The organism is Halomarina ordinaria (assembly GCF_030553305.1).
GTDB classification, from domain to species: Archaea; Halobacteriota; Halobacteria; order Halobacteriales; family Haloarculaceae; genus Halomarina; species Halomarina ordinaria.
The window spans coordinates 2,517,548-2,575,218 of sequence record NZ_JARRAH010000001.1 but is presented as its reverse complement, the minus strand read 5'-3'; the positions used below and the strand labels follow the sequence as shown (position 1 = coordinate 2,575,218).

Sequence of the window (57,671 nt, the reverse complement as noted above, 5' to 3'; positions counted from 1 at the left end):
AAGTCTACCCGCCGGAGCTGCGAGAGGAGTGTGCTGGTGGTCGAGACCCAAGTGTTGGCTTCCTCTCGAACGCCTTCATCAACAGCCTGGTCCGTGGATTTGACCTTGCGGTCGAACAGGCGGTCAAGGAGCTGTTTGGCGTCCGTTCGCGTGTCGATGTCTACGGTCTCGCGCTCGTCGAAGGAGGTGGACTTGAACTTCGTGACCTGGGTAAACACTTCCTGTGCGCCGTCTTCCGTGTACGTCCCGTAGGTCCGTTCCTTGTACGTCGGGATGATCGAGCCGTTACGGAAGAGCACGGCTGCGGCGAGCCTGACGACTTCTCGGCTCCAGCCGTACGGCGGTTCGGCGAAGTGGTCGATCAGGTCGCTTCCGGTGCGGGACTCGCCTGCTTTCTCACGGCGTTGGATCTCGTCTTCGACTTCCGAGGCGATTCGGGCTTCGGCGATGAGATCGCCGTCCTGGACGACACCCAGGTCGGAGAAGACCGACGGGTTCGACGAGCCGTCGAGGTCGCCGAAGATCTGCTCGATGTGTCGGTCTTTGACCGTCGCGGAGCCGTGTTTGAAGCTCGTGAAGACCTTCGGGATGGCATTGTCCGTCTTCCGGGCAACGAGCGAAGTAAGCGAGGTGCTCGTGGTGTCGAACTCCTCGGTGTCGCCGTTGTAAATGAGGACTCCGCGCTGGAAGCTGCGTTTGAACTCGCGTTCAACTTCGTTGCGGAGGCGCTGGAGGTCTTCTTGCTTCTGTCCGAGGGCTTCCTGTTCCTCCTGGCTGAGTTCGTTGCCGCGCTTTTCTTTGACAACGGTGTTGATCTGGTAGATCGATTTCAGCTTCTCGTAGATGGCGTGCTGTTTCTCGTTGTCGGCGATCCAGTACAGTGTGCCGTCCTCGCTGAAGCTCTGCGTTTTCAGGCCGTCCGGATCGAGATCCTCGTATCGCTGGTATATCGGCGAGTACGTTTTGAGGTCAATGTGGCCCTTCGACGTGATTTCCTCGCCGTCAATGCTCAGGTTCACCTGGAACGTCTTCCCTTGGTAGTTGACACGGGACGTTTCGTCGAGGATGTCGTTCAGGAAGCGTTTGGACGAGCGCCGGATGTCACCTGGGCCGACTTCGATGCCTTTGATCTCGTTTTCGAGTTCCCGCTCGGTCTCACGGAGGAACCGGTAGCCTTCTTCACTCCGACCGACGTAGCCGGCGTTGACAAGGGCATCGAGCGTCTTTTCGACGTCACCCTCCAGTTGCTGCGTGGGGCCGAGTTCCGTCTGGAGTGACGTTGCAATGTTGTCGGCCGTGTTCGGAATCCACGGGAGCTGCTGGAGGAGGTACAGGGACTTGAGGACGCGTCGTGCGATTTCCGGATCGGCGTCTTTCGGTCGCGCCTCGCGGATCGACTTGACGTCACTACTGGGGATGTCGTTGCTGATCTCGTCGAAGATCATGTCCAGCGTGACGAGCGCCCCGAGTTCGTCGTTGTAGAGATGGGCCTCGTCTTTGAGGACGCTCTGGGTGACGTCGATCAGTGTGCGTTCACTCCCTGCCAGCTGGTCGTCTGAGCCTTTCCCGAGAGCCTTGAACATCTCCGGAAGGATATCGAGTTGGTAGGGAAGGAACGGATAGCAGTCGATGAAGTTATCCTCGTTAATTGGCTTCAGGCTCTGACTGGAGTCCAGTTTGTATCTAGCCGAAAGGATACCTTCGTGCTGGTCATACAGGTTGCCGAGGATGCCTCTGAATTCGCCTTTCTTGCTGAGGACACGGTCGCGGACGACCTTGTCGAGGTTCTCGGAGGTGAGGTCGAACCGGTGTGGGAAGCGGTCGATGACTTTCGACTCCTCGGCTTCCTTCTCCAAGACGCCGGGAATAAGTTGCTGGAGTTGTTCCTGGGAGGTGACTCCGAGGAAGACCTTGCCTTTGCCTTTCTGCCCGAATTCCTCGACGATGCTCTGGAGTTCCAAGAGGAGTTGCCCATCGTCGCCGATGAACTGCGAGATCTCGTCGATGAACACGAAGTACCGACAGTTGTCGCCAGTCTCGGCTTCCCGCTGTTCGACGTAGTCCACGATGTCTTCGGCGAGCGTGGACGCGTTGATCAGAACGTTGTCCTGAACGTCGTCGATTGCGCGGGCTGCATCGTCTTCGTCGTCGAACTCATCGGTAGCCTCGACTAATGCGGTCTCCATGTCGGACCGGACGAACATGGCGTCCTTGCGGGCTTCCGTCCAGTCTTTCCCGGTGTTCGCTTCGATGGCGTCGACGAACTCGTCGTACACGCCTCGTGATTCGAGTTCCTGCTCCATTTGGGCGACCCAGGGCATCGAGGCGTAACCACGGGAGATGTTGAACTCACGGTGGATGATCTCCGTGATGGACTCGCTCCCGGATGCGTCGGCTTTCGCGCCGATCTGGAACATCAGCACCTCGGAATCGAACTTCTGGGTGACAGACGAGACCGCTCCGTCGAGCATCTCGTTGCCCTCGATTCGATCCCGGAACATCTCGGCCGCGTGTGTATCCTCGAACTCGCGGTTTTCGAGGATGTGCCCGAGGATTTTCATGTAGTGGCTCTTCCCCGAGCCGAAGAAGCCGGAAACCCACATCCCGACGTCTTCCGTCTGTGCGTGTTCCGTATCGATGACGGCCTCTAACGCGTCCGAGAAGTGACGTTCGAGCTGTGGCGTGAGGATGTACTCTTCGAGTTCTTTCTTGACGACGCTCGGGTCGTCGTTATCTACTTTGACGACCCGGTCGATCTTCCGATTGATTGGCCGGTAGAAGATCTCGTGAATCTGGTGGGAGGAGGTAGTATCACTCATGTCCGATCACCCTTGCACGGTAATATGTCCCCTCCGATTCATCGAGGAATCTTAAACTCTTGTCATCGACTTTCGCCGGGTAGCAGAATACGATGGGCGTGTCGTCCGGTGTATTCATTTCTAATTGCCCCATGAGTGTGGAGGCACTGGCGAACGGATACAGAATACCCATCCGGTAGACAATCACAGTGTCAGCGTCTTCAGCCGCCGTTGCGATGGCCGACGCTAACTGCCCCATCTCGCCGTCGTCCAGAAGCGACGATTTCAGTCCGTCGAGTAACTGGTCTCGATCCCGGCGTTCGAGATCGATCACGTTCTCTAGGATGCCGCGGTCTTCGAGGATGCTGAAGACCAGTTCGCGCATATCGACTCCTGCGACGGTTTGGTCGTGATACTCCAGTTTCTCGATGAGGTTTCGAACCTCTTCGTCGACTTCGAGTTCGTCACCAGGGTCGTAGGTGAAGACGATGAAGGGAACTCCAGCGCGCTTTCCGACTTCGTCTCTATCGTCTCTGACGAGTCGTTCTACTTCTTCGAGCCGTGCTTGAAAGTCAGAAAGCATCTATTAGGTCCTCTATGCTGTCATGCTTTGTAATTAGTCGTTCTGTCGATCCGCGCTTCTCGTAGCTCACATACTGAGGTGAGATATCTCGGATACGGCGCTGAACTTCGGATTCGTTCATCAGGAATAACTTCCAGTCGTCGTGTTCGATGACATCTGATGCGGACTTCGCCCCCTTCTGGAAGAGCCGGTAGACGACGTAAGCGACTGTCTCGTCGGGGACGTAGATGACAGCGAATTCCTTACGTTGGGTGCCTTCTAAGAGCCCGTAGTTTCGGAGTGCGGTGAGGTACTTCGTGGCGGCTTCGTTGATCGTCGATTCGGATCGGTCACGCAGGTCGGCGTAGTCCTCTTGAATCGATTCGATGAACGTGACGATGTCCGTAGCTTGCACGGAGAGAGTTCCCCGTTCGAATTCAGGGTACAGGAAATCGAGGGTGACGAGGCGAATGAACGGATCTTGCGCGAATTCGTAGTAGAGACACCAGTCGGTTACGTCGCTCCGGACGTCAGCCGACATAATCTTCATTAGTGGCGTCTCTGTGTACTCCTCTTTATCGGGGATGTGACGACGTGTGACTTCGCGGAGAATGTTCGTTCGATACTCGTCTGTGTCCTTGTTCAGGATGTTCTCTTCAACGACCCGCCGCTCCAGTTCTTCGTAGGACTCACAATCGACGTACGTACGAAGGATGCGTTTCGTCTCGTCGATATACGTACTGTGATGGGCGATTTTCGGGTCGAGACTCGCCGCTGCTTCTATTTCCTCGCCATCTCTCGGCTCAATATGCTCGTTACTCATATGGATATCTCACGCGCTTTCGGATTTAAGTTCTGACTTGAGGGGGTAGTACGGCACACAGAGACGGTCGGTGCTATGCCCGTACCCTTGCAGAAGGGTGACCAGCAGCCGCCATTTCTCTGGTTCGACCTCGGACTGTGTGTACCCCTCCTCCTCGATACGGAATGAATCACCAGTCCCTGGGTCGGTGAGCGTGGTAGATGCTGCTGTGATGTTTGATCCAGTTTGCTCGATGATTCGGTCCGTCCAGCCTTCACTCAGAGATTGAACAGAGATGTTCTCAAGCGCCTCCAGAGATTGAGTATCGGCAGGTTCGATGTCTTCAATGGCAGCAGAGAGGCGGGATTCCACTTGAGGGCCGAACGAGAACAGGGAGATGGCATCTGCTGGAAGTCGGTCTGATTCTGCTTTCCTCCCGACTTTCGATGCGAGGGAGATTCGAGATTGGAGTTGCGTTTTCGGCGTTACTTCTTCGAGTCGGGTCCGCCCAGTCTCAGAGAGAACCCGTGAGTCCCACCAGCCTTGGTTATTCGACTCGCCCACGCGCTCTACCAACAAGCGTGAGGCGAGCAGGTCAAGAAAGAACTCATCCTCAATACCTGCATCGCTGAGGGCCTCTTTAGTCGAGACGAACGCATCGGCGAGATCAGTTGAAGTCATATATACATCCAGAAGAGGTGGTGGCTTAGAACCAACGCCTCCCGTTTTCTGAAGACCAAACCGTACGTTCCGTACCTCGGGGGTTTAATATCGCCCGACAGGGGAGAGATAGTGAATACGATGGGTTCTGGGAACGAGCTGACTGAGCTGTACGATTGTCTCTCTGTTCTTTATGGGTCGCTGCCTACTGGGACGGATTCGGAATGGAAGGTGGCATTGCGGTCTGTACTGTACGATGATGAGTTGTTAGCTGATAGGGCATCGTGCTATGGAGCACAACAGAAGGAGCGGAATTTGGGGAAGCGGAAGGACTACGCGCGGCGACACGGAAACGGGGATCGGGTGACGGAGTTTTCGGCGATCGCGGTGGCGGACCCACGTGAATCAGATCGCCGGTATGTGCCGGCAGGTGCGAAATTACCGGTTGCACCTGAATCGAGAGAAGTGCTTCCTGTAAAAGTCTCGTCGGAAGAGGTTGATTGGGCAATCTCGCTGCTGGCTGAATTCCCAGCTGAACCCGCGGCTGATCGGCCAGGTGACGGAGTCGATCTCCTGCTTGACCCTGAGCGGGTCCACCGAGCACGAGAGAATGTTGGACGTGGAATGACGGGGTCTGAGACGACGGTGCTGTTTGTGAGTGATACGCACATAGGATACGAGAATCGAGAGAAAACTGGGCGGGGGAGTACCGTGTCGTGGGTTCAGGACATTTCGAGTGAGGAGACAATCGGGCGAGTGACGCGGCTTGCGATTGAGCGGAGTGTTGACGCGATTATTCACACAGGAGACATTTTGGATCACGAGGTGGACAAAGAAACTCTTGAGTTCGCCAGTGGGATTTTATCAGGATTGTCATCACGTGACATTCCAGTTTACTGTATTATCGGGTCGCACGATCATGACTCGGCGAACCCGCAGCATCCGGATTCAGTTGACGGGATCTCGTGGCTCAAAACTCAGGTGACGAAAGGACATCTTACGGAGTTATCGACCAGCCCAACATCGGTCGCTAGCGGACCACTCGATGCGTACGGTATCTCCGCGGGGAACGTGGGAATCGACGACGTCGGGAAGTTCCACTCGCGAGAATGGGACCCGTCTGATATCGCGTTCGGTGCAGCGTCTTCCGGTCCGAACGTACTGTGTCTTCACGACGGGTTGACGCCGTACCGTCGGTACGACGCTGATGTTGATTTGGATCGATTACTCGCGCAGTCACACGTATCGTTTGATTGCGTGCTGATCGGTGATGAGCACCGTCCAAAGAAACGAGATTTCGAGAATGGGTATACGTTCGAGGCGGATGACGGGACACCAGTGTTCTATACAGGGCCAGCGATGCGGATTAGCGAGCCGTACCGGAATCACGGCGCGTTTGTGACGGAACTGACGGTATCTGTAGACACCGTCGAGACCAGACGGCACGAGTTATGATCGTATAGGCTCAGGCTTGCTCTGGGATAATGGGAGGTCTAAGGGAAGGAAGAATCCAGTCCGAATGTTGCTGTTTTGCGGTGTCGAGTAGATCGGTTCCGTTGAGATGGATAACATCGTCGCTCGTACCTGGTGTGGTAAGACCATTCGTGATGAGAAGGCTAGTGAGAGAGACCTCTGGATCGTCGATGAGGTAGCCATTATTGTTGGCGAATCGCCGGTAAGTGAGGAGCTCCTCGAGGCCTTGTTTGAAGGTCTGTGTCGCGTCGGAATGTTTGACTTCGCCGAGGAGTACGGAGACGAGTTGTTCGTCGGATGTGGTGTCGTAGCTCTCGATGATGATGTCGGGACGACCACTATATAAGACAGAATCGTGTGGGTTGCCGGTGAGTGATTCTAGGGTGTTGCTGTAGTCGATGAGAACATCGTGGTAACGTGCGTACTGCGAGTGTGCTGGACGACGTGTCGCGTCAAGCGGTTCGTGAAAGCTGAGATTGCCGGTACTGTTGTGGTGGATTTCGATGCGGGTATCGTCTGATTCGAGGTGGGCGAGCGCACTGCTTTCACCGTCGATTGGTTTGAGAGAGAAGCCGGGAGAATAACGGTTGAGAATACGGATGAGGCGGAAGCAGCAGAAGAGTTCGAAGAGAGTTGGTGTGTCGCTCGGGACGACGAGTGTGTCTGCGAGGAGTTCCGTGATGTCCGGGTCGAGCGTATCGGCTTGGAGGCGTTGAAACGTGTCGTAGAGGTCGTAGGCTTCGGTATAGAGGGGGAGGCGTGACTGGCGAGCGGTGGTCATATCCTGTCCGGAAATGGAGATGGTTGGCCCGTCTTTGATGCGGTTCAGGTGGACGTTCTGCTTGTAGAGCCGGTCGAAGCTGGCGAGCTGGTTATCGGTCCAGAAGTCGTGCCGCCAATCGTACTCGACGCTCTGGAGTTCGTCTGCAACTGTGTGGTGGATTTGCCACAGGAGGCGCTTCAAAACGCGGTTCTCTGCAATATCGTATTCAGTATAGGGGGTGTTGCAGACAAAGCGGCTACGGTCTGCGTAGCCGGTTTCGGAGCGGGTACGAAGTGTGCCACTCCAGTTAATCGACCCGCGGACTTCGCCTTGCGTGTGGATGTTTTCACGTTGATGTTCGGTCTTGATCCGACGAACCCGGTCAGGAAGAGCGCTGATGAAATCGTGGACGTCGTCTGCGAGACAGAAATGGATGCGTTTGATACGCTCCCAGTCCTCAATATCGAGACCTTCGTAATCGAGTGAGCGCGTGAGTGCGTTCGTGTTCAGCGCGCCGCTCCGTAAGTACGTACCCAGCTCTTCGCTGGTGGCGTTAACGAGTTCCTCTACTGCTAGACTACGCGTCATCGTCGAATGTGATACCGAAGAAGTCAGCCGCTTTGTGCTGGAGTAACGACTTGTCGAGATCAAGTGTTACAGATCCGTTTTCCGTAGCGACGTTCTGATCGGTGAGTGACCGAATCAATTGTTTCTGCTGTTCTGGTCTCATTCCCTCCAATTGCGGGTAGACGAGGGAGACGACAGCAGATGTGAGCGCGTCTGTCCGTGATCCGCCGGCGTCATCGTACGAGGCGAGATACCGGACGATATCGTACACGATGGAGGGACCGATGACGCGGTGTTCATTGATGCGTTGCCACAGAACTGCAACGACAGGGTACACGTCTTCGAGAACCGATCGGAGTGACTCATCGTCGGCGAGCCACGCAGTCGCGTAATTGTCAGTTCCGTCTGGATCGAGGAGTGAGGTTCGGACTTCGTCATCGCTGGTGAGTGGCGGAACGCCGACGTGGACGAAGTTGAAACGGCGCATAAATGCGTACGACATTTCGTACAGCGAGGTTTTGTCGTACGTGTTCATTGTGGCAATTAGCCGCCACGAGGGGGTGACTGGGAAGGCGTCTGGGTTCCCAATAATGTCGGCGAGCTCTTCGTCAGTTGTTGAATTAGAAAGTGAGCGGAGTTCGACAGTTCGGTCGCGTTCGTATGGTAGTTCGGTTGAATCGCCGGACAGGACGGAGAAGAGTTGTCCAAAGGCTTTGTCGATGTCTGATCGGTTGATTTCGTCGATGATGAGCCACTCGTTGACGACACGGTCTTGCCGGAAGCACTTCAGGAAGAGCCGAGGTTCGAACAGGAGTTCCTGTCCACCGTCACCCGTAGATGGAACATATCCGCCAATCGTGTCAAACGCAGTCCATTCGGAGGTCGCGGTTGTGAACCTGTAATCGTCGACCTGCTCGTGGGTCGTCGCGGATTCACAGATCGCCTTAGCTAGTTTTGTCTTCCCGGTGCCCGGTGGTCCGGTGAAGATGAGGTGCTTTCCAGACTGGAGCGAGGCTTCGATCTCGCGTCGAAGTCGGTCAGCGTCATCGAAGTAGAGACTGTTAGGAATCGAGACGTTGACCTCCGGAGAGGTGAGTTTTGTTTTGAGTTGATTAATGGCGTCCTGTGAGACACCGTCTTCAATCGGATCCTCTAGTGCGAGGATAGTTTCGAACTCGTCTTCGGTAAGGGGGAAGAGGCTTCCTTGTGCGCGGTTTCTGATTGGAGAGGCATCTTCAAGATCCGGGACCGCGGTGAGCTGTTCCCACGAAATTTCTTCCATGGCTCGGCTGTACTCGATCGTGATTCCGTCGATCGGTTGATCGTACTCTTCGTGTTCATCTTCGTGGAGCCCTTCCCGAATTGTCCCTTCTGCGACGATGGCCTGGACGGGCTGAGATTCATAGAACAGCACCTTGTCGCCGGGAGAGGCCTCCTCGAATGCACCAAAGATTCGGCGTTTGTTCCCCTTTCGATTGTACGCAGTATAGAAAACCTCTCCACCGTCTTCGATGCTCTCGACTTTCCAGATCGAGGGGTTAGCGGAAATCCAGAAATAGTTCGTGTCTTCGTCTTTTGTTTCTCCCTCAGCATCAGTAGACGACTCATCAAAGACGAAAGCAAGGAGTTCATCGCGGTCTACGTCTGCTTTACCGGCGAGTTCGGACGTGAGCTCGCGGTAGTACTCTGGATCAAGAGTATCTAGTGTGTATGTCTTGATCGAATCGGCACCACTGTCAACAGCAATATCTACACCTCCTTCCCCGAAAGTCACCTTCCAGTCTACGCCAACGACATCCGTGTGATTAATTTCAGGATAGTTCTTCTCGTGGTGGGCAGCAGTAACGATACCGACCCCATAGATTATGTCGGGCTCTGAGGTACGCCCCTGTTTTGCGATTATCACATCGCCCTCGTCGATTTCATACTGGAACCGGTATGCCATACCGCGACCATGGTTGTTGCCGGCATCCGCAGCGATCTCGACGAGTTCTCCATCAGATAGCTCATCGACATCGTCGATGTCTGCTACATCGTCCGTCACCTTATGGTCGAGTCCGTATCCGATAGACGCAATTCCATGCTGCATCCACGCACCCCAGTATTCGCCGCCTCTCTCGGGCGTGATTTGCCAGATCCTTCTTGGAGTTCGTGAAGTTTCCTCAGTGGTTTCGGGCTCCTCAACTGAGTCTACCTGACTCAAGAGAAACTCCGTTGCAGATTGGGATAGATTCGCCAGATAGGCTTCATTGAGGTTGCCGTTCTTATCGATGGGGTAGTATTTTTCTGTCCGATATCTGTCCTGTCCGAGTCTCTCTTTCAAATCGTCGTCAACGGGCACTGGTTCTCCGAATGAGCGTAGTTCGACCTCAACTCGATAGTATTCTTCACCTCGAGATGTGTACGTCTCGGCATTCTCGATTACGGTCGAAATGCCAATCAACTCGTTATCGAAGTTGTGGAAGACTATGTCCCCGATGGATAACTTATCTAAATTGTGATGCCAGAGTCCGTCAGTCTTGGCTCTGAGATACTCTTCCTCGATTTCTGGTTGGTTATGTTGATTCACCCAATAGAGGTCAGCATCATCAGATATCTCTGCGACTGGCTCCGAAGATTGCTCAACTAAGACTGATTCCCGTTCCTCAACCCAATTGAAGAAGCTGTCCAGATGTCGAAAGTCGTTTTTGAACGGGTACTCGGCACGGACTTCGTTGAATTTCTCGACTTCAGTTAGGTAAGACGTGAGTCGGCCAGACATCTCATAACCAAAGAATTTCTGCATCCCTGTTCGTGAGCGGTGGTTACTGATCGGGTATTTTGTTGGGTGGAGAAAGTAGAGAATCGGGGAGATGATTCCGTTTTGTATCCCTTCAATTTCAAGGTTGGCGAATTCTTCTATAGCGGGGTCAATCTCATCACGATTATCGGACCTGATCGCGGTTGATAGGAGGTTGAACGCTTCTTCCTCGTGGCCTTCAATTGGCACCGAGTATGTTCCTTTCCCAACGATACCTGTCCCTTCGTCAATCCGTTCCTTAATCTCAGACTTCGCGGTGGAGTCGATATCCAGATTGTCAATTCGTTCCTTCTTATTCTCTGGTTGGAGAGCGTCATCGTTCTGGCACAGGTTGTACACTGTGCGCATCGCGTACTCGTCGACAGACCCTGTCTCGACGATGGCCTGTACCAACTGACGGATTACCGTGGATGTGTTCTGAACGTGAGATTTGTCTTGCTCCCAATCGTGTTCGTCACGGTATCGGTCAATTAAGTCTTCAATATCTTCAGACGAAGTAGCCACCATATTGTCGAAATCCAACACACGAGGGTCATAAAGGTATGCCGCTGATGATCGCCCAATCCGATCCCCGATAGACCCTGATCTGAATCATATGGACTAATTGTGGTCGATACCGTACTGAATCTCAATGCAGCGCTTCTCGAAAGATGACCGTGTTCGGGTTGATATTCCAGATGAGACAGATCCTGATCACGAGCAGTATCATGGAGTACACGGTCACGTTGTTACAGTACTGACTGACGATGCTGAAGCGGTAACTGGTGATGAACGGGACGACCGCCTCTATCGAGTCTCTCAGCTCTGGAGAAACCGCAGATTTTCGATGGCGCGATCTCCGCCCCCCTATCGACGAAGATAACGACCCTACGTCCTGATTATCCGATATACGTTCTTATGCGACAAGATTAACTTCCGTATCTCAGAAAATTCGGGAACGGTGAATTTCCACAAATAAATCGCAACGCAGCGAGTAGATAACCCAGTTCTATCCGCGTTGAAGTTGTTTTCCGGGAACACCGGCCACATTTTTAGTACTAGCCTGAAAATCAGTCTACCAGATATAGATGATCCGCGATGCTCGCGTCCTCCGCGCCGGGTTCGTCCCTCGGGACGTTGAGCATCGCGACGCCGAAGTTAACTCCTCTCCAGCGTTCTCGAACCTATTACGAACGGTGAACTCACCGACACGGCCATTGTCACCGGACCCAGCGGCGCCGGCAAGACCTGCATCTCGCAGTTCGTCACCGAACGGCTCCGTGAAGAGGTTCTCGACGTCGAGACCATCTACGACTGCTGGCGCAACTACATCGGTTCCGGACGCTCTACCATATCCTCGACGACCTCGGTGCGACCATCGACATCCACCGACAGTCGACACCCCACGATGAATTCGTCGACCGCCTCCAGCAGCACGACGGTCCGTGAACAGTCGTCATCCTCGACAAGGTCGACCAGCTCGAAGACCCCTGCGTCGTATACGATCTCCATAGCCTCCAGCAGCTCGCGCGCTGACGGGAGCACGAGACGCGGCGCTTCCAAAGTCAAGGATCGGCACTCTCCACGGCACGATCCGGTTCCTCAGCAAGCTCAAATTCAGGGTCGCGGTCCAAGACAACGGCCCGAGACCGATTGACGCGGTCGTGCCTACGGTTGAGGCGTTCATCGAGGCACACGTGACGGCGCTCTTCGATGATCACAGGATCGCCCAAATCAACGTGAAATCCTACTAACTTCCGACTTGTCAAAGAAGTCGTCACTGAAAACCTACTCCTCGCCTCTGAGCCAACCTTATCGACGGGCAACACACCACTATTTCTGATGCTCGACAGATATATGGTGCAAGCTTGTTTTAGAAGTGACTATGCGACTGGAGGCGACCGCCAAGCCAGACGAGTACAAAGTCTGGATGACTGACGACGAACTCGAGGAACTGCGTCGCTCGACGATGAATCCACGCGATGATCTCGTCATCCAACTCGGTGGATACGTCGGACTCCGTGCCTTCGAGATTCCACAGATCCACCCGGAACACGTCAAGCGAACAGCCGACGGTGATCACTACCGCCTCCGCGTTCCAGAGGGGAAGGACACGACCGGGAGTGGCGGAAAGCCTCGCGACGCCTACCTCCCACCAGACGTCGAGAGCGATATCCATCGCTACCAGACCCACGAGGATATCGCACCCTCCGACCCGCTCGTGGACCTCACAGAGCGCGGCGTTAGAGACGTCGTCAAGCGGACCGCCGACCGTGCTGCCGACGAGACCGGCGACGACGACTTCCGCTACGTGAGTTCCCACGATCTCCGTCGACGGTTTGCCCAACGCCTTCTCGTCGACCGCCAGATGAATCCCCGTATCGTGATGGCCGTTGGCGGCTGGGACTCCTTCCAAGCGATCGAACCGTATCTGAACGCGCCGACGCCCGACGTCGTCAACGAAGCCTTCGAAGAGGCAGGGCTGATATGAACCGCCTCACTCCACGCGAGAGCGATTCCCCATGACGGCTGACGATGACGAGACACTGCGCTTCCTCTGTATGGGCGATAATCACGGCGACGTGACCTCATTAGAGCGGGTCCTAGATGGGACGGACGGCGAGGAATTCGACTTCGTCATTCACGTCGGCGATATCACGAACGCATGGTTCGACGGCGTCGACGAAGGTCGTGAGCAGCTCGAGGCGATCACGCCGCAGTTCGAGGCCCTCAACGAGCGGGGAGAACTCCTCTACATCTGGGGGAACCGTGATGGGGCAATCGGCCCGGAACGGCCGTTCCAAGACTACGACCTTCCAGGGACGTTCATCCCCGAAGATGACGTGATCACCGTCGCTGGAGAAACGTTCACCCAGGATCTCGAGCTCGTCGAAGACGACACGATCCTCGTCAATCACTACTGGTATCCCGAGCTACTGGACCACTTCGCGGGGAAAGCGTACTTCTCGGGCCATATACACACAGGCCGATACAAGAACAAATCACTCAACACGGCGTTCCTCTACCGAACGGCAGACCATGGTGCCGACGCGCTTCTCGGCGCGTACTTCGTTGTCGAGATCGCACCTGACGGAGCGTGGCAGATTGACTTCCGAAACATCGGGAAGGTCCGGAAAGGTATCTGCCCCAGACATCAGGCATTGGGCGTGCAGTTCGTCCCCGACTACTGGCGGAAGGACTGCCAGTTCTGCTACGACGAGGACGATTTCTATAGTGAGGTCGCCCGCTCTGCACTCTACGGATTGGGGACGGTGCTAGAGGAAGCCGATGTCGAGGAAGTAGTCGAGTTCGCAGCGTCGTCGTACGGGGCGACGCCGCCGTCGTTCGAGTCGAAGCTGCGAAGCTTCCTCGAAGAGCGAGCACAGGAGAAGTAACCCGGTGGGGGACGAAACGACTGCCGCAAGACGGGAATGAGCAGGACAGGAAGGATATCAATCGAGCTGCGGGAGGTCACCACGTTGTTCTCGTCGTGCGAGATCACGGACGAACAACCGAAGCTGATGGACGAGATCATCGCGGTCGTCATATGAGTAGACGCGCGCATCCCACCGGTCCTGGACGGCAGCGATCATCGCACTCCGGACACCGGACTCGTGGATGAACAGAACTCGTTCTTGATGCGCGTTCGTCGGCGTTCGCTCGTCGCGCTCACGAAAGATCGCTTCGAGCACGGAGCCGGTCTCGATGCCGACACCGAGGTTATCACCGATCCGTGGGACGATGTAGATGACAGCATTGCTCGCGAGCGCGAATTCGATGCTCTGTGTTGCCGCGTCCATCTCCTCCAACGGGATGTCGATATCGATGGCCAGAAACGCGTTGACGCCCGGATCGGTTCGAAGCCGATCGCGGGCGTAGAGCAGCAGATCAAGCACCGCTTCCTGCTGGTCGAGATCCACGTCCGACCCGACAAGCGCACCGAAATCCACCGTCTCGGGGATTGAGCTCAGAGCCTCGCGGTTGTTGTTCTCTGCCGCGTCCAGCAGTGCATCCACGTCGAACGTCTTGTATGGTCCCATCAGATAGACGAGAAAGCGTGAATGGGCGAGCTCGCCAAGTTCGCCGACTAGCCGGTCGCGCATGACACCAGCATCCGCCCCCATATATAAATAAGCTGCTTTTCTGTGGGTGCTGAGTCAGCAAGCACTTATGGGTCTGCTTACGCAACTAGTGGATATGGCCGAATCCGAACGTGCGTCCCCCGATGCGGACGATTTGGAAGGACTCCTGCCCGAGCACAGTCTCCTCTCTCTCGACGAGTATCTGGACATGCAGCGAGCGATCGGGAACGAAACCCGCTTTCGGATTCTCCATTTCCTGACTGAAAAGGGAGCCCACAGCGCGAAAGAACTCGAACAGGGACTCGACCTCCCGTCGAACACGCTCCACTACCATCTTGACGCACTCATCGATGTTGGGCTCGTCGAGAATCGAAAACGGAAGCAGCCCGACACCGAAGGCCTCTATTCGTACTACCAGGCCACCTCGCTCGGTGAAGGGATTCTCGAACACGGCGTCCGCGAACTGATGCGCGAGGAGTGGGACCTCCTCGACGCCTATAGCGACTAACAGGAGCGTGTATTTCCGTCCCAGAAGGCGCTCACTCGGAATCTTTTCGTGGTATCATCACACGCCAGCTTTCCAGTGCCGTTCGTTGAGGATGCTTACGTGGTGGCGTGATCGAAGTAACGATGATGAGGGCGAATCCGCTGTCGGCGTTCGGGTGGCATTTTAGGTATCGGTAGTGAATATCGAGGTATGACCGCGTCAGACTCGTCGAATGGGGCGGAGTCCTCTGACGATGATTCGAAGGAAACTCGTTCGATTGATTTTTCGTCGTATAATCTCCCGACAGATCTCACCGCCTTTCAGGTCCACCTCCTCTGGCTGATCTACCGACTCGGGCCAGCAGAGGGGGTGGACCTCCAAGACGCACTCGAGGAACTCTACCCGGAAGACATCAATCACGGGCGGCTGTATCCAAGTCTCGATCGAATGGTTGACTCTATGTTGGTCAACAAGCAGACGAAGGAAAGCGACAATCGGCGGAAAGAGTACACGCTTACGGGCCGGGGTGAGTGGGTTGTCGAGGAGTATTGCGACTTCATTGATGAAATGGTCGGGCTGGACAATACCTGAAATCGGTCAACGACGAGGTAAATGCGGAATCATGTGGAGTCGTGAATTGGCTCCGGGATTCCAACCGGGGTAAACCGGACGTCGGCGGCGCCACAGGCTGCACAATCGTCGACGAATGCACAGACCTGCAGCGAGGTTTCCATCTCCTGAATGGCCCCGCACACATTGCATTCGTACGATGTGACGAACTGGAACGCGGCGGAGTCCTCATCGTTATCGGAGCGATTGCGACTTGATGTACCAGTCGGCGCTTGTGGGTAATCGCTCATCGGCGTCGACGACCCCTCCGGATTAGTATTATCTCCTCCAGTCGGGGAGTGCCATGCATCGTTGGGAAGTGCGTTATACACCTGAGCCGGGTCCGTGTGACCGTCATCGACTGGATCACGTTCAACTGGACCCACGGCGGCGTCGGTGTCGTGGCTGGCGAGGTCGTCGCTCTCATCCACTTCGCTCTGTGTATCGGGAGACGCAGACGAGTTCGTCGGTGGGAAGTTCGTCGGCGTCACGGCGATCTCGAGGTATTCGGACCGACCATGGAGCTGACCGTCGATGCCAGCCGCGAGTTCCGCGAGCGATTCAGCAACTGCAGTTTCAGTGGTCTCGCACCGACTCGTATCGAGGAGCCAGTCACGAAGGGCGGTTGCGGTGTTGAGGTCGACTCTGAACGAAGGGTCTGTTGCCATTGGCTACGCTGCCTCCACGCAACTGGGGGAACAGAAACCCACCAAGATCTAGGCCTCGTTTAGAGAGGGTCATAGAACGATTCACAAGGAATTCATTCCATACTGATATTCGATGAATGGGCTGGTGAGTAGGGGTGCGTACCGATGTGTGTCAGCTATGTCTGGATTGATGGATTATTTGCTCCGTGTGCAGGATACAGAGCGCAAATACAACGCCTTGGCTGATGACGAACCCTATGTTGTCATAGACGTAGTTATCGGAGGGGACATTGTACAGAAGAGATTCAATGCAGTAGGAGGGTGCCAAGTCCTCTACAATCGCATTAGAGCATATTGTAGAATCACCACAGTGGATTTAAATGTGAACGCAGAGGTGGTCATCACAGGGCTGTGATCGTCTCATGGATTTGAATCGGCTTCGTCGCTCCATTACCCGTATCTCACAGCGGATTTCTAACGCAACGGATGTATCTTCCTATCAATATGGTCGTCTCCTCTTTGGGACAGCAGTTGGAACAGTCCTCGCCTCACTGATCATTGCTGTTGCTATCGGAACCGGGAATTCGATCCCTGTCTTTTCGATGCTGTCCCGAACACCAACAAGCAACTTCTTCGGGTCCTCACTCAACCTCATTTTGAGTATTATCAGCCTCGTCTTCCTTGTCGTGATCTTCCTTGTCCAGAACGCGACCCAGGAGTACTCATCCCGATTGTCCAGCGTGATTCTGCGTGACCGATACTTTCTAGCGACAATCGGCTTCATTCTGGTCGGCTCCATCTACAGCATCTCGGGAAGCTACTTCGACGCCGGAGCACCCTTCACGCTTATCGGCTATGCCTTCTCAATTGCGACAATACTCCTTGTCGGTGCATTAATCGCTTTCACCGGGTACTTCCTCAACATCGCCAACATTATCGAGTACATCACGAAGCAGATTGAGAACGAAATCAGCGCTGACAAAATCTATCGACCGAATCCATTCGGCGTCCCGTTACAGGATGACGAGTACATCAGGCACCTCACCAGCCGCACCCAGCTCATCGTCAGTACCTGTATCAAGGCCATTGAACAGAACCAGCAACCAGTCGTGGATACCTGCCTCGATTCTCTCACCCGTATCACCGACCAGTTCCTGGACCAAACAACAGAACAAGACGTCAACGAAGACTTCCTCCAAGAGCTCAACGATCAATTCCAATTCATCGGCTCCGCAGCCTTCGAAGAATACACACGGCAGAAATACTCAGAAAGCGTGGTTGAAGCCATCGGCGAAATCGGCGTCAACATAACGAAAACTCGCGAGCTCGGCGCACAGGCAGGATCGTGGGCATCGCTGCTGGGCGATCTCTTCACGGATTCGCTCGAATTCGACCGGACGAATGCTGCCGGACTCAGCATTCAAAAGCTAGGAGACATGAGCTTGTCAGCCATCAAGCAGGGTGACTTTGATACTGTCCGTCTCTGTATGGGCGAGTTTGAAGATATCTCGACGCTCTGTGCCGCAGGCAACCATCCCTATCTTGCGAATCTCATGCAGTCGCTGCATGGCCAATATCAGAAGATGTATGCAGCCTATCTACACGCACTTCTGTCAGAGGGCCATACCTCTGAATACGACCGCTCCCAGTTACTGGAAGAATTTGCAGACAGTTTCAACGAAGGCAAATCGACCTACGGCTTCTACAATGACCAAGTCCTCTTTGCTGGCCCCTTTGGACTGAAACCGTTCGCAGGCAAGGTTGCAGCACCCCTTCTGGAACACCAAGACCCCGACCCCCGAACACAGCAATACCTCAAAGAGGACCTGGAAGCACTCGTCAACTTCCTCCACGAAATCAGCTTGACAAACACGGAAGCCAATCAACCAGATCTCTACAAAGGATACACACAGCTCCTCTTCACCTTTCAGCAAGCAGCACCACTGGAACCAGATGACAAAACCGATCTCGTCACACAGCTTAATGACACATGGCTGCAGCTCGTCACAGAGAACTACAGCACCGCGATTGAGAACGAGGAAAACGTCGATCACAATCTGAACGAACGGATGAGCGACGTCACCGCGCTACTTATCTACTTTCACAGAGACGACCCCGGGGACATTGCGGAACTCATAGAACCCTACGCAGAGGTGTACCGTGAACTCGCGGACACCTACGATGATACAGATACCTTCACAGAACGTAATTTAAAGAATCTCTATAAGCAATTCAAATTAGCGGGTGCATGGATCAACCGCTTCCATGACCCAGAATCAGTCACACCCCGGCTCTGGGATGTCCTCGTTGACGAGTTCTACGAGATTCCCGAAACCCAGAGCCGCATTCCCCGGCCCTTGATGCCACGATATGGGTACCCCACCGATGCAAACTCCACAAGCCGCGACGGCTGGTGGCTCTATCCAGATGCTCTTTGGAGCTACACCGGGTTCCAAGATGAGATCGCAGACACGCTGAATGGTGAGGATAGCAGCAACTACGCGGCGTTCCACGAGCGACTCCAAGAGGCGCAGGAAGCTCGGTAGTCAAGGCTCCGAATATTGAAGAATGATGGCGACGCCGTTGTTATTAATCAACAAAAATGCGAGTGCTGCTGGATACCAAGGTCTGGATTGATCTCAAAGAGCACGAGAGGTTTTTCGAGGACTTCCACCGTCTCTACGATGACCAGGATCTGGAAATCGTCTTCAGTCACGGCAACTTTTTAGATCTGGTACGGCGCGATCACCAAGATGAATTGGCCCCCATCATCGACGAGTTCACCGATGAATATCTTGGCCCCTTTAATCACGACCTCGTTGGTGAATACCGCCGTTCGGACCAACCGCTTGTGCTTGCCACTATCGATAAAACGTGGTACCAGTACTGCCTGCACGCCACACAGGGGATGAACAGCGTTGAAACGCTGCAAGCATTATTCAGGGATGCACACTTCGATGCTGAACCGGCATCTTCTGTCATGACGGAATTCATCAATGGAACGCGCCGGTTAGAAACCCTGGACCCAGAGGGCCGCATGGAAATCCCGGATGACGTGCCGCAGAGTGTCGCACTCAAGAAAATCGGAATCTTCGCTGAATACGCGAAACAGCAGTCAGATGGCATGGCGATACTTGATGACGCCGATATACCTCTCAAGCGATATATATTTGGAATGTCGATGATTTACATCTCCGAAACCCACCACGAACCCGAACCTGGCGATTACCGGGACGCGGTAATTTGGTCACAAGCTATTAGCTGCGAATGTGACGTCCTCTGGACCGAAACCCGATGGAAATACGAACACCCTGTCATCAACCAAGTCCTCAACAGATTAGAGCGAAAGCCGCTAGAAACCGTCAAGGATTCTGACGAGTTCAAGGAACTCTTCCAGTAATCTTCTAAGCCAGCGTGTGGAGCTACCTTCGATCATACCTTTCGGACGTCAGTTCAATTGCTAGGTCCATGGTTTTCCCGCCGTAGGTAGATTCGTTTGTATATGCGTCCTGTATTTTGCATACTTCTATTATCAGTTAATAAGTAATTAATAGAATCCTTCGTTACGTCGGTCCCCTGTACTTACCGCTCGTCGGACGGCCCGTCGGGGTGTGTGAACTGTTCTATCTGTACTTCCGAGGTTTAGCTTCGGCAGTTAATTTTCGGTCAGAGAACGCCTCTGTGGAGGTATGACGAACAAAGCGACACGTAGCCAAGCCGAAGGACTACAGTTTCTCAGTGACTACCGGACAGCATTCACAACTCGGGCAGATGGATCGACGTGGCCGAAGAACGAACGGACATGGCTGAACGCAGGCCGGTACTTCCGGGGCCTCCTGCGCCCCGGAAGTCCCAACACCATCACCGACATCGCCAAGAAAATGCACACCGATCAGGAACGGCTCGAACGGTTTGTCCGTGAGAGTCCATGGGAACACGAACACGTCGAGGCTGAGCTTCGGGAACGCGTTCCCGAAGCGATTCAAGGCCACGAAGCTGCGCTGATCGTCGATGGCATGGGCATCCCGAAGACCGGACAGGACAGTGTCGGCGTCGCTCGTCAGTGGTGTGGGGTGACTGGCAAACTTGATAACTGCCAAGTGACGGTCAACTGCACGCTCGCCAGACCTGGCGAGCGGCAGAATGCTGATCAACTTACCTGGCCACTAGGGATGCGGTTGTTCCTGTCCGAAAAGTGGACTGACGACGACGAAGCAGACTACGAGAACCAGCACGAACGGGAACGCTACGCCCAACTGCGGAAAGACACAGCTGTCCCTGCTGACATTGAACACCAGTCTAAACCCGAGCTAGCCCTGGAACTCATTGAACAGGTAGTTTCAACCGAGATCGAACACGGCTGTGTCGTTTCTGACAGATTCTTCGGTGAAGCCCGGAGTTTCAGACGGAAACTCCGGGCGATTTCTGAGCCATACGTCTTGGAAGTCTCGCCAACGGAGTTCCGGGTTGTGCCTGAGGACACCGACCTTATCCAGCCAGACGCACATCCCAATCGGAAGCACGCTGCTCATCCTGAAGACGTGATGTCGGAGACGCCAGCGGAAGTCGCCGAGGCACTCGGCGACGACGCCTGGACTGAGATCACGTGGAATGAAGGAACCAAAGAACTCCTCTCCGGTGAGTTCTATCGAACACGAGTTCGAGAGGTGAAACGACGGGATACTGGGTGGGTGAGCGATGAAACAGGCTGGTTGCTCCTGAAGAACGAGCAAAGCAATGACGAAGACGGAGAAAACAAGGAACTCAGAGCATGGATGTGCTGGGGCGTTGATGAAGCATCTCTGGAGGAATTAGTGTCCTGGGCACAACTCCGCTGGTGCGTAGAGCAGTTCCACAGAGACATCAAGCAGAACCTCGGCGCTGACGAGTATCAGGGGCGAACCTGGAAAGGCGTTCATCACCACCTCGCGGTGGTGATGTTAGCCCATGCATTCGTGGTACGGCGGCGGCTTGAGACCGGTGCAAATCACTCGGACTTCTCGTCATTTGAGGACGTGATCGGCCAGATCGTTCGAGAATCAGCGATTCAAGGGCTGATGGAAGACAAGGGGTGTGATCGAGACCGAGCAGAGGAGTTAGCGGAGTATATGCTTCAGAGCTACTCCCCGTGGTAGCTACCCCCTCGACGAGAGCGCCTGCCGCTGGAGCGGCAGCGCTCTCTTGGTTCCTCTCTCCCGCCAAAATTCCACGATAGCATGTCCACGTACACGCGTGGGCGCGACCACACTCTGATCCGTTCTCAGATACCACTCCCAGTCACCACTGATTTCGCAGTTCCTTCTCTCTCAATCAGCTCAACCTGTAGAATCTGGGCGCTCACCGTACACTGTGGCGTTAAACCTCGGAAGTACAGCTATGACACTCTCCTCGTTTTAGTCTAATCTAAGCTGAGATACAGCGTTCATTCAGGTGTTGTCAATGAGGTTGTGGCTGCCGGCTGACCGGAGGGAAGCCAGCAGCGGAGGGTGGGGAGGTGGGGTGTTACCGGGCGGTGGTCACGAGAAAAAGAGGGGTTCGAGAGCCCGTTACCGCAGTCGGATGCGGCCGCGTTCGAGGACTGCGCTCGGATCATCGCTTCCGTGCCTGTCCTCGTAGGCGTCGTGCAGCGTCTGCGAGTATCGGCTCACTCGACTTTTCGAGGTATCGACGACGGTGCTCGCCGCCTCAGCCACCTGCGCCTGAGTCACGACCTTTCCGTCAGTGAGCCGATCCGCCGCGTAGACGGCCGCCGCCCCCATCGTCAGGCGCGATGTCCCCGGCCCAACCGGCTCGTCGTCGGCGATCTCCAGGAGGTGATCACCGAGTTCCCGCAACTCCAGACACGTCTGAACGTCGAGGGCATCGTCGAGCGCAATGAGCACATCGTCGATGACCCCCTCTCGTGCTGGGGGAACGTCCAAGCCGAGCTCACACCGCAGCTTCCGCGCTGCCGCGCTCACTCGCTCGTACGGGGACTTCGTGTACTGCACGACCTCGTCACACGACCGGGGGAAGCCGGCTTGGTTCGCTGCGAGCAGCACCGCCCCGCCAGCGAGCGCCTCCCAGGACATCCGCCCACCGGGAAGGCGCGCGTCGGCCGCTTGCTTCAGGAACAACCCCGCGTCCTCGGCCACGAACCCAGGAAGTGCTAGATTCCCGGTGATCGACTCGATGTCACGGAAGCCCTCGTTGAGCCGAATCGCGCGCTTGTCCTCGACCTGGAAGCGCTTATGCCGTTGACGCAGCCGCTCGTATTTGTCCATCTGCTCGCTCGACAGTGAGTTTCCGTATCCGTCACTGCCGAGGAAGAACGTCGTATGAAGCCCCTTGTCGACCCGCAACGGGTTGATCGACTCACAGCTCCACTCCGAGGGACCGCTCCCGTCGGAGGGCCCGTGCACGCCTCGCGTCGGTCGGTGATCGACGTGCTCCGCTGAAACGATGAGGCCACAGTCCGCACAGAACGACTCATTATCGGCAGTGATCACCCGGCCATCGCACTCGACGCACGTCGACGCCTGGGCTGGCTCGTCCTCGATGACCGACTCCTCGGACGCCTCGCTGTTCTCGGATGCCTGTTCGACCGAAGATTCATACCGCACAAAGCTCGTATTTGACATTGGAGTTCCAACTCCTGAAGGCGCTCACGCGCCCGACACCGCGATGCTCCACCATCGCGGGTTTCTCGGCGACCACGACCGACAGACTCGTCTGCGCGCTCTCGCTCGCGCCTTCGCGAGCGCCCTGTGGGCGCGAGCGAGAGCGCGCCATAGGGAGGCCACCCAACCAGCACCGCGCGCCGACCCGCCCGGAGCGAGCGTCCAGCTTTAAGCCGTTTCTCGTGTCCGGCCCGGACTGCGGGTCCGTGTCCAGGGCGACGGTCGTGAGCACGGCGAGTCGTGGTGTGACTCGCCGCGCGGAACGGCCCAAAGCGCTGGAACGCGAAAGCCCGCGAGGGGCGCAACCGAAAACGCGCTTAATGCTGGCGTCGAGACCAGATTCACTTTAGCCCGGAACGTGGTCGAGTGACGGAGGAACGAGACCGCGACAGCCCGGAATGGTCGGTCGCGAGCGAAGCGGAGGGCAGCAGCGGCGAGCGGGGCGGGCCGTGTCGAACCACCTGTTCAACCGGGCTCGACGCTCAGTGACCCAGCAGATGCCCTGGTGGACTCAGAAAGGGCGAGACCGTCTCGGCCGTCCCCCGACCCCGCTAGCACCGAGTGAAACGAGGAGCGCAGCGTGGGTCGCGGGATGCCGAGCGGCCGAGGGCTTTCGCTGGTCGTACGCGTCGCGGTATCGGTTGAAGACTTGAATACCAGTACGGATGGCGAGACCGACTTAACCAACAATTGCCGGGAGAGAATGGCGACGTTGGTTAATATTTCAGTCGGCCGACCGTATCACGCTCGCCTCCATCGTTTCCCGTGCTTTCACAGAAGAGAACGGCACTGGGTGTCCGGGTATACTTGTACAGAGGGGTGGTATCGACTGCTATGGCGGGCGAGGACGAGCCGGTGCAACATTGCACGTTGACCGAGTCAGTGGATCTTCTCGAAGCGCTTGCGACCGCTGAGATCGAACATCTCGATGTCGATGAACATCGAACTATCGTGATCTATCGGCAATCGATTCTCATGGTCATCGCCACAGAGGGGCAGGCAACGGCTACACGAGAGTTCGACGTCGAATTCTGGAAGGAGTCACCCGAAGACCCGGCTCAGAATCCTGAACAGATCCTCGCCGCGTTTATCGATGAACTGGTCGCGGTCACGGACACACCTCGCCACTGAGGCCGCTGTCAAGCCGATTAGTACGATCGTCTGGCGGTCGACCCACTTTCAGCTGCTCCGCTCGAGGTTTACAAACACCGATAAAGCCGGATTGCAATACATCGCCTCTTGAGGCTGGATTCGCCCCTGTACCGCCGACAGCTGTTCACGCCCACCTGCGAAGACGTCCAAGACTGGAGAGCGTCTTCTGGTAGACCCAGTAGGCGAACGCGCCCATGAAGAGCGCGCTGTACAGGCTCATGAGATAGAACGAGGACTGGGCTTCAGTGAAGGAGTTAAGTAGAGCGACGGCGCTGCGGCTGCCAGCAGAAAACGCAGTGAAGAGTGGTTCAGTGCCACCGGTCACAAAGAAGACACCGTAGCCCAAGACGGCAAGCACGAGGCTACAGAGGAGGGCAGCCGAAAGGATGCCCAGAAAGAGAAGGAACCGTCCAGTATCGGTGGCTGCATCGCGGAGCATGGATACTGCGCGGGCTTGGATCCGGGTGAGTTGCATATTCCGCCGTTTCGTACGCAAGTAGAAATACTCTGGGTCGCTGGTTTAGCACACGGTCTACGCGGCTGCTGATAGGGGATTACTACGGGGATGCGTCCAGCACGGTGGTTACGACAGAGTACTGTGAAAACGGGATTGAGCCATCAAATCGTGACTGTGGGTATCATACCCTAGCTACAGTTAATACAGCTGCCACGCTGACCTGTAAGTGACGTCCGACACGAAATCCGAAGTTGGAGAATTCCGCACGATGATGAACACGCACCTCAAACCGCGGCTTGCTCGTTCTCGCTTAGCCGCGGCTCGCGTGTTCAGCGACTATCTACAAGATCAGCGTGCGGAGAGCCCGGACAAGAATCGCTGGACGTGCGTCGCCGTCGAACACAAGAGTGCGACGCGCTCCGGCGATCTCCGGACACTCTCACCCGCATAACTCGGCTCCCACGCGGACTACCCGTCCGGGGCTGGGGAACACGGGATTGTCGCCTGCCTTCATCCAGGAGCCCCTCTGCTTCCCAGCGCCAAGCGAGTGGACTGGATGAGGCTCGCGGCAGTTTGGTCTGCGTTCGTCCCTGACAATAGGACGGACGGGCGGCTCTGTGCGCGCTGACCGCACTACGAGTCGCTAGTACGCATTCCCGCAGCGTTAGCTGCGGCTACGTCGAGCCCCGGAGTCTCCGCTGGCGAGGGACGCCGGACTTTGAATCCGGAGGTCACCGGTTCGATTCCGGCCGGGGCGACTGCATGCCGACGTGTTGTAATTCGGCGATCATACGGTCCTGTCACGGCCGTGATCCGGGTTCGAATCCCGGCGTCGGCGTGGACGCGTGGCGTGGCCACGTGGGGATACTCATCGAGGTAGGCACACGCCGCCGGCGCGATCATCAGGTCGTTCCGGCGGTGACGGGTCCAGCAGGGTCTGCAACCTACATGGTCCGGTGTGGTATTCCCGGGATTCCCCGAAGTACGCCCCCGTGATGAGACGTGCAATCGCGACTGCTTGGTCGCGGTTGCGCAGTCGGAATCAGTTGTACAGATAGATAATCAACTGCCGAACGCTCGGCAGTCCATGTGAGCCGATAGTCCAGCGGACGACGATCTGTGCCTTGGGTGTACAGGACCGAGGTTCGAATCCTCGTCGGCTCAGTGTGCCGTGTCTGGGGAACGGTGACCCCACTGGCCTGCTACGCCAGCCCCGGCAACGGGTTCCCGGTTCGACTCCGGGACACGGCGTGGTGAGACACGCGGATAGGCGACCGCGCTCGGTTTGAAACCGAGAGCCGAGAGGCTTCGGAGTTCGACTCTCCGTCTCACCGCGTGGCGGGGTTTCCCTAGCTTGGCCAAGGGACCGCGTTGGAAGCGCGGCGTCCGCGAGGCACGAGTGTTCAAATCACTCTCCCGCCGTGACAGGGGATGTGGTCCAATGGTACGACGCCTGCCTCCAGAGCAGGAGATGGCTGTTCGAATCAGTCCGTCCCCACTCCGCGGTAGCCAACGGCGGCGGGCGTACGACCCCGCGCCGTAGGGATTCACGAGACTGAATCCCGCTCGCGGAATTGACTGTGCCGCCATGCCAGAGTGGTCAAACGGACACGGTCGAGGGCCGTGTGGTTAGTCCTTCCCAGGTTCGAATTCTGGTGGTGGCATGCCGGTTACTGTACCGGCAGACGATGCTCTGCATTCTGTGTCGCCGTACCCAAGTGGTCAACGGGAAGCGGCTCAGACCCGCTGGCGTAGGTCCTTCCGAGGTTCGAATCCTCGCGGCGACACTCCTCCCCGTGGTCTAGCGGCGACGACACCTCTCTGTAGAAGAGGAGACGCACGTTCGAGTCGTGCCGGGGAGACTGCGGGACGGTGGAAGAGCCAGGCATTCACACTCTTGCCGAGTTTTCACCGGAGACCCGGTGCGACGGTGAGAGTTCCTTCGTCTCACCTTTAAAGAGAACACGCAGGTTCGAATCCTGCCCGTCCCACTGGCCGATGACCCTTCGCGGGCGAGGCCACCCCTGCTCCAGTGGAGTAGCGGCCAAACTCACGGCCCTCTCACGGCCGAGCCCCCGGTTCGAATCCGGGCTGGAGCATGTGGGCCCGGAGCCTATGAGGACAGGCGAGCGGCTTTTAACCGCAGGATAGCGGGTTCGAATCCCGTCGGGCCCTCTCGGTGCCTGGGAGACCCCCTAGGTGGGGGTGCCGGGCTGTTACCCCGGTTGCGGGAGGTTCGAGTCCTTCCCCAGGCGCTCGGACCCACTGTTCCATGCAGTCATGCTCCTGGAGTCCCCGTTGGCGAGGGACGCCAGCCTTTCAAGCTGGAGGTCGGGGGTTCGATTCCCCTCGGGAGCACTCGGGACTGGCAGTGGACAGCGGCGATTCTGCGTTGTACTGTCAAGGTAGCGACGCAGATCGGTGACGCATCTACTGTCAGTTCCCAACAGTGGGTGGTCGGCGAGACGGTGCGTTTCTTCGCCCGCAAGGCCCACACCGGGAGTCATAGCCCGTCGCGCCGTCAGTTTCTCGACCACCCGTGGCGACCGTCGATTCGGAGCGTTGCTTCGCCAGGAACTCGCAGGTTCAAATCCTGTCGGTGGCCACCAGACCATCGAGAACATCCCGGACAAAGAGAGCACGTGGGTGCTCTCGACACCGGATCCCGCTCCGACAGTGTTCCGGTCGCCGTCACTCATTCCGTGGCCGTCGAGGTGGAGCCATACTTCGCCTCAGGAGCCGGAAGTCCGGGTTCGAATCCCGGCGGTGGAATCCGTTCGTCCACCGTAGTGTAATCTGGCTGCACGCTGTCCAGGCTCCAGCAGTTTTCCGGCCACGTCTGTGTCCCCGTAGCTCAGCCAGGACAGAGCACCGGCCTCCGAAGCCGGGTGTCGCACGTTCGAATCGTGCCGGGGACGTTCGCTGCTCGCACCACGGGTGAGCAGCACCGGTATCGGAGTCGCCTGTTGCGGCTCCGAGTGATAGTATGGAATTCAACAAGCCAAAGCAAACGGTCGCGGAGGCGACGCGAACCACCAACTACGAAGGTGGGGAGGCGTTCGAGCCTGCCGACCCTCGACTCGCACTGTACAAGCGCACGATCAACCAGCTGCTAGAGGGCTCGTTCTACGAGACCGATGACGAGCAACTCGCTGCTGTCGTTCGACAGTTCGACGCGGCGGCAGATGAGGACCCGGAGTTCGTCCTGAAGCTCGCCGCGTACGCGCGCCAGGAACTCTACCTGCGGGACATCCCACAGGTCCTGCTCGTGCTGGCAGCCAACGACGACCGGTTCAAGGACGATTCCCCCGAGTCACTCATCCGCGAGTGGGCACCGGCGATCATCCAGCGGATGGACGAGACGGCGACCGTGCTCGCGATCCACGACCAGCTGTTCGGCGGGACTGCCCCGTGGCCGCTTCGACGCGGCATCGAAGACGCGCTCGTCTCGATGGCGGACGCCTACACCCTGGGCAAGTACGAGCTGTCGCGGCGCGAGGTGACGCTGCACGACGTGTTCAATCGCGTCCACCCGAAGCCGGTCGACGCCGATCAGGAGGTGCTGTTCGAGCGGTTCATGCGCGGCGACCTTGACGACTATCCCGACGTCGAACCACTGCCGTCGCCGAACACGTGGGAGACGGTTATCTCCGAGCGCGGCAACACCCAAGACGCCTGGGAACTGCTCATCGAGGACGACGAGTACACGCTGCCCATCTTCGCGTCGATCCGGAACCTCCGGAACATGCTCGAAGCCGGCGTTCCGGAGGACACTGTCGTGAATCACCTCGACTTGGAGGCAGTCCGACACGCGCCGCTGTATCCATTCCGGTACTACCAGGCGTACACCGCGCTCCAGACTGCTGACGTCCAGGCACCAGCAGTTGAGCGGTGGCTGGAGAACGCAATCGACTTCGCTGTCGAGACGGTGCCTGACGGACTTGGAGACACGTTCGTCGCCGTGGACCTCTCAGGGTCGATGGACATGGCGCTGTCTCGGAGCAGCACGCTCCGCCTGAAGGAAATCGGTGCGTTGTTCGGTGCGATCCTGGCCGAGCAGGGTGCGCGGGTCGGTGGGTTCGGTGACGACTTCCAGACCGTTCCGATGCACGTGGACACGCCAGTACTGCAACGCCAAGAAGCGGTCCTGGGTATCGACGAGGACGTCGGGAATTCGACGAACGGCTGGAAGGCATTAGAGTACCTTCGCGACCGAGGCGACCCCGTCGAGCGAATCGTGGTCTTCACTGACATGCAGATCTGGGACAGCACGCTGTTCATGGCGCGCGATACCCAGACGGTCAAGGCGGCATTCGACGCCTATCGGGACGAGGTCACGCCGGACACCGCGCTGTACCTGGTCGACCTCGCGGCCTACGGCGATCTCGTAACCCCGGAGGGGTACGAGAACGTCTACAACATCTCCGGCTGGTCGGAGAACGTGCTCTCGTTCATCGAATACGCCGAGAACCCGATGCAGGTCATCGATGAGATTGGCGCATTCGAGCCTGCATAGCGTTGCCCTCTCATCTTTCTTCGTCGAGTGCGAGTAGTGTAGCTCGGTATCACGCGGTCGTGCCACGACCGAAACGGGCGTTCGAATCGTCCCTCGCACACTCGGAGCGCAGCTCGTGGATCAGACAGCCCGTGCGACGCTCCTTGAGAGAGGTGACATCATGGCAACCACCAGTGACAACGACCCCGAATCGATTACGACCGCTGTCGTCACAATCCGCATACCATGTGGAACGAACAGCGACCTGGTTACCGATGCCACGGAGCGCCTCTTGCGGGCCGAAGGTGTCGCTGACGTCACGGTTGACGAGTTGCAGGGTATCGAGCCGCAGCTTTCGGCAACGATCATCACGGTCGGTGTCACCCTTCACTGGACTACAAGGATAACCGATACCGAGGTGAGGGCACGGCTGGCCGATGTCCCTGGTCTCGAATCGATCGGACTGTGACATCTCTATAGAAATTAGCGGCTTTGTGCACACCATCGACCACAACAAGGGCGTTGGCGGTGGGCAGTGGAATGAGCACGAGTTTAGCGACGACGTTGACCCTGAGAAGGTGAAAGACGCATTCGAGGATCGCAACCTCGAATGGCGGAATATCGATGTTCGCGGAATCGAAGAGTAACTCAGGCAAACCGCTGTGGGGGGACCAATAGTGGATCATTCTGAACATCGCACTATAGAGGTCGATATTAGTACGATCTTCCTTAACCAACGGGACTGTTGAACAACAGCTTTTGTTGGTTAACTGGGTAGAGAGGGACCGAATCGATACGGAACAAATCGATAGGGGCGAGGGTGCTGCAGCGGTCTAGCTCTCTCGGCACCGATAACAAGTCGATAGGGGTGCGTCTCTAGGGTTTGGTGGTCTCTCACAACAAATCGATTGAGGTGTGTCTCTTCCGGATCCAGAATTCTGGATGACCAGCGCTAATGAAAACCTGGAATAAGCAAGCGTCTGGCGCTCATGCTACCAAATCATGCTGATACGGTGTGATATTTCTCTATATCAACGGTTCCACGCCAAGTCCTTCCGATTGCATCATGCAGACTCCCATCTCACGAAGTAACTCTCGAAGCAAATAGTGGGTGAAATTTGCACTTCAGAGACCGTGAAGCTTGATTTCGATTTCTTAGCGTCTCTTCTTGGCCATCCAAGCGTTTATACGCTGGAAGAGTCAAAACTAGGTTGACCAATGAGTCTTGATGAGGCGGTTGACGAAGCGCTCGCGACGTACAATATGTCGCGCAGCGAAGAGGCCGAGGAAACGGGCCGAACAGTCGCCACGCTCCAAGACTAACAGAGCCGCTTAGTCGAGGTTCCGAATCTTTTCAGCGAACTCTGCTTTCGATAGCCCCGGCGTTTCCTTCAGCTCCGGATAGCCTGCGCGTTCGACGGCCTCCTCGACGAACTCGATCCAGAGGTCTTCGTGCTGCTCCGCGTAGACGATCTTCGCCTCACTCGGGTACATATCCAGCTCGTATGCAGTCAGGTCGATTTCGACTGCGTGTTTCCGCTCAAGCGTTCTCGCGCCGAAGCGGTACAGATGCTTGAAGAGGACGTTCTTCCGTCGAACGGTCAGCAGCCGCTTCGACTCGTTGATGTACTCGTTCACCCACTCCCGCCAGTCGTACGATTCTGGATCGATTTCGACGGACGTTTCCGGCATCGAGAAGTCCGGGTTCAGACGTCGGAGGTAGAACTGGACCAGTGCGACAGCAGTCCGGTGGTTGGCGTTCGGAAGTGCGTGTTTCAGAATCAGGTTCGAGGCAAGCCGACCTGCAACGGCTGTTGCTGAGCCCTCCCAGGACGTCCGATCAAGCACGTCCGGTAGCGCGTCGACGTCAATCTTCTTGTATGCCTCGACAGGGACGCCTTCTTCTTCTTCGTTCTGAGCGATGAGGGCGCGGTAGATCTCGAGCAGCCGGACGACGATGGTGCTGTTGTCGTCGCTCATCTTTGCGAGTGACGCTTTGAGATCGAAGTCGATCTCACGAACGGGGCCACCACCGACGCGAGACATGTAGACGACGTAGAACGTTTCATCGATATCGTAGGACTGGACCTTCACCGCGACGTCGTTGTCGTAGCCGACGATCTGCGAGACGACTTCGGCAGGGTCCGGATGCACGAAGTCAAGAGAGAACTGCTTGTCACCGGGATGGTGGTAGTAGACGTGGCCCATCTGCGTACGTAGTACTACTTGTCGGTGCTTATTAACCCAGTTTGTTGGGCAGGAGATTAATGATAATCCGGCTTTGTTGAAACCCTCTTGCCGTCTTGCGGTTTGCTGAGAAGTTCGTTTCGCATCGGATACGCGAAAACCGGTCGGGAGAGTCGCTCTCCCCACTGTCAGTTCTGAAGGATTTCAACAGAGCCAAATTAGCGTAAATCCTCGTACTTTCTAGCGTGGCAGAGAATGGATGTGTTGAGGCGACCGTGACCAATAGCGAACAGCGAGAACCGCGGACAGTAGACTGTGGAGGTCGCCTACCAAGACTCATTTCTACTTTCACTCCTGATTGCTAATATTCTTGTTTCCGTGGAGAAATGTGGCCCCATGAACAAACGCCTAGGAGGGGAATAGATGGTCAGGACAGTCTTTTTCAGCTTTCATTTCAAACGAGACGCGTGGCGAGCAGGACAGGTACGAAATAGCTGGCTTACCCAGCCAGACCGCAAGTCTGCGGGATTCATTGAGGGGAGCGATTGGGAGGAGATTGAGCGGCAAGGTAACGCTGCAATCCGACGGTGGATAGACAACCAACTGAAAGGGACGTCAGTAACGGCAGTACTCATCGGGAAAGAGACATCGGAACGACGGTGGGTGAACTACGAAATTGTAGAGAGCGTCAAGAAAGGGAACGGAATCGTCGGTATCTACATCGACAACATCAAGGGCAAGAATGGACTCCGAGACACGCGAGGAATTAATCCACTAACTCAGCACCAGTTTTCCGACACAGGACGGCGGTACTCGGACGCCTACTACACCTACGACTGGGTGCTGGACAGAGGCTACGACAACTTCGGCGACTGGGTAGAGGAGGCTGCTAACATTGCCGGACGATGACGAACCGATCCCCCGCGAGCACATGTACCAGGAGTTCGAGATGATTCAGAACATCATCGACCGGCAGGCATCGAACTCCTTCAAAATCAAGGGATGGACCGTCACGTTGGTCGTCGTGGCGCTGCTCTTCCGAACCAGCAACTTCCAACTATTCGGAGCCGTGCTCCCACTTATCGGATTCTGGGGTCTCGACGCGTACTACCTCCGGCAGGAGTGCAAATACCGAGAACTCTACAACTGGGTCCGTCAGGCACGACCAGAGTCGGACGAACACCTGTTCGACCTCGATGCATCCCGGTTCGAAAACGACATAGACGGGTTTATCCCGATGATGTTTTCAACGACACTTGTTCTCTTCTACGGTGTGATTGCATTGCTCCTCATCGGATTCAGTGTCGTGACGATCTATACGAACGGAGGTGCTGCTCTTGGCTAGACGAGTTTTCTTCAGTTACCACTTCCAGCGCGACGTCTGGAGGGCAAACCAGGTCCGGAATAGTTGGGTCACTCACCCGGACCGTGAAGCCGCCGGGTTCTTCGACGCAGCCGAACAGGAAGAGGTGAAGCTGAAGACGAAGAAGGCGATTCGGAGATGGATTGACCGACAACTCCAGCATACATCCGTCACAGCCATCCTCATCGGTGAAAAGACCGCCGAACGGGAGTTCGTCCAGTACGAGATAGAGAAGAGCATCGAGCGTGGGAACGCGCTTCTCGGTATCCGTATCGATTCTCTAAAGAACAGACAAGGTAAGCGTGGGTCTTGGGGCGAAAATCCGTTGGACCACTACTACATCGATACCAGGTCTGGTGAGGTCGCTCTATCGAGAATCTTCCCGACGTATCAGTGGAAGGAGGACAATGGGAAGCAGAACATGTCCGAGTGGGTTGAGGAGGCTATCGAGAGTATCTCGGAGATTCCAGCCGGCAAACGGGATACGCTAGACCATAAGCCGGATAAAAAGGGGCTTGGAGAGCAGCTGGTGGAGAGTGGACTGGTTATTGGCGGGATTTTGTTACTGGGTAAAGCAGCGCAGGAAGTCGGTGATGCACTTCGCCGAAACCAGTTCCGGTGAGACAGCTTCAAATGACCACACGTGGTGAGCAATTTAGAAAATCGTTAGAGAATATCTCCGATGACGGGTGGATCTTCTCTGCCTCTATCATCCTCATTCTAATCGCCTTCGTAGTTTCAGGGTTCAGCTACTACTTCATTGACCAAGCGATGACGCTCTTCTTCTACGCAGTCCTCGTGCGAATATGGACCCAGATGGGATCGGGTATCCCCATGTCGAGCCAGCGGGACACGGCTCACGTCGAGTTCATGGTGAACGCCATCGGTGCAGTGGTGATTGGGTACTCGCTGGAGTGGTTCGTATCGAGTATAACTGGTGACATGGTTGCTGCCCAATCACTGGCCCTCGCTGCAGTCGTCAGCCGACTCTACATCAATATGAGGAACAGCAATGCTACCTCACTCAAGGACATTATCCGATACAACCAGACCGTCGACCGGTATCTCGTTCTCACTCCTTGTGCGGTTGCGTTCTTCGCTCCAGTGTTCGTCTACCAGCTCGATCTCTACTCGATAACCTTCGAGACGCGAGAGATGTTCTTCGGTCTGGTCGTTGCCAGTATTGGCATCGGACTGGCGTTATATATGTACGAGAAGGACTGACTGCTACAATCGCTTCTGGTTGGACTCATTCCTCAGATACGGGACTGTAGGCTAGCACCTCTGGGTCAATTAACCGTACAACATCCTCGTAGAACTTCACCGCGGTGTCGCTGTGTCGGCCTCGGCTGGGTGGTGATCAATATCGCGGTCTCGGTCGCGCTGTCACTCAGATTGCAGACTTTGGCTCGGAACAGTTCGATAACCCCGTCACCCCCTATCGGGGTGAATGACGCTCCATTGAGGTCACACCGTTACTTGGAATGACTTCCGAATAATCGCCTCCATACAGATGGTACCTCTGAATCAACCTCGTTCTCACTCGTAGTAGTGGATTGCTCCTCCTGGGTATGTTCCGCCTCTCGGTCACGGGCGGCCAGCTCAGCGTTGAGTCGTTTGATCTCTGCTTCGAGGGTACCAATCCGCTCGGTTTTCTGTTCGAGCGTCGCCTCGAGTTCGTCGACGCGTTCAGTCAATAACCGATTTTTCTCAGTCAGGTACGTACGACTCCGACCTGATTCGTCACGGGTGGCATCGACAGATGACTCGGCTGTATTGGTGGACGTATGTGTGGACTCGTTGCCGGCGTCCGGGTCGTAGAACTCCGACGTGTTCGCAATCGCTCGCTCGATTGTCTTTTCGCCGTACGTCGATCCATCGGCGTAATGGACATCATCCCACTTCTCGCGATGGAGTCCCGATTGGCGGAATAGCCGCTCTATCCGCATCCGATCGCCGCCAGTCCAGAACGCCAGGAGATAACACAGCGCCATGTCGGCCTCCGAATGGCTGTCGTATCCGGTGGTATCCCCCGACCAGAGACGTTCGAATTTCTTTCCGTTCGAGGCGTTCCGCGCTTTCTGTAAGAGTTCCTCGTCTTCGAGATCGACATCGACTGCCGGTTCAGACGCGTCCTCGGCCACAGGATCGAGACGGTCTGCCTCGGACGTTTTGTCTGACTCGGTTTCCTGGATGTACTCGCGATGAATTGCCTTGAGGGCATCCTGCCGACGAGCAACGCGTCTGGGAGTGACGTCGACGTGGTCGCCGGTGACGGTGAAGAACCGGGCCGTGTCGTACAGCTCGACGCTCCCCCGTCGATTCCGGCCGTCAGGAAGGTCACCGGTGACCAGCACATGGTAGCCGGTTCCGGACGGCGAAATCTCCGTGTAGGAATCAAGCCGTTCGATAATATCCCGTGCGGTGTCGTCGACGTCGCCGGTCTCTGGGTCGCGGCAGTCGTCGAGGTCGACGCCGACGATTGGGTCGTCGTCGGTAAAGACGAACCCGACGCCGTCGGCATTCCCAGCTGCGACGTCGCCGCGTGCTGCGTCGAACGCAGTCCACGTGTCCGGGTCGGTGGCCGATGCGAACGATTTCTTCTCGGGTGTCACCGGAACCTTCGTCTGTTTGCCATCCCGTTCTTCGGCTCGCCAGCACACCCACTGGTCGCGCTGCCGGAGCGCTGCTGGAATCGCATCGATGTCTATTGAGCATTTGGCAGTCATTCGTTCCACCCCTGCCAGCGGTCCGCAATCGGCGTTCCCAAAATGATATACTCATTCTGATATGATGGGTAGTACCCCGGTCGCTGCAGCCAGCCCCTAGGCCCCCCTGTCTTTCGAGACCTCAGTTCAGTCTTTACTAGTTGGTTGTGACGAGGCGTCTGGTTGGACAGGCACGCCGTACCGCGGTTCTGGATGGACACCCATCGTTGGTCAAATGCGCTGGTTGGACACTCTGGCTGGACACTGGCGGGGAGGCCAGCATTCGTGGCCCGAGCGGGGCACGAATCCGAGGTTGGACACGCTCGCTTCTGCTGCCCGTCGGCACTGGAAACTCGGGGGTCGAACTGTGTCATGAATCTGGTTGGTTGTCTGAGTCGAGGAGCATCTTGCTGTCTGGCGTCAGGGTGATTCCCGTGTAGAATTGGACTCGGTCCCCATCCTGGCGCGCACGTTCGGTCTCGAAGTCGACGACCTTCCCCAGCTTCCGGGTGAACCACCCTTTGTCAGTCGTCCCGTCGAGGTCATGCTGGGCGAGCCAGTGAGAGTACGACTCAAAGAGACGGTCTTCCGAGACCATCGCGTCCGGGGCTTCCCGAACGTACATGGCGGCGAACGCTTCGACGGCATTGCTATGCGCGTCGAGGTCCACCGACGGATCGGCAGCCACCGGGGGAGGTGTTTCAGCACCGAGACGACCGTCGCCCGCAGCCGAGTCCACAACGGGGACGTCTCCACCTGTCTTGGACGCCGGCCAGAGTGATCCATCATCGAGGCAGTCCGACAGGGCGTATGTGCGACCGCTCTGGTAGACCAACGGTTGTCCGTCTGCAGGGACAACTACGACGACGAAGGCGTCCCGGGCCACCGTTCCGTCCGGCAGTTCGTCATCGGGGATGAATGGACGCTTCACCGGGACCCACGCATCCTGGAACTCCGCTTTCGAGTCGTAGTAGTGGGTTTCACCTGGCTCGTACACTGTATACTTCCCAGTCTCTCGGTCGTAGCTGTACGTCGCCGGGAGGGCGTCTTTGGAGAGTTGGCTGCCTGCCGGGATGCGAGCGAATTCTGTCTCACCGTCCGAGAGGACGTACTCGTCATCATCGTGCATCCAGACCGTTCGGTTCGAGTCCCCTTCCCGTGGCCGAACAGCCGTTACACCCCCACGGGTCGTCGCGCCGCCACCGAACGTCAGGCGCTCATCGCAGGTGTAGAATCGCTCGGTACCGTCGGCCATCTCTCGAATGGGTGGCGAACAAATGTTCTCGACCCGGGCCGCCGTCTGGGCTGTCGTATCTCCTGGCCGGACGGCGAAGATCGGCGTTCGACCTGCCTCGCGAGCCCGTGTGAGGTTCCGGAGAACCTTCACGGGCCGGTCGGGTGTCGTCGTTTCGGCTTCGATGGTGAACGTGGTCTCGAACGCGGGGTGAGTCGCCGTTGCGTCCGGCTGTGCACTCCCATCCTGCTCAAGAATGCTGACGCTGAACCCGCGTTCGGTGAGGGCACGTTCGGTGTCGGTGAGTAAGGCGTCGTGTTCCGCCCCACCAGCTGCCCGGACAGTCCCCGTCTCGGGCCGGATTGCATCCTCGCCGTCCTCAGACAGCCGCGCCACGACGATGTCGGCCTCCACGTCCAGGTCGACCTCGATCAACCGGGAGGTGTCACGGACGTCCAGCAGGTCGACGGGGTCGACCTCGATGTCGAGATGGGCCCTGTCGTCACGATCGAGACGCTGCAGTAGTTCGTCGTCGACAGCGGTGGTTTCCACCCAGCCGTTTTCCTCGCGGACACCCTCCCGGAGCTGGACTGCACGGATGGCTTCCGCCATCGTCTCGGCCAGCACCTTCTCTGGATTAGCGGCGTCGTTCGAGTCGCTGTAGAGGAGGTTCTGTAGAATCTCTGCATCGGTCAAGGGATCAGTCCCGTACCGAGCGAGACTCTGTTCGATAATGTCGTCGACGGCATCGGCCGATCGGAGCGGTGGATAGGGTGGGAACGAACGAATCAGGACGGGATCGGAGTATTGGCCTCCACCCAGTGGGAGCTTCGTCCAGGCCTGGTACTGATCAGTCGAGATGAGGTCCTCGGCCGTATAGCCCTGAAACCGTTTCATCAGAAGTCGTGCGTCCTCGACGTCGTTTACTGAGAAGGAGAGAAGAGTGTCGCAGTTATTCTGCATCGACTTGAGGGTGTCTTTGTCGAACTGCGACGGGTACTGGGACGCCAGAGTGACCGAGAGGCGCATCGACCGGGCACGGGCGAGCATCGATTCGATGTCGAGGTTCTCGCTCGCAATGTCGTCGAACTCATCACAGAGGACGAAGTACGGGTCGGGCTCGGCATCCTGTCCATAGGATCGGTGCTGGATGGCGCTCCAGAGGTTCCGCATCACGCCTAGCGTGACCATCTTCTTGATGTCCGTATTCTCGACGGGCGTCGAGACGATGACAATCCGGTCGTTGGCGACGATGTCGCGGAAGTCGATCGTGCTCTCGCGGTGGGCGATGATTCGCCGAATGACTGCGTTCTCGACCCACGACTTGATGCGCTTGAGTAGCGGCCGCACTGTCTCGTCGTCCATCTGGGCGATTTCGAGACAGAACTCACGCACGTAGGGGTCGTCGACGTCGAGAGCGAACTCTTCGCGGCGCTCGGCGTTCAACAGCGTGAAGTACATGTCGATCACCGAGAACGGCCGGTCGGACTGCATCATGGCGCGCGCCATCGACTCGGTAATCGACTCCATGTTCACGCCCCAGTACTCGTCCGTGTCGAAGATCGCTTTCAGGTTCTCGATGCGATTCTCGATCTCGTTCTCACGCTCTGTCGTGGTATCGCAGTCGGGGAGTTCGAGGAAGTTGAGTCCGACCGTGCGGTCATGTTCGACCGATCCGGGTTCGATCCAGACGACGTCATCGAGGCGGTGCTCGGGGAGCATCCGGAGGAGTTCACGGGAGTCACGGGCCTTCGGGTCGACGTAGACGAATCCGTAGCCAGCATACGCCCACTGGACCATCATGTTGAGCAACGCAGTGGTCTTGCCGTACCCAGTGGTGCCCGTGATCCAGAGGTGGCGGAAGAGCGATTCGAAGCGGAGGGGAGCCTCGCGGAACCCGCGGTGTGCGTCCTCGTCATAGCCGATCCAGAGGGGAGCCTGAGCGGTCTCGGCACCTGCCTCGAACATGTCCCGAACGTAGGAGCCAGCGACGACGCCCTCAGTCGCTGTGTCGGTGATGATGGGTTTCCCACCGACGGAGGCCGTATCGGTGACTGAGACATCGTACGACTCTCCCAATCGTGAGTGGAGAGATGCATCTGGACCGGAGATCGAATCCGCTTCCATGGATTCGAGTTCGGAGATCGCGGCCTCGCCCTCCGCCTGAGCTGCGTCTGCTGGTTCTGTCTCCGGTTCGGTGGATTCGTCATTTCCGAAGAGCCGTTCAAACACCATCATCGTCTCCCTGCCCGATCTCATCCGCACCGGAGTTTCGACTGGGAACGGATTGCTTGAACGCGCGATTGTCAGTCGATTCCCGTTTGGAACCATGGTCGTCAGCCCGCGTCTGGTCGTCAGATCGAACACCTCCAGCGGCGGATGTCGGTGTGGAGAATGCGGGAACATCAGCGGGGACGCCGACCCCAGCGGCTGTCTGTGACCAGTCCACAGTCGGATTCTCGACAGCCTCGTTGGGAAGATGGACGAGTCCAGCGAGCTCACGTAATGTGAGGGCGTTCATCCGTCCCCACAGCGCACGTTTGAACCAGCTGTTGGGAGTGAGAGCACGCATCGCGGTGGCCTCGAGGACGGCCGGGAGATGGGATGCAGATGCGTATCGAGGGATGAACCCCTGGTTGGTGTGCTCGTGATCAAGTGCGGTGACCGCGTCGGCAACGCGGCTGAGTCGGTGCTCGGCTGTCGAAGCGTTCGGTGCAATGGTCACGACACGGATCGTCGTCGCGAACGCCGGGCGACCCAGTTGAGCCACGATATCGTCGGCGGCCTGGGTGTCGCGTTTCGACTGGAACACTTGGGGGTGTAGATACCCTTCGACGGTACCCTGCCGACGGGCTTTTGCGATGTGAGTAACGTCGCCGCCTCCGACCCGACCGAGCAGCCCTCGCCGTGTCCACGTCTGGGCGACTGGCATAAACACGGTCTGAAGGACGGTCGTCTCGTCGTCACCGCCGATGAGGCGGGAGAGGATCGTTCGGTACGGGTCGTCATCGAGTGGCGGACGAGAGTCGAGATGCTTGATTGGATACGTTGCGTCTTGTCGGAGCTCGAGGTGGCAGCCAGCGACGGACTGCTCCCGGGAGACGTCCGGAAACCCAGTGCCGGTAACCTGCTGTGTGTCACTGTTGGGGTAGTGTGCGTTGACGAGAGCAATCGCGTCCTGCGGATCAGGTGCCCGAAGATAGAACTGGAGCTTCCCATCGGTGAACCAGATTTCAGCCGCGTAGACCGGTGCGTCTCCTCGATGGAGCGACCCGGCGGGAGCGGTATGGAAGCCACGGAGGAATCGCGGTCCTGCTGCAATGCCGTCGGTCTCGGGATAGGGTCGAATACGGATCAGAGACTCACTGTCGGCCGCCTCGTGGACGCGTTCGATGAGGTCTGGTGTGAGATCGGTGCTAGTTGGCCTTGCTGTCGTGGTGGTCGGGAACATTGTCGGAAGGGTCGTTCGTGGTTGGCGTGCTAGTCTCGGCGACGGTCATCGGTGAGAACGGTGAGCATCCATTCGGGGAGGACGTTGAGGACAGCATCGCGGGCCTGGGAGTCGTATGGCAGCCGCAATCCCACGAATGCGAGCGCGACGCTAGCAGGAATCGCAGCGAGAATTCCTGTCGTAGTCGGAGCGACGACGCTGGGGAACGGGATGCCAGCGACGATGGTTAACAGACCGGGCAATAGTCCAACTCGACCAGTAATCATCCACCATCCGCGAGCAGGTCGCCAGATGCCGATAGCGAGGTCGTGACGAATCGCGAGGTCGACATACCAAGCGACACCAGCAGCGCCGAGTAGCCAGACAATTGCCGTGAATAGCTGCGCAAGCGGTGTTGCTGGAAGCAGGCCTGTCGAAAGGGATAGAAGGCCGAGTGCACCGATGCCTGCAGTTACACCTGCAAGAAGGAGAACTACCCACGGACGGCGCTCACGGGAGCAGTACCCGCGCGGATCGTATCGGATGCGCTCGACCGCATGGGTGGTATACCCGACACCGACGAGGCCACCGACAATCCACGGGTGGGCAACAAATGTGGAAGAGACTTCACTGGCAGTCGTGACGACTACGCGAGCCCAAGCCCAGCCGGTAGCGACGGTAGCGCTGAGAGCTCCGACGACGCCGGCTACGGAGGCGACGAGGGCAATGAGTACGACTAGTCCGACGAGACATCCGGCCATACGACGGGCGAAGAGCGACGTCGCGGTCGGATCCGACAGCCAGTACGCAACATAATCACGCCACGTAGGCGGATGGTTGCGCTCACGAACTCGCTTGGCGCAGACGTCGGCCTTCCACGCGTCAGTCGGTCGATTCGCACACGAGTGACAAAGTAGAACTTGGTTCTCGATAGTGTACACGTTCTCGACGATTTCTCGAAGGACGAACGGCTCGCTATCTTTCAGATCACCACCCGTGGGGTGATGGACTGTTTCCTGACAGGCTTCACAGGTGGCGCTTTCCCGTCCAAGTACCTCCTCCATCACCGCTGGAAGATCAAATCCCAGAGGAAGAGGCGGACGGACATCCGCTGTCCGCCGCGTCTCCCGGATGGGCGTGTACTCGTCGGGGTCCATGTGGGGACATGTCGTGCGAGCTGTATTGGTTCTCATGCCGCGACGGTCACCGTCGGGAACCGTATCGAAGAGCGCGAAACTGCTCATTGCGCCGAACCTCCATTTCGGCTACTGGGAGTACCGTCCGCTTCGATGATTGCCTCCTCCTCGGGAAGTGCGGTGACACGAAGTGGGTAGGTCCCGCCCTCGTCGATGTCTAGGAGGGCAGTGCTGAACCCGAGACCTTCCTTGCCGACAACAGCGTCACGGACGAACGTGGCCTGTGCGTCGGTCAGACCAAGCGCGTCGGCGTGTTCGGAAGTGAGGTTCCCCTGGCGGTGGAGGAGCTTGATCGATGACTGGTTGATGAACGTCTCGGCTCCGTCGGTATCGTAGAAGTCGGTGAGTTCCTGGGTGACGAAATGCAGCGACAGGTTGAGGTGGCGAGAATGGCGAGTCGTCCGTTTGAGCCACTCGACGCTCCCCGGTGACTCGACGAGGTAGTGGGCCTCGTCGATGGCGATGATAGTATTGCCTGATTCGGCCTTGAGGCGCTCGTAGACGGCGTCGTACATCGGTTGCATCACGAGTCCTGCGAGTGCTTCGTCGGAGCCACCGCCGAACTGCTTCAAGTCGAGATAGATGACGCGGCTACCCGTGAGGTCCACCTCGGTCTGCCCGTTCAGGAACGCAAACTGACCGCCGGACGTGAATGGCTCCAAGTTCAGGCGGAGATCCTCGGCGTGGCTCTGCCACTTGTCGAGTTCGCCGTCTGAGTAATCGTCACCGTTGAGGACCTCGGTTGGGTCGGCAGCGACGTCACCGAGGACAGCCCGCACGTCTCCCACCTCGGGACTCTCGTGATGGTGGGTCGTCGGGTCGGCTGTGATACCGTTCTGGGCGTACGCTTCCCGAATACACCGCTCAAGAACCTGCCGTCGGTCGCCGAGTGGAGCACCGACGTACCCGAAGAACGATTCGAAGAAGGCCATCACGGCGCTAATGCGCTCGATAAACGGACTGACGTTTTCCTGTTCGAGGAGGTAGTCCGGTGTCGGCCGGATCTCGAGTGGGTTGACTGTCCGGGTGCCACCGATGACGTAGTGCTCAGCGTCGAGACCAGCTGCCAGACTCGCAAACCCACCGACCGGGTCGATCATGACGATGTCTGTGTCGCGGTCCTTCGCTACGCGGCGAAGTAGGAGTCGTTTGGTGTCGTACGACTTCCCCGATCCGATCTCACCGGCGACCAGCACGTTGTAACCGTTCTCACGGCAGAACCGATCGAGATAGACGGGGGCATCGGTCGTTGCATGATAGCCGTAGAGAACGCCGCTCTCTTCGATCGTAGTGCTCGCAGCGAATGGGAACAACGCACCGGCGGCTTGCCCGAGCATGGGCGTCGTCTGTCCGAGGTCGTCCTTCGCGACCGGGCTTCCCGTCACCAGCGAATCGCCCTGTCGATACGCTGCGGACTTCGTCGTCAATCGCTGACGCTGCAGTTCACCACGAATACTGGAAACAGTGGTCTCGACCTGTTCTTTCGAGTCACCGCGAATGGTCAGATAGACACCGACATTGAGGATACGCTGGGCGTTCTCCTGCAGCTGTGTGTACACTGCTTCGTGGTCTCGGATACGGCGCTCCGTCACTGTGGCCTTTGCTGAGCCGCGATCCTGCGCCTCGATGTGATCCACTTTGAGCGACTTGATTGCGCTCTCAAACCGCAGGAGCGACGTGCGAGGATCCTCCGGATCGGCGTAGATCGTCACATCGACATCCGCGCTGGGATGGGTGCAGATACGGTCAAGCAACCCTGGCGACGCAGTCTCCGGGAATCCCGTCACGAACAGAACCTTGACCCACCGCTCACCCGTTCGTGCCGTGTCGGTCTCCAAACGGATACCGGAGGGTGCGACTCGTGTCGCGTGCATCCTTTCCCGGTGGGGATGAGTCCCAACGTCAGTAGGTACGTCTTCAGTCCCGTCGTCTGCTGTCGTTTCGGTACTGACTCCCGGAATGAGTGCACCTAGTTGAGAGAACACGCTCATAGCCGGCCACCATCCGTTGTAGTGAAACCCTTGGTGTCGTTCGATGAATGCGATTCTTTGGTATCCTGTTCGCTCATGATGACGGGCGTCGTGCGAAGGTGAGGACCGTCGTCAGGGTACTCGGTCCGGCTGCCGGACCAGTATTCCTCGACGAGCGTGGCGAGGTCTGCCGCAGTAACGGGATGGGCGGAGACGCCTTCGATGCTCGTCAATTGCTCCGTGAGGTGGGTGCGCCGGTCACGCAGGATCGTACGTTGCCGCTCCTCAATCGCTTCGCGACGCTCGTCTCGCAGCAACACATCGGCGACCACTGAACCTAGGTACCTCCCGATGAGCGGAAGACTCTGCAGGCGGCTAACCCACGCATTGTCCTCGAGGCTGACCTCCTGAATCCCGACCGGGACGATGGCGTGGTACTGGCGGACACTCGTTCCGCGTTGGTGGAACTCCTGCGGGCGACGCCGTCGGTACACCTCGACGATTTCGGAGAGTGCTGGCGTCGACTTGACGTCAGGGTCCGTCCGGCGGTTGTCGTACGTAGCGGTCATCCGAGCTGGGTCGACGCGCCGCGCCGACGAGTGTATCTGCACCGGATAGTCGAGTGCATTCAAGACCGCGCCAAGTCCTCGGGCCGCCCTGTTCCATTTGGCTTGGTCAGCGAGCGCGAGGTTTGCTGGGTCGATGCGGACGGCACCGACAAGGGTTTCGTCCTGGCGACGAATCGCATTGGCTTCTGGTTCGACCGCGCGGACGTGGGTCAGCTCCCGTGCATCCGGTGGCGTCTCGGTACTTGTCTCAGCGGTTGTGTTGGTGAAGGTCATAGTATTCTCTCGTCGATGATGGGTGACGAACGCGGTGATGAGGCCGACTGGAGTTCGGTGGTCGGGACAGACGTGCACATACAAGCCAGCGAGACCGAGAACGGCGAGCGCGAGCGCGACGCCAACGAAGAACCGGCCGGTCACGAAGACGACGATTTCGAGCGTGACCATCGCGACGATGAGCGCTGGCGCGAGAAACAGGAGGTCGGCATTCGACACATCAGTGAACGCAAGGAATCCCGAGTCGGAGCCAACGTCATCGAGAATCCGGCGTTCTGGACCGTCGCCTCCTGGACCAAGGCCCCTCATTGCGACCCTCCTTCACCGCGAGCGTCAAATACCGAATCACGACTGATCTTCGTCTCCTCAGCCGCACTAACACCCCAGTCCTCGCCGGCGACCGGTTTCGTGTCGTACAAGATGCCATCCTCCTCACCTCGGTGGAAGACACCTGGATGGTCCCCGTTTGAGTCAAACGCTGACGCGAACCGTTCGTGGTTTCGAACAATGAAATCCCGACTCCGTCCCTGAGGTTTAATTGGCCGGAATTCGCCGTCAGAGACGTATCCGGGTTGGTATCGTTGCCCATCAGATAGATCTCCCTCTCCCTCGACGACGACGAAGTCGAATCCATCGATAGCATCAGTACTCACGTCAGTTCCGGCAGCAGTGCCGTTGCCGGTCGTAGTAGCACCTGAACTAGGACGGCCACCGGTGGGTGTTCCTACAGCTGCGAGACCACCGCTACTACCACTCGTCCCAGAATCGAGCGCGCCAGCAGCATCGCTGCCCCCACTCTCGGCTCCGAGTGCGGCACCGCTTCCATTTCCGTTATGACTGGACGTCACTCGATCAAACAGATCGCTGGGAATACCACTGCTGGCGGCCGCACTGGCGGCTGAACTCGCGCCGCCGACGTTCGGCATCGACGCTTTGCCAGCGAGTGTCTTTGCGCCGGATTTAGCTCGTGAGTACATGGCAGCACCACCGATGCCGGCCATGATGCCGCCGGCCGTCCTGGCCGCTCGTGACCCCAAGAGCATCCAGAGGGTCGCAACCAGCGCCGCGAGCTGAGTCACGAAGGTGACGACGGCAAACGCGATCGTACCGGCCACCGTACTGAAGCCAGCAACTCCGACCGCACTTTCGACGAAGCCCATCGTCCCGGTCGCGATGTACGCCCCCGCACCGAGGACGAGCGCCGCCGGGAGCGGGAAGAACGCCGCGCGGATGAAGATGCTCCACCCTTTCTGACCGAAGTGTCCGATCGTCTGCATCACGCCGCCGGTGTCGAACAGCATGAGCGCCGAGAACACCGGCAGGAAGACCATGAACGTGAGACAGAGGAAGTACGCGAGAAGGGTCGAAATGAGGAGGATAGTTACGATCGCCGCCGTCGCAACCCAGAGCAACCCTGCGAGCAGGCCCGTCCCGAGGAGAGTCCCGATGCCGGACTGTGGACCCATCACGAGCTGATCACCGCGCGGTGCGACGGCGAGGATCAGCCCGTTCGCGAGGTGGAGGATAAACGCCCCGACCCACCACGAACCGAGAGTGAGCAGGAGGTTTCGGACGAGATTCTGTTCGATCAGAAAGCCCTGTGTGGCGAACGTGGCCTCCGGCCGAAACCGACTCGCGAGTGCAACGCCGGCACCGACGATCCACACCAGGAACCCGAGCGGCAGGCCAACCGACGTCCACCCGTTGTACGCGCCGGCCAGTGGCTGGTTCGTCGGGGGCCTGAAGACCACGATCTCGCTGCCGCGCATCGGCACTGGTCGGCGGAGGATCAGTTCGACCGTGCTACGCGCGACTTTCTGCGTTACGTCGAGCGCGCCGCCGAGGATGCTTCGCTTGGCGTTCTCGATGACGTTGCAGATTGCACCTCGAATTGGATCTTTGCCGGCACAGGGAGCGTACGAGGTCGCATTCTGGGACGCGTTCGCCGAACCATTGACTCCCGGGATGGGATAATTCGAGGGCGTTGCTGTCGAACTCTCATTCGAGGACGTCGACGTGGTTGTGTTGGCCGGAGGATCGCGAGGAGCCCTCCCGGGATCGGCGGCGAACGCAGGCGCTACGAACCCGGTCAGGAGAAGCGCGATGGCGAGAACCACAGCAATACGGCTGCTGACTCGGGGATGGGGTACGGCGCCGATATCGGTCGTGGAAAGCATGAGAATGATCGGTGGCGTTGGTGTCTGCCGTGCCTCTGCGGGACCAGTTCGGAACGTCTCCCTGTGTCAGAACCACGGCGTCAGTTGGGCACACTGTGCGGCGTTGAAGCCAGCAGCGCCGGCGGCCTGTTCGCCGAGAACGATGATGAGGCCGAAGATCGGCCCGGAGACCATCGCCATAGTACCGGTGCGACGATGCTCACTGGACCGTTCCGGGTTGCGGGACATCCCAGCACGGGCGTGCTTGAACCCGCCGTAGAGCAGGCCACCGAGGAACAGGACTCCTGCCCCGGTTTGCGCCGCCCACTCGAACAGGGCGATTGCAGGCGTTCCACACAGACCGCCGCTACTTGACTGGGCAGCTGCGAGCCCGGTCATTGCAGCGAGGGTCAAGAGAGCAGTCACAGCTGGCGTCAAGACTCGAACGCTCCCGGCGAGGTTGTGTTCGATGTGGTCCCGAACACGAGTTGCCCAGGCAGACGTCGCGGAGTCGTCGTCAATGCTGGATCTCATGGCTTGACTACGAATCGTAGTACGAATCTTAGTGACTTATATTCTTGGTATCGTTGAATAGAGTTTACTACGATTCGTACACCAGGACGACCCACTAATCGTCGCAAAGTATGCACAATGATATGGGAAGCGACTCCAGATTGGGGAAATGGAATTAACCGCCCTCGACGAAGCGATCCTGGACGAACTCAACGAGGGTGCCCGGACGCAAGGGTTTCTCGTCGACGCAACGGGGGAACCGCGATACAAGGTACACGAGCGACTGAAGCTGCTAGTTGCCGCAGGCCACATCGAAAATATCCACGAGAACACGGCACTCTACGAACTGCGAACCGATCCGCGGAGCGATGGTGAGAGCTGATACTGTGACAGCGCAAGTTGAACAGTCAAATCCACGGGCTCGAGTCAATGGACCCCCGACGATTATGCGGGTGAGAACGCTACTGTGAAGCATGAAGGACAGGGTGACGGAGGGAATCGAGGATCCCATTGAAGAACGTCAGCGAATGCGTGAGCTGCTCTCCCAGGAGACTCGGCATCTAATTCTGCAGCTAATCCTCGGCCATCCGGCTCACCTCGTGTCGGTAGCCGAGTTTGAGTATATGATTCCAAAGAACAAGGCGGCCATTCTCGACCACCTCGAGACGCTACAAGAGGCAGAGATTCTCGAAGTCTATGTGCATGAGCCGAACGCGTCGACCCGAGATCTCCCATCGAAGTTCTGGGGACCGACTGAGCGCGGGGTCGAAATTCTCTACGAGCACAAATTCCTACGTGGTGTCCCGGTTGCGCGTGCTATCTACGAGAAGACGCGGAAGTCAGAGCGTGTGCTGCGTCACGAAAATGCGCCACGACCAGCGCTTCCCGTCGCAGTCATCGAAGCCCTTGATTTCGACGAACCGGAGATAGACGCATCTGACGCGCGCAAATAGAGTTTGAGTCTGCGAATCCGGTGTGAGTGCCTCTGAATTGTGAGTTCTCGCACACCAGACGGTAGCTCTTAGCTACCATGGTCGGTCTTAGCGACCGGTCAATCTGGCTCTGAGATCTGGACAACATCGTGTGTATGAACTACGATTGTCTCTCGCCCATCTCGTATCCTACGAACATTTCGAAGCTTTCATAGCTAACACTCTTATCGTTGGAATCCCTATCCTCCTCTCAAGGATGTCGATCGATAGGGAGACGTTCAAGAACGCGAGTGAGGACGAGCTTGAGGGGCTCTCCGTCCCGGACCAAGTACTCGGGTTCTTGGCTGCAAACGACGATCGGGCGTTCAAGGCTCGTGAAATTGCCTCGCAGATCGGGCTCGACGAAGGAGCGGTCAGCACAGCTCTCTCTCGGTTGAAGGACCGCGAACTCGTCGAACACAAGGCAACGTACTGGGCGGTTACCGACGATGAGGACCGTCTTGACGGGTATAGTGGCTACGAACGAGCAACGGCGCTGTTCAACGAGCAGCTGGGTGAAGAGGACAAGGAGGCCTGGCGAGCGCACTCGCCGGACGAACGACATCCGAGTCTCGAGGACGAATCGTGACGGACGAGGACAGTACTCCAATCTACGAACCTGGCGACATCGTGTATGGTGACGACCCGTTCAAGGGGGAGGAAGAAGCGCGCCCGTGGCTCATTATCTCGAACCACGATACTCGACCGTTCCACGGCGAGCAGTACATCGCACTCACGTTGACGACGAAATCGTGGTTAGACGGACTCATCGAGATTGCTGCAGAGGACTGGGTGCGTGGTGGAACGCCAGAGGAGAGTCGAATCGTCCCGTGGGGCGTCCAGTCGCTCGAAAGCGAGGATATCGATTTCTGGCAGGGACGCGTCGCTCACAGTTTACTTGAAGCTAGCATCGAAGCTCTGATTGACGAACTCTTGTAGCAGCTCATCGCAACTATCGGCATCGGCACGCCAGTGGACTGAATATGGGGGTAGCGTCTAGGTCGGAAGGTGTTCTCACGATCCAACTTAACCAACAGATTCGTATGAAACTCGCAATTGTTGGTTAATCCTTCGCGAAGCACATTACTGAGTTCAGCTGGGGGGAAGGTGCAGAGAAATGCAGCGAAGTCTGCTACTTATAGGGATTATCAGAGCGTTTCACAGCATTGTACGAGTACTCTTCATTCAGTGGCAGATACTGAGGAGATATCTTGCCCGCCGTGTCTGTCAGTTGATGAGGATTTTGATTGAGTTCACTAGGTATATCTGCTCGGAAGAGTTCTTTCGGGTATGAGCCTCGAAGAGACGGTGGATTACCTCGCTGAGGAACTCGATCTCGAGCGAAGTGACCACGTCCGAGAGGTCGGTCGGTCGATCGCAGAGCTCCGCGACTAAACAAAACAGCTTTCGGCTTTGTTGAAATCCTCAGTAGAGGATAGGTTTCAGAGGCTCTGCTGAATACACAGCGCGAGTCGTACAGTCCGCCTGCGGACGAATAGCGCGTTGGGACTGCCTGCATATCGTAGTATATTATCAGATTGATATATCGGGTGAAATGGCTTAACTTACCTGCCATCAGGGTCTTCATTAGAGGATGTTACAAGGGAACTGGTACGCGAATGGCTTTCCAGATATTGCTTGGGTGAGAAACCCAGTATGGTCTAGCTCATGAATGCGATAGCCGCACTCCAGCAATTATCTGATTTTCTGGTAGCAGTTGCCCCAATCGCGGGTGCAATCGCAGCGATAATCGCTATCTATCGATTTTTCATAAAGCAACCGGCATTAGTACTGGAAGCCGATGTAAAATCAACATCCGCCGATAGGCCCTTCCATACCGTCCATACTACTCCGACACTGTTTTTGTCTAACGAAGGGAGAGATTTTGCTGAGGATGCTTATCTCGAGATGGACCTTCCAGACTGGGATTTTGAACAAGAAGACGATGAAAACATATCTACGTTTCTTGATGTGACTGATGGCCGAACTGGATATCTTGGTTCGCCTCGTCGATTATATCAAGTCACTGTTAACAAACCGATACAACCACGGGAGAAGTATAAGATGTTCTTCGGCGGTGCCGAGTTGGAAAGAAACCGGCGCTATGAACTCAACTATACGATATCTTGTCGCTCTCATGGACCCCGGGAGGGCAGTATAAAATTCCATGTTGGTCATCACGAGGTCACGATAGAGAACAATTATCCGAAACGTCGTCGTAAGTACTTAATCGCGTTTCGAAAATTCCTTTCCAATCCGGATTTAACCGAAGTAAAGATTGAGTTGCTCAAATGGGAAGTCGATTGGGAGTCCGATAGTACAGCAAATGTGGAAGCGTTATTGAAAAATACGAGTTCAGTTCGCCTCCGGATCGCTGAAGTGAGGTTTGATTTATTCATTGGTGAGGTCAGATCAGAAGATTACTGGACGAGCATCCCCGTTAAAATCTGGGGATTAGACCCAGGTGAGTTCTGGAAGTTTGACTTTGAGTTCGATGTGAACGAGCCAACATTGTCAAAGGAGGATATTTCTATAGACTATTCTCTCTCGGCCAATACAAACCATCTTAGGAATGGATGGGAGCGGGTCAAGCTAGTTGATTCAGGCGCAGAAATCCCCGATGATTCTCATTCGATACCCAAGGCCTTTGGACGCTTGGAAAATCTGAATGCAGGAACGAGCCGTGGAGTACGCGTCATTGTGAAATGGTTAGATAAGGATGGTGTTGTAATTGGTGCTGATGACACCAGTCTGAAATTAGAACCCGGTGACACAGAGGATTTCCGAGTGAATTGCTCAGTCAGGCATGATGACCAAGAGAACATAGACGACCATTCTATCGTTCTGATGGGAGGATAAGTAGAGAATTGCTATGGAAGATCGTGCAACAGAGCATCACCGTACTATAAGCGGTTGCGGTGATGCGAAGGCTTCGCCTGACTGAGGACGACGAACCGGAAATCGTAGTGCTGTCGCTCACAAAAGGAGGCGAACAGACCGGAGAGCAGCCGCCTACTCCGGCGGTGGGCCGTCTTGGAACGCTGCTAGTGACACGGCCCGTGTCGTGGTTGGAGTGTCGCTGGGTCTAGTGAGTTCTTCTCGTGGTGCCTCGACGGCTTCGATCACGAACGACCACGTATTGGAGCCCCATACGGCACTGTTAGCGATCTCCTCCGCGCCCAGGTCGACTACACCACTCGTCGGAGCGTCTTCAGCGTGGAACACGTCCGCACCGTATGCCCCTTCGCCCTTACGGCAGCTGACGAGGTCGTCGTCGAGGAGCCGAGAGAGAGTCTTGGCGACGTGCCGCTTCGACACGTCCGTCGCCTCCGCGAGCTCTCGGGCGGTAGCTGACTGCCGCGACCGGAGAGCTTCTATGATGGTCTGCTGCACGTCGGTCGCAACCCACTCAACGCCAGAGACTCGACAGTCCGCGAACCCAGCCGGCACGGCACTGGTATGGACGAAGACGGTGGCTGTGTTGTCGGGGTCGTCGGCGTCTCGTGCGTATCGACCAGCGGATTGCGCGACGTGATTCTCGCGAACGGAAGCCAGGATCTCGCTGGCCGTGTCGGCATCGGGACCGACGAAGCCACGTCCATGTGCGCGTTGCTGGTCGCCGTCCGCTGACTCCACGGTTTCTGGCTTAGCGTGGAGGTCGCACTCGGCGAGGAGGTTCAGCACGTAGTCGTCGCCCGGGTCGATTGAGCCGTGAACGAGTCCCACGTCACGATCGCCGAACTCGTCGCGGGATCGCTCCTCGCCGAAGTGCATCGTTTCGGGCTCGTCGATACCGACGTCTCGCATCAGCTGTTCGACCTCACGCTCGACGCTCGCGGCAGTGATGCAGGTGTCAAACGCGTCGCCGAAGTGATGCTCGAGGTGATCCAAGAGCACGTGCGTCGCATCGGGATTGAAGTACTCGCCGCTGGCAAGCGGTCGGACGGCTTCGCCAACTTGGACGACCTTGAGGCCGCGCTCGTATCGCCGCCAGAGTCGGCGCTCGTCGACGTCGAGGACGCGGTCGGGGACGATGTCCGTGGTGGTGTTGCGTTGCCACAGCGGGACGCTGGGATGGGCGTCGAGGCCGACCACGCACCGCGCCGTCGAGAGGTCAGGAACGTTCCGAACGGTACGCACGCGATTGTTGTCGTCGACGACGACCGAGACCCACGTCCGCGACCAGCCGTCGTCGTCGCGAGCGTTAGCATCGAGTCGGGGCGGGTCGTGAGTGACGGTACCCACGCTGCGCCCGTTCTCGTCGAAACCCTGCGCCAACGCGGACCAGATAGCATCCGCCAATGCAGGGGCGAGCGTGTGGGCGTCGGGATGTTCGAGATACCACTCCCGATCCGGTTCGTAATTGAACACGGCCGCCGTCGCGTTCGCTTCTCGAAGGACGTCACCGTGGACGTCCTGTCCGTACGCACTCCGTGCTAATTGGACGAACGACTCCCAGGTTGTCACCGGCGCGCCCGCCGCTTCGAGGAACGCCGTAACGGCGCGCTGGATGCGGTCGTTCGTGAGGTGTTCGCCGTCGACGGCGAAATCCGGCCGCTCGTCGAAGATGACGTTACACGACTGCGTAAGCCCGGGGACGTACGCGAACTGGTGCGTGGCGTGGATGACGTCCACGGCAGGGTCACCTTCTTCCGTTCGCGGGAGTCCGTCCCACTGGCCGATTGCGGGGCACGGATCGTCTCCGCGCGAGCACGGCAGTTCGATGTCTTGGTCGTTGTGCTCGGCGAGATAGGCGTGGGCCGTCGAGAAGGGGACACCGCGACCGTCACAGACGGCGTCGAACCACTGAGAGGCGGGCGTCCGATTCATCGTGATCTCGACGGTTTCATCCTTCTCGTCTTCCTCCGACGGATCGTGGATCCCGTGGGCCACGGGGCACGCTTCTTTTCGTCCCCGGAGGACTGCGTGTGTCACACCGCTGGCTTCTCGACTGTGTTCGATGGCAGCATCACGAGCATCTCGCGTCGGACTGAAGTGGACGACCGGCTGTTCACCGGTACAGTCCGCATGGCGAAGCCAGGGCTCGGTTGCAACGGTGTAGCTCTTGCCGAGTCCCGTCGGGGCGTCGATGACGACCTCCTCCTGGTGCCGAACAGCATCGAGCAGACGGTTCCAAAGACGCTCGCGTGCCTCGTCGGTCGACGGCCATTCGATATCTTGAGCCGCCGCAGCACGTTGTCGCTCGTCGTCATCGAGGGCGTCGAGTTTCGCGAGTGGGAGCGTGCTCACTGGGTCGGCACCGTCGGGCTCGTACTCCGGAATGTGGGCACCGCGGTCGCGGAGTGCGTCGACGGCAGCCCAGAAGTCCTCGTCGCTCGGGTACTCGGTTTCCGAGGAGATGATTCTCTCCTCAAGCGCGACGACCTGGAGCGCATCGAGGCCGTGCATTCCCTTGCGGTAAACCCAACCACTGTCAACCTGTGCGAGGCGCGTACCGCTCTTCGACTGCGCCCAGCTCGGATCGAGATCGAGACTCCCGTCGCTCCGTTCGTGGGTGACGGTCGACCGGAGCTGGATGTCGGCCGGTCCGGTGTGCTGGATGGCGTCGAACACGTCCTGGATGTCGGACGTGGTCTCGATGTCGGCGAGTTCGGCCTTCGACAGGTCGGGTGTGCAGTCGAGTTCGTCCGGCCGATCACTGGGGGTGGTAGCACGCGCTGCGTCGAGGGCACCTGGATGGGTGGCGACGATGTCGTCGACGATCCCCTGGATGTCTCTCGTGGACGTCTCGGTACCGGGGATGTGGTCACCAGTGACCGTGGTGTACCGATGACCGGGGTACATCTCGAGTTCGGCATCCGGCCATTCCGGGGATGAGAGGTCGATCGTGAGCGTCGTCACGCCCTCCGGGAGACGGAAGCCACCGAGTGCGTGCGCGCCAGTCCCGGATGGAGACCACTCGCAGAACGTCCCGGCCAGCTGCTCCAGGAGATTGATCGCGCCTGGGGCGATGTCGCCGGTCTCTGGATCGCGGATGTCGTCGAAGTCGAGGAGGCCAACATGCGGTTCACTGGGCACGTCTTCCTCGGGATCGACCCAGGCGTACTTCTCGTCGTCGTCCCAGTCGTCACGGTCGGGACCAGTGAGGTAGTACGCGAACCCGAGGTCGTCGTCGTGGTCGACCCAGTTGCTGGCAGTCTCGAAGTCGAACCAGGCGTTGGGGTCCTTCGCACCGACGAACGCGTAGCCGACGGCTTGGTTGGAGTACCCCCAGCTGGGGTTTCGGGGGACCTTTCGGTCGTCGCTGTACTGCCAGAGCAACCAGCGGGAGCCATGTTCGGCGAGATCGGTGGGGAAGGTGTTGGGCTCGACGCCGTGGAAGTCGACCGCCGAATCGTCTTGTCGGCCGTTAGTGACCCGGTCTGCGTACGTAGCTCCCTCTACTTGAGGTGTCGGAGACGCCACGGACGAAGGGTCCTGAGAGGTTTCCGTCTCGTCGGAGTTCGAGTCTCCGGTGTCCACGCCTAGTCGCTTGACGTGGTGGTCGCAGAGCGAACCAGCGCCGACGGTGGTCGTGGCTTCCTGCTCGCACGACGGCATCGAGCACTGCTGGTCCGCAGGGACGGTGCGCCTCACGCGACCACCCCCAGACCGACGGTATCGCCACTGTGGGGCTTTTTATACGCAGGATTTAACCAAAGTACAGTAAGCCTAGGCCGGGATTTGAACCCGGGCTCTCGTCCTTACCAAGGACGCGCTTTACCGCTAAGCTACCCAGGCGCGCTGCGCATTCTGTAGGAACCCCGAATCGCGTTTAGGCGTTTCGATTCAGAGGTCGGCGAGTGCCCCGTCGACACATCCGACGAGACGGGTTCGAAGCGTGTCCGCGTCGAGCGTCTCGGTTCGGGGGAGGTCGACGCCGTAATCGGCGGCGACATCGGCGGCGACGGCCCGGAGTTCCGGCGTGGGGTCGATACCGCCGGCGGTCGCGCCGACGACGACCGCGAGGTCGAGGACGTCCGCCTCCAGGGTCTCGGGTGGGTCGCCGCGGGTGCGGTCGCGGCCGAACGCCCGGACCACCTCGACGGCGGCGACGGCGGCCTCGGTACGCGCGAGCAGGTAGAACCCCCGTGCGACGAGCACGTCGGCGGCGAGTATCTCCATGTCGCCGGTCGCGCGTTCACCCGTCGCCCAGGGTTCCTCGACGGCGAGTCGTCGCGTGAGTCGGAGGCCGTCGTAGATGAGTTGGACGCCGGCGGCGCGTTCGACGAGTCCCTCGCCGACGTCGGCGTCACACGCGCTCGCGGTGAGGAGCGCGAGCGCCCCGGGGAGGGTCGAACCGCCGTCGATGACCGCCCAGAGCGCGTCGCGGAGGGCAGTGGGGTCGATATCGTCCACGGACGCGCGGGCGGCCCGCCGGACGGCGTCGGCTTCCTCCATCGCCACGAGATAGCCGTGGGACGGGCAAAGACCTTTGGAAACGTCCGACCAGCCACAACCGTGATACGGACACGCGACGCGGACCGGGTCCGCACCGTCACCCTCGACCGACCGGACCGACGCAACGCACTGACGCCCGAGGGCCTCGACGCGCTCGACGACGCCGTGACCGACCCCCCGACCCCCGTCGTCTACCTCCACGGGGCGGGGGCGGCGTTCTGTGCCGGCGCCGACCTCGACGCGGTGGGCGCCGTCGCCCGCGAGAGCGAGACGGACCCGAGTGCGGCCGCCGAGTTCGCCCGCCTCGGCCAGCGGGTCGCCCGGGCCATCGAGGAGTCTCCCGCCGTCGTCGTCGCCGGTATCGACGGCGCCGCCCGCGGGGGTGGGGTCGAACTCGCGCTCGCCTGCGACCTCCGGGTGGCGACGCCCGAGGCCACCTTCGCCGAACCCGGCGCCACCTTCGGTCTCTTCGGTGCCTGGGGGGGTACCCACCGCCTCGAACGCGTCGTGGGCCACGGCGACGCGCTCGACCTCGCGCTCTCGGGGCGGGTCGTCGACGCGGAGGAGGCCCTGCGGATGGGCCTCGTCTCGCGCGTCCGGCGGGACCCCCACGTGGTCGCACGCGAAGTCGCCGACAACGACGGCCCCGCCCTCGACGAGATAAAGCGGCTGATGCGACCGGTCGAGTCCGTCGCCGACCGCGAGGAGCGCGAGCGTGCGGCGTTCGCGCGACTGGTCGAGGAACACGCGGCGGCGCTGGGCGGCGGGACCGGACGTGAGGGCGAGGGGAACCCCGAGAACGAGCGATAGCAAGCGATAGCGAGGGCGACCGCGAGGACGGTGAACGAGACGAGGGATGGACGAGGGATGGGGTGGGCCGGACCGTCAGAGCCCGAGCGGCGTCGGCGCGGGCGGCATGTGGCGCTTGTGTTCGCTCTGGGCGTACAGTTCCTCGACGCGGTCGATGGCCGCCTCGTCGACGCCGAGGGTTCGCATCGTCGCCGTCGCGGAGAGCGGCCCGTCGACGTGCAGCGCGAGGATGGCGTCGAGCAGGTCGTAGGTGAGGCCCATCTCCTCCTCGTCGGTCTGGCCGACCCACATCTCCGCGCTCGGTGGCTTCTCGACGAGGTCGTCGGGGACGCCGACGTGGGCCGCGAGCTGGCGGACCTGGAGTTTGTAGAGGTTGCCGATGGGGTTGCAGTCGACCGCCTGGTCGCCGTACTTGGTGTAGTAGCCGGTGAGCGTCTCGCTGCGGTTGCCCGTCCCGAGGACGAGGCGGCCCTCGGCGTTGGCGACGAAGTAGTTGAGCACGCCGCGGGTGCGCACCCGGACGTTCCCGGCGGCGGTCCGGTAGGGGTCCGTCTCGACGAGTCGGTCGACGCCCTCCTCGGGGTAGGCCTCGAAGAACGCCTCGACGATGGGGTTGATGTCGACGACGTCGTACTCGATGCCGAGCGTCTCCGCGACGCGCTCGGCGTCGCTCATGTTCTCGTCGGTGTTGACGTCGCTCGGGAGCACCAGCCCGCGAACGCCCGCCGCGCCGAGCGCTTCCACCGCGAGGTACGCCGTCAGCGTGCTGTCGATGCCACCCGAGAGACCGAGGACCGCGCCGTTCGCGCCCGCGTCGTCGACGATGTCCGCGATGAACGTCGTGATGTGGTCACGGTGTGCGTCGAGTTCGCCCTCGGAGAGGCGGAGGTCGACCGGGAGGTCCTCGATGGCGTACGACCGGAGTTCGCTCATGTCCCGAGACAGGGACCGAGCTATCAAATACCTGCCTTCCGTCGCTCGGTTTCTGGACGTTCGTCCGATAGGGAGAAACGCTACGTTGAAGTGGAGGCGCGCGGAACCTGCGTACGCGAGCGCCGGTGTCGAGCAGTGCCGGAGGGACTGCGAGGCTCGGGGCGAACGAAACGAGCGAGCGCCGTTGGTCCAGTGGTAGGACATTGGCTTCCCAAGCCAATAGCCCGGGTTCAATTCCCGGACGGCGCATTTCTGTCCGAGCGACGGCGAGGACGAGAGCGCGACGGAGCGTCGACCGGTCTTACTCCTCGGCGGGGTCCACGACCTCGTAGCCGAGGTTCTGGTCGCGGAGGCGGTCGGTGTGCGCCGAGAGCAGGTCCGTCGACGCGAGCAACAGGACGTCGAGTCCCTTCGTCGCCGCCTCCGCGACGGCCGCGGGGCTACCGAACCGGACGTCCGGTTCGAGGGCGGCCGACCGGGCGGCGACCAACGCCTCGGTCCCGGCCACCGCGAGCAGGTCGTGCGTCTCGGCCAGCGCCGTGACGCCATCGGGGTCGACCGCCGCACTTCCGCCGTCCTGGACCGCCGGGACCGAGACGACCGTCACCGTCCCGAGGTCGTACTCGACGACGCCCTCGAAGTCCGTGACGCCCACGTCCTGGCCGGCGTCCGCGGTCGTCACCGCAACTGCGGTTGCGTTCCCGGTGTCGCCGGCCATCGCCCGGAGCACGCCGTCGCGCATCGTCACCGAGACGGTCTGTCCCTCCGCGACGGCCGTCGTGGCGACGGCCGTCTCTATCTCCACCTGGCCGAGGACGTCCTCGGAGACGTGCTGGACGAAGTGACGTAGCTCGTCGGTCTGTGAGATGAGCCAGTCGACGCCCTCCTTCGTCACCTCGTAGCGCCCGCGACCGTGTTTCTCGACGTAGCCCTGCTCGACCAGTCCCCGGAGGTAGTCGCTCACG

General features: G+C 58.4%; 46 protein-coding genes, 15 tRNA genes and 2 pseudogenes (2 of these 63 running past the window's edge). 38 read left to right on the top strand and 25 right to left on the bottom strand.

The features are described 5' to 3' along the window. The 4 genes in view from brxC to P1Y20_RS13820 are tightly spaced (at most 9 nt apart) and all read right to left on the bottom strand, a layout consistent with a single transcriptional unit that may run on beyond the window. Positions 1-2,819, bottom strand: partial view of a BREX system P-loop protein BrxC gene (brxC, locus tag P1Y20_RS13835; RefSeq protein ID WP_304449240.1) — the 5' portion only. 826 nt of this gene lie to the left of the window's left edge; only the first 2,819 of its 3,645 coding nucleotides appear in the window; its start codon is at positions 2,817-2,819; the stop codon falls past the left edge of the window. Further along, entirely contained in the window at positions 2,812-3,381 is a 570-nt protein-coding gene (locus P1Y20_RS13830) for a BREX protein BrxB domain-containing protein (protein ID WP_304449239.1), read from the bottom strand. Before P1Y20_RS13830 ends, brxC begins: the two co-directional genes overlap by 8 nt. Beyond that, entirely contained in the window at positions 3,371-4,183 is an 813-nt protein-coding gene (locus tag P1Y20_RS13825; protein WP_304449238.1) for a BrxA family protein, read from the bottom strand. The genes P1Y20_RS13830 and P1Y20_RS13825 overlap by 11 nt, the downstream gene beginning before the upstream one ends. 9 nt (positions 4,184-4,192) lie before the next feature. Continuing rightward, positions 4,193-4,843 carry a BrxE family protein gene (locus P1Y20_RS13820; RefSeq protein WP_304449237.1) on the bottom strand — a complete coding sequence of 217 codons (651 nt, stop codon included), beginning with the start codon at positions 4,841-4,843 and terminating at the stop codon, positions 4,193-4,195. 342 nt (positions 4,844-5,185) lie between these two features. On the opposite strand from P1Y20_RS13820, the gene P1Y20_RS13815 reads away from it, so the two are divergent. Further along, a complete protein-coding gene (locus P1Y20_RS13815; protein ID WP_304449236.1) occupies positions 5,186-6,277 on the top strand; it encodes a metallophosphoesterase family protein in 1,092 nt (363 codons plus the stop codon). 10 nt (positions 6,278-6,287) lie between these two features. Here P1Y20_RS13815 and P1Y20_RS13810 read toward each other — a convergent pair whose 3' ends face one another. Together P1Y20_RS13810 and P1Y20_RS13805 are read right to left on the bottom strand one after the other, a co-directional pair. Continuing rightward, positions 6,288-7,646 carry a hypothetical protein gene (locus tag P1Y20_RS13810; RefSeq protein ID WP_304449235.1) on the bottom strand — a complete coding sequence of 453 codons (1,359 nt, stop codon included), beginning with the start codon at positions 7,644-7,646 and terminating at the stop codon, positions 6,288-6,290. Further along, the gene (locus P1Y20_RS13805) at positions 7,636-10,932 is read right to left on the bottom strand and encodes an AAA family ATPase (protein WP_304449234.1); all 3,297 of its coding nucleotides are present in this window, start codon (positions 10,930-10,932) and stop codon (positions 7,636-7,638) included. Before P1Y20_RS13805 ends, P1Y20_RS13810 begins: the two co-directional genes overlap by 11 nt. Positions 10,933-11,056: 124 nt before the next feature. Between P1Y20_RS13805 and P1Y20_RS18765 the strand changes: the two are divergent. The 4 genes and pseudogenes from P1Y20_RS18765 (at position 11,057) to P1Y20_RS13790 (ending at position 13,799) form a co-directional block, all read left to right on the top strand. After that, positions 11,057-11,303 (top strand): annotated as a pseudogene (locus P1Y20_RS18765) (DUF8139 family protein). Positions 11,304-11,492: 189 nt separating this feature from the next. Further along, positions 11,493-11,934: pseudogene (locus P1Y20_RS13800) on the top strand (AAA family ATPase); the annotation flags it as partial. Between the two features lie 355 nt (positions 11,935-12,289). Next, positions 12,290-12,895, top strand: a complete 606-nt coding sequence (locus P1Y20_RS13795; RefSeq protein WP_304449233.1) for a site-specific integrase — start codon at positions 12,290-12,292, stop codon at positions 12,893-12,895. A gap of 31 nt (positions 12,896-12,926) precedes the next feature. After that, positions 12,927-13,799 (top strand): metallophosphoesterase family protein, encoded by an 873-nt coding sequence (locus P1Y20_RS13790; protein WP_304449232.1) that lies wholly within the window; start codon positions 12,927-12,929, stop codon positions 13,797-13,799. A gap of 57 nt (positions 13,800-13,856) precedes the next feature. Here the strand turns inward: P1Y20_RS13790 and P1Y20_RS13785 are convergent, their stop codons facing one another. Then, entirely contained in the window at positions 13,857-14,507 is a 651-nt protein-coding gene (locus P1Y20_RS13785) for a DUF7509 family protein (RefSeq protein WP_304449231.1), read from the bottom strand. 94 nt (positions 14,508-14,601) lie between these two features. Here P1Y20_RS13785 and P1Y20_RS13780 point away from each other — a divergent pair, with 94 nt between their 5' ends. Continuing rightward, positions 14,602-14,994: an ArsR/SmtB family transcription factor gene (locus P1Y20_RS13780; protein ID WP_304449230.1), complete on the top strand. Its 393-nt coding sequence runs from the start codon at positions 14,602-14,604 to the stop codon at positions 14,992-14,994. Positions 14,995-15,183: 189 nt separating this feature from the next. Beyond that, positions 15,184-15,564 (top strand): helix-turn-helix transcriptional regulator, encoded by a 381-nt coding sequence (locus tag P1Y20_RS13775; RefSeq protein ID WP_304449229.1) that lies wholly within the window; start codon positions 15,184-15,186, stop codon positions 15,562-15,564. Positions 15,565-15,593: 29 nt separating this feature from the next. On the opposite strand, the gene P1Y20_RS13770 is transcribed toward P1Y20_RS13775, so the two are convergent. Both P1Y20_RS13770 and P1Y20_RS18895 read right to left on the bottom strand, forming a co-directional pair. Beyond that, on the bottom strand, positions 15,594-16,250 hold the full coding sequence (locus P1Y20_RS13770) for a hypothetical protein (protein ID WP_304449228.1): 657 nt from the start codon (positions 16,248-16,250) through the stop codon (positions 15,594-15,596). 151 nt (positions 16,251-16,401) lie between these two features. Continuing rightward, on the bottom strand, positions 16,402-16,557 hold the full coding sequence (locus P1Y20_RS18895) for a hypothetical protein (RefSeq protein ID WP_465261619.1): 156 nt from the start codon (positions 16,555-16,557) through the stop codon (positions 16,402-16,404). Between the two features lie 94 nt (positions 16,558-16,651). Between P1Y20_RS18895 and P1Y20_RS13760 the strand changes: the two genes are divergently transcribed. From P1Y20_RS13760 to P1Y20_RS13750, 3 genes are all read left to right on the top strand, one after another. Then, a complete protein-coding gene (locus tag P1Y20_RS13760) occupies positions 16,652-18,775 on the top strand; it encodes a DUF2254 domain-containing protein (protein ID WP_304449226.1) in 2,124 nt (707 codons plus the stop codon). 56 nt (positions 18,776-18,831) lie between these two features. Continuing rightward, positions 18,832-19,629 carry a hypothetical protein gene (locus P1Y20_RS13755; protein ID WP_304449225.1) on the top strand — a complete coding sequence of 266 codons (798 nt, stop codon included), beginning with the start codon at positions 18,832-18,834 and terminating at the stop codon, positions 19,627-19,629. 289 nt (positions 19,630-19,918) lie between these two features. After that, a complete protein-coding gene (locus tag P1Y20_RS13750; protein ID WP_304449224.1) occupies positions 19,919-21,364 on the top strand; it encodes an IS701 family transposase in 1,446 nt (481 codons plus the stop codon). Positions 21,365-21,775: 411 nt separating this feature from the next. Here P1Y20_RS13750 and P1Y20_RS13745 read toward each other — a convergent pair whose 3' ends face one another. Then, on the bottom strand, positions 21,776-22,849 hold the full coding sequence (locus P1Y20_RS13745) for a transcription initiation factor IIB (RefSeq protein ID WP_304449223.1): 1,074 nt from the start codon (positions 22,847-22,849) through the stop codon (positions 21,776-21,778). An 873-nt stretch (positions 22,850-23,722) separates the two neighbouring features. Here P1Y20_RS13745 and P1Y20_RS13740 point away from each other — a divergent pair. Then, positions 23,723-24,019, top strand: a complete 297-nt coding sequence (locus P1Y20_RS13740; RefSeq protein ID WP_304449222.1) for a hypothetical protein — start codon at positions 23,723-23,725, stop codon at positions 24,017-24,019. 145 nt (positions 24,020-24,164) lie between these two features. Here the strand turns inward: P1Y20_RS13740 and P1Y20_RS13735 are convergent, their stop codons facing one another. Then, positions 24,165-24,515, bottom strand: a complete 351-nt coding sequence (locus P1Y20_RS13735; RefSeq protein ID WP_304449221.1) for a hypothetical protein — start codon at positions 24,513-24,515, stop codon at positions 24,165-24,167. A gap of 746 nt (positions 24,516-25,261) precedes the next feature. Between P1Y20_RS13735 and P1Y20_RS13730 the strand changes: the two genes are divergently transcribed. The 16 genes from P1Y20_RS13730 (at position 25,262) to P1Y20_RS13655 (ending at position 29,639) form a co-directional block, all read left to right on the top strand. Next, positions 25,262-25,335: transfer RNA gene (locus P1Y20_RS13730), tRNA-Asp, on the top strand. A 253-nt stretch (positions 25,336-25,588) separates the two neighbouring features. Further along, a tRNA-Pro gene (locus P1Y20_RS13725) sits at positions 25,589-25,661 on the top strand. Between the two features lie 173 nt (positions 25,662-25,834). After that, a tRNA-Ser gene (locus P1Y20_RS13720) sits at positions 25,835-25,919 on the top strand. Positions 25,920-25,924: 5 nt separating this feature from the next. Continuing rightward, positions 25,925-25,995: transfer RNA gene (locus P1Y20_RS13715), tRNA-Trp, on the top strand. An 84-nt stretch (positions 25,996-26,079) separates the two neighbouring features. Then, positions 26,080-26,161 (top strand) — tRNA-Leu (locus tag P1Y20_RS13710). A gap of 40 nt (positions 26,162-26,201) precedes the next feature. After that, a tRNA-Leu gene (locus tag P1Y20_RS13705) sits at positions 26,202-26,284 on the top strand. A 79-nt stretch (positions 26,285-26,363) separates the two neighbouring features. Next, positions 26,364-26,488: transfer RNA gene (locus P1Y20_RS13700), tRNA-OTHER, on the top strand. Positions 26,489-26,523: 35 nt separating this feature from the next. Then, positions 26,524-26,596, top strand: a tRNA-Glu gene (locus P1Y20_RS13695). A 3-nt stretch (positions 26,597-26,599) separates the two neighbouring features. Next, positions 26,600-26,672, top strand: a tRNA-Lys gene (locus P1Y20_RS13690). Positions 26,673-26,678: 6 nt separating this feature from the next. Continuing rightward, positions 26,679-26,752 (top strand) — tRNA-Asn (locus tag P1Y20_RS13685). 27 nt (positions 26,753-26,779) lie between these two features. After that, positions 26,780-26,855: transfer RNA gene (locus tag P1Y20_RS13680), tRNA-Glu, on the top strand. 485 nt (positions 26,856-27,340) lie between these two features. Then, positions 27,341-27,415, top strand: a tRNA-Arg gene (locus tag P1Y20_RS13675). A 68-nt stretch (positions 27,416-27,483) separates the two neighbouring features. Continuing rightward, a complete protein-coding gene (locus P1Y20_RS13670) occupies positions 27,484-29,013 on the top strand; it encodes a TROVE domain-containing protein (RefSeq protein ID WP_304449220.1) in 1,530 nt (509 codons plus the stop codon). A 27-nt stretch (positions 29,014-29,040) separates the two neighbouring features. Further along, positions 29,041-29,113, top strand: a tRNA-Gly gene (locus P1Y20_RS13665). A 15-nt stretch (positions 29,114-29,128) separates the two neighbouring features. Further along, complete coding sequence (locus P1Y20_RS13660; RefSeq protein WP_304449219.1) at positions 29,129-29,461, top strand: hypothetical protein; 333 nt, start codon at positions 29,129-29,131, stop codon at positions 29,459-29,461. Positions 29,462-29,486: 25 nt separating this feature from the next. Then, positions 29,487-29,639: a hypothetical protein gene (locus tag P1Y20_RS13655; protein WP_304449218.1), complete on the top strand. Its 153-nt coding sequence runs from the start codon at positions 29,487-29,489 to the stop codon at positions 29,637-29,639. A 685-nt stretch (positions 29,640-30,324) separates the two neighbouring features. Here P1Y20_RS13655 and P1Y20_RS13650 read toward each other — a convergent pair. Next, the gene (locus P1Y20_RS13650) at positions 30,325-31,200 is read right to left on the bottom strand and encodes a DUF8172 family protein (RefSeq protein ID WP_304449217.1); all 876 of its coding nucleotides are present in this window, start codon (positions 31,198-31,200) and stop codon (positions 30,325-30,327) included. Between the two features lie 402 nt (positions 31,201-31,602). Here P1Y20_RS13650 and P1Y20_RS13645 point away from each other — a divergent pair, with 402 nt between their 5' ends. From P1Y20_RS13645 to P1Y20_RS13630, 4 genes are read left to right on the top strand one after another with little or no spacing between them, the layout of a single operon-like run. Beyond that, positions 31,603-32,088 (top strand): TIR domain-containing protein, encoded by a 486-nt coding sequence (locus P1Y20_RS13645; RefSeq protein ID WP_304449216.1) that lies wholly within the window; start codon positions 31,603-31,605, stop codon positions 32,086-32,088. Between the two features lie 22 nt (positions 32,089-32,110). Continuing rightward, positions 32,111-32,524, top strand: coding sequence for a hypothetical protein (locus P1Y20_RS13640; protein WP_304449215.1), 414 nt, complete (start codon positions 32,111-32,113; stop codon positions 32,522-32,524). Beyond that, positions 32,517-33,164, top strand: a complete 648-nt coding sequence (locus P1Y20_RS13635; protein WP_304449214.1) for a TIR domain-containing protein — start codon at positions 32,517-32,519, stop codon at positions 33,162-33,164. Before P1Y20_RS13640 ends, P1Y20_RS13635 begins: the two co-directional genes overlap by 8 nt. Before the next feature lie 11 nt (positions 33,165-33,175). Further along, positions 33,176-33,766, top strand: coding sequence for a hypothetical protein (locus tag P1Y20_RS13630; RefSeq protein WP_304449213.1), 591 nt, complete (start codon positions 33,176-33,178; stop codon positions 33,764-33,766). Between the two features lie 251 nt (positions 33,767-34,017). Here the strand turns inward: P1Y20_RS13630 and P1Y20_RS13625 are convergent, their stop codons facing one another. The 8 genes from P1Y20_RS13625 to P1Y20_RS13590 form a co-directional block, all read right to left on the bottom strand. After that, positions 34,018-35,271 carry a phage NrS-1 polymerase family protein gene (locus tag P1Y20_RS13625; RefSeq protein WP_304449212.1) on the bottom strand — a complete coding sequence of 418 codons (1,254 nt, stop codon included), beginning with the start codon at positions 35,269-35,271 and terminating at the stop codon, positions 34,018-34,020. Between the two features lie 349 nt (positions 35,272-35,620). After that, on the bottom strand, positions 35,621-38,719 hold the full coding sequence (locus tag P1Y20_RS13620) for a TraM recognition domain-containing protein (protein WP_368662177.1): 3,099 nt from the start codon (positions 38,717-38,719) through the stop codon (positions 35,621-35,623). Beyond that, positions 38,709-39,935 carry a DUF8128 domain-containing protein gene (locus P1Y20_RS13615; protein ID WP_304449210.1) on the bottom strand — a complete coding sequence of 409 codons (1,227 nt, stop codon included), beginning with the start codon at positions 39,933-39,935 and terminating at the stop codon, positions 38,709-38,711. The genes P1Y20_RS13620 and P1Y20_RS13615 overlap by 11 nt, the downstream gene beginning before the upstream one ends. Before the next feature lie 29 nt (positions 39,936-39,964). After that, entirely contained in the window at positions 39,965-41,071 is a 1,107-nt protein-coding gene (locus P1Y20_RS13610; RefSeq protein ID WP_304449209.1) for a hypothetical protein, read from the bottom strand. Positions 41,072-41,154: 83 nt separating this feature from the next. After that, positions 41,155-43,101 carry a VirB4 family type IV secretion system protein gene (locus tag P1Y20_RS13605; protein ID WP_304449208.1) on the bottom strand — a complete coding sequence of 649 codons (1,947 nt, stop codon included), beginning with the start codon at positions 43,099-43,101 and terminating at the stop codon, positions 41,155-41,157. After that, on the bottom strand, positions 43,098-44,231 hold the full coding sequence (locus tag P1Y20_RS13600; protein WP_304449207.1) for a TraC-like domain-containing protein: 1,134 nt from the start codon (positions 44,229-44,231) through the stop codon (positions 43,098-43,100). Before P1Y20_RS13600 ends, P1Y20_RS13605 begins: the two co-directional genes overlap by 4 nt. Continuing rightward, positions 44,228-46,039: a TrbL/VirB6 family protein gene (locus P1Y20_RS13595; RefSeq protein ID WP_304449206.1), complete on the bottom strand. Its 1,812-nt coding sequence runs from the start codon at positions 46,037-46,039 to the stop codon at positions 44,228-44,230. Before P1Y20_RS13595 ends, P1Y20_RS13600 begins: the two co-directional genes overlap by 4 nt. Before the next feature lie 126 nt (positions 46,040-46,165). Next, on the bottom strand, positions 46,166-46,612 hold the full coding sequence (locus tag P1Y20_RS13590) for a hypothetical protein (RefSeq protein WP_304449205.1): 447 nt from the start codon (positions 46,610-46,612) through the stop codon (positions 46,166-46,168). Positions 46,613-46,760: 148 nt separating this feature from the next. Here P1Y20_RS13590 and P1Y20_RS13585 point away from each other — a divergent pair, with 148 nt between their 5' ends. The 5 genes from P1Y20_RS13585 (at position 46,761) to P1Y20_RS13565 (ending at position 50,421) form a co-directional block, all read left to right on the top strand. Next, positions 46,761-46,973, top strand: coding sequence for an ArsR family transcriptional regulator (locus P1Y20_RS13585; protein ID WP_304449204.1), 213 nt, complete (start codon positions 46,761-46,763; stop codon positions 46,971-46,973). 91 nt (positions 46,974-47,064) lie between these two features. Next, positions 47,065-47,544, top strand: a complete 480-nt coding sequence (locus P1Y20_RS13580) for an ArsR family transcriptional regulator (RefSeq protein WP_304449203.1) — start codon at positions 47,065-47,067, stop codon at positions 47,542-47,544. A gap of 235 nt (positions 47,545-47,779) precedes the next feature. After that, positions 47,780-48,151 (top strand): MarR family transcriptional regulator, encoded by a 372-nt coding sequence (locus P1Y20_RS13575; protein WP_304449202.1) that lies wholly within the window; start codon positions 47,780-47,782, stop codon positions 48,149-48,151. After that, positions 48,148-48,501, top strand: coding sequence for a type II toxin-antitoxin system PemK/MazF family toxin (locus tag P1Y20_RS13570; RefSeq protein ID WP_304449201.1), 354 nt, complete (start codon positions 48,148-48,150; stop codon positions 48,499-48,501). Before P1Y20_RS13575 ends, P1Y20_RS13570 begins: the two co-directional genes overlap by 4 nt. 729 nt (positions 48,502-49,230) lie before the next feature. Next, a complete protein-coding gene (locus tag P1Y20_RS13565) occupies positions 49,231-50,421 on the top strand; it encodes a hypothetical protein (RefSeq protein WP_304449200.1) in 1,191 nt (396 codons plus the stop codon). A 153-nt stretch (positions 50,422-50,574) separates the two neighbouring features. On the opposite strand, the gene P1Y20_RS13560 is transcribed toward P1Y20_RS13565, so the two are convergent. The 3 genes from P1Y20_RS13560 to P1Y20_RS13550 form a co-directional block, all read right to left on the bottom strand. After that, positions 50,575-54,159, bottom strand: coding sequence for a hypothetical protein (locus P1Y20_RS13560; RefSeq protein WP_304449199.1), 3,585 nt, complete (start codon positions 54,157-54,159; stop codon positions 50,575-50,577). A gap of 72 nt (positions 54,160-54,231) precedes the next feature. After that, positions 54,232-54,303: transfer RNA gene (locus tag P1Y20_RS13555), tRNA-Thr, on the bottom strand. Between the two features lie 48 nt (positions 54,304-54,351). Continuing rightward, entirely contained in the window at positions 54,352-54,963 is a 612-nt protein-coding gene (locus tag P1Y20_RS13550) for a DUF7114 family protein (protein WP_304449198.1), read from the bottom strand. 60 nt (positions 54,964-55,023) lie between these two features. Between P1Y20_RS13550 and P1Y20_RS13545 the strand changes: the two genes are divergently transcribed. After that, complete coding sequence (locus tag P1Y20_RS13545; protein ID WP_304449197.1) at positions 55,024-55,773, top strand: enoyl-CoA hydratase/isomerase family protein; 750 nt, start codon at positions 55,024-55,026, stop codon at positions 55,771-55,773. A 75-nt stretch (positions 55,774-55,848) separates the two neighbouring features. On the opposite strand, the gene P1Y20_RS13540 is transcribed toward P1Y20_RS13545, so the two are convergent. Then, positions 55,849-56,706 (bottom strand): NAD+ synthase, encoded by an 858-nt coding sequence (locus tag P1Y20_RS13540; protein ID WP_304449196.1) that lies wholly within the window; start codon positions 56,704-56,706, stop codon positions 55,849-55,851. A gap of 178 nt (positions 56,707-56,884) precedes the next feature. Here P1Y20_RS13540 and P1Y20_RS13535 point away from each other — a divergent pair. Continuing rightward, positions 56,885-56,955 (top strand) — tRNA-Gly (locus tag P1Y20_RS13535). Between the two features lie 52 nt (positions 56,956-57,007). Here P1Y20_RS13535 and P1Y20_RS13530 read toward each other — a convergent pair. Continuing rightward, a protein-coding gene (locus tag P1Y20_RS13530) for a DUF7839 domain-containing protein (protein WP_304449195.1) crosses the window boundary here: on the bottom strand, positions 57,008-57,671 show its 3' portion. The gene runs 152 nt beyond the window's last position; the window shows 664 of its 816 coding nt (coding positions 153-816); the start codon falls outside the window, past its right edge; it ends in the stop codon at positions 57,008-57,010.

Bases quoted from the DNA above. Each gene is read 5' to 3' on its own strand.
- P1Y20_RS13650 (WP_304449217.1), bottom strand. From the start codon at position 31,200: ATGGGCCACGTCTACTACCACCATCCCGGTGACAAGCAGTTCTCTCTT.
- P1Y20_RS13645 (WP_304449216.1), top strand. From the start codon at position 31,603: ATGGTCAGGACAGTCTTTTTCAGCTTTCATTTCAAACGAGACGCGTGG.
- P1Y20_RS13785 (WP_304449231.1), bottom strand. From the start codon at position 14,507: ATGCGCGACCGGCTAGTCGGCGAACTTGGCGAGCTCGCCCATTCACGC.
- P1Y20_RS13585 (WP_304449204.1), top strand. From the start codon at position 46,761: ATGGAATTAACCGCCCTCGACGAAGCGATCCTGGACGAACTCAACGAG.
- P1Y20_RS13740 (WP_304449222.1), top strand. From the start codon at position 23,723: ATGGCGGGCGAGGACGAGCCGGTGCAACATTGCACGTTGACCGAGTCA.
- P1Y20_RS13795 (WP_304449233.1), top strand. From the start codon at position 12,290: ATGCGACTGGAGGCGACCGCCAAGCCAGACGAGTACAAAGTCTGGATG.
- P1Y20_RS13790 (WP_304449232.1), top strand. From the start codon at position 12,927: ATGACGGCTGACGATGACGAGACACTGCGCTTCCTCTGTATGGGCGAT.
- P1Y20_RS13755 (WP_304449225.1), top strand. From the start codon at position 18,832: ATGCGAGTGCTGCTGGATACCAAGGTCTGGATTGATCTCAAAGAGCAC.
- P1Y20_RS13805 (WP_304449234.1), bottom strand. From the start codon at position 10,932: ATGGTGGCTACTTCGTCTGAAGATATTGAAGACTTAATTGACCGATAC.
- P1Y20_RS13830 (WP_304449239.1), bottom strand. From the start codon at position 3,381: ATGCTTTCTGACTTTCAAGCACGGCTCGAAGAAGTAGAACGACTCGTC.
- P1Y20_RS13750 (WP_304449224.1), top strand. From the start codon at position 19,919: ATGACGAACAAAGCGACACGTAGCCAAGCCGAAGGACTACAGTTTCTC.
- P1Y20_RS13825 (WP_304449238.1), bottom strand. From the start codon at position 4,183: ATGAGTAACGAGCATATTGAGCCGAGAGATGGCGAGGAAATAGAAGCA.
- P1Y20_RS13775 (WP_304449229.1), top strand. From the start codon at position 15,184: ATGACCGCGTCAGACTCGTCGAATGGGGCGGAGTCCTCTGACGATGAT.
- P1Y20_RS13550 (WP_304449198.1), bottom strand. From the start codon at position 54,963: ATGGAGGAAGCCGACGCCGTCCGGCGGGCCGCCCGCGCGTCCGTGGAC.
- P1Y20_RS13810 (WP_304449235.1), bottom strand. From the start codon at position 7,646: ATGACGCGTAGTCTAGCAGTAGAGGAACTCGTTAACGCCACCAGCGAA.
- P1Y20_RS13600 (WP_304449207.1), bottom strand. From the start codon at position 44,231: ATGAGGGGCCTTGGTCCAGGAGGCGACGGTCCAGAACGCCGGATTCTC.
- P1Y20_RS13540 (WP_304449196.1), bottom strand. From the start codon at position 56,706: ATGAGCGAACTCCGGTCGTACGCCATCGAGGACCTCCCGGTCGACCTC.
- P1Y20_RS13625 (WP_304449212.1), bottom strand. From the start codon at position 35,271: ATGACTGCCAAATGCTCAATAGACATCGATGCGATTCCAGCAGCGCTC.
- P1Y20_RS13615 (WP_304449210.1), bottom strand. From the start codon at position 39,935: ATGTTCCCGACCACCACGACAGCAAGGCCAACTAGCACCGATCTCACA.
- P1Y20_RS13820 (WP_304449237.1), bottom strand. From the start codon at position 4,843: ATGACTTCAACTGATCTCGCCGATGCGTTCGTCTCGACTAAAGAGGCC.
- P1Y20_RS13575 (WP_304449202.1), top strand. From the start codon at position 47,780: ATGTCGATCGATAGGGAGACGTTCAAGAACGCGAGTGAGGACGAGCTT.
- P1Y20_RS13760 (WP_304449226.1), top strand. From the start codon at position 16,652: ATGGATTTGAATCGGCTTCGTCGCTCCATTACCCGTATCTCACAGCGG.
- P1Y20_RS13610 (WP_304449209.1), bottom strand. From the start codon at position 41,071: ATGGACCCCGACGAGTACACGCCCATCCGGGAGACGCGGCGGACAGCG.
- P1Y20_RS13605 (WP_304449208.1), bottom strand. From the start codon at position 43,101: ATGAGCGTGTTCTCTCAACTAGGTGCACTCATTCCGGGAGTCAGTACC.
- P1Y20_RS13745 (WP_304449223.1), bottom strand. From the start codon at position 22,849: ATGTCAAATACGAGCTTTGTGCGGTATGAATCTTCGGTCGAACAGGCA.
- P1Y20_RS13630 (WP_304449213.1), top strand. From the start codon at position 33,176: ATGACCACACGTGGTGAGCAATTTAGAAAATCGTTAGAGAATATCTCC.
- P1Y20_RS13640 (WP_304449215.1), top strand. From the start codon at position 32,111: ATGTACCAGGAGTTCGAGATGATTCAGAACATCATCGACCGGCAGGCA.
- P1Y20_RS13735 (WP_304449221.1), bottom strand. From the start codon at position 24,515: ATGCAACTCACCCGGATCCAAGCCCGCGCAGTATCCATGCTCCGCGAT.
- P1Y20_RS13670 (WP_304449220.1), top strand. From the start codon at position 27,484: ATGGAATTCAACAAGCCAAAGCAAACGGTCGCGGAGGCGACGCGAACC.
- P1Y20_RS13780 (WP_304449230.1), top strand. From the start codon at position 14,602: ATGGCCGAATCCGAACGTGCGTCCCCCGATGCGGACGATTTGGAAGGA.
- P1Y20_RS13580 (WP_304449203.1), top strand. From the start codon at position 47,065: ATGAAGGACAGGGTGACGGAGGGAATCGAGGATCCCATTGAAGAACGT.
- P1Y20_RS13620 (WP_368662177.1), bottom strand. From the start codon at position 38,719: ATGGTGTTTGAACGGCTCTTCGGAAATGACGAATCCACCGAACCGGAG.
- P1Y20_RS13590 (WP_304449205.1), bottom strand. From the start codon at position 46,612: ATGAGATCCAGCATTGACGACGACTCCGCGACGTCTGCCTGGGCAACT.
- P1Y20_RS13565 (WP_304449200.1), top strand. From the start codon at position 49,231: ATGAATGCGATAGCCGCACTCCAGCAATTATCTGATTTTCTGGTAGCA.
- P1Y20_RS13770 (WP_304449228.1), bottom strand. From the start codon at position 16,250: ATGGCAACAGACCCTTCGTTCAGAGTCGACCTCAACACCGCAACCGCC.